This window comes from Latilactobacillus fuchuensis (genome assembly GCF_900258455.1).
Lineage (GTDB): Bacteria > Bacillota > Bacilli > Lactobacillales > Lactobacillaceae > Latilactobacillus > Latilactobacillus fuchuensis.
In genome coordinates this window covers 783393-831110 of the sequence record NZ_LT984417.1, presented here as the reverse complement: position 1 = coordinate 831110, position 47718 = coordinate 783393, and the positions used below count along the sequence as shown (strand labels likewise).

Sequence of the window (47718 nt, the reverse complement as noted above, 5' to 3'; positions counted from 1 at the left end):
GCCTATTAGCCTAAAAAAAGAAGCATCTGTCTAATCGGCAGATACTTCCAAAACGTTCACTTGAATCGTTCACCAACACCAGTTGACAAAGACCCAATAAAAAGTCGTCTATCCTTCTTCGGATAGGCGACTTCTCAACTTGATAGGCAATTGATAACCGAGTTCTATCACAGCTTGTTCGAAAGCTCTCTAAGCTGTTTTGCGCGCTTTACGCACCTTAAAGATTGTTAATAGCGCCACTGCAACGGCCACCCCTGATAGAATTGAGATAAAGAATAAGCCGATATTATTAGTAGCCCCTAACACCCCGACAATTGGGCCACCGTGTGGGACGGCATCGGTAATTTTGAAAATCATGCCGACCGCACTCGCAACGGCTGAACCGGCAATGATACTTGGGAAAACTTGTTTAGGATTGGCTGTGGCAAACGGAATTGCCCCTTCGGTAATCCCAATTAAGCCCATTAAAATCGCTGGAATTCCGGCTGATTTTTCTTCTTCAGTGTATAAATCACGACGAACAAATGTCGCCACGCCTAAAGCCAATGGTGGTACAGCAACCGCACAAGCCACCGCGCCCATAATTTGTGGATGACCCGCTGTAATCGAAGCAACCCCGAATAAAAATGCAACTTTATTCACTGGACCACCCATATCAACAGCCACCATCGCACCAATCACTAATCCTAAAACGATACTTGTTTCCGGATTCTTCGATAGCGCCGTTAACATATCCTGTAACGCCGTCATTAACCATGAAATTGGGGCCCCTAATACTAAAATCAAGACCGCCGAGATAATCCCAACCCCTAATAGCGGAATCACAAAAATAGGCATGACTGGCCGTAAATCTTTCGGAACGGGCCAAGAATTAAACCATTTAACCAAATAACCAGCTGCAAACCCGACAATAATTGCGCCAATAAAACCGGTCCCAGCTTTTGTGCCTAAAATATCAGTGTTATTAGCGACCATGGCACCAATCATAGCTGGTGCTAAAGCAGCACGACCTGAGATCGCATAAGCAATGTAACCCGCCAAGATTGGAATCATCAACGTGAATCCAATTCCGCCGATTTGATTCATGCTACTCCAAATCGTATTGGGGGGAATCACCATTCCGGCTTTAGTTGGGTGACCACCGATTGCAATCGACAAGGCGATGAATAACCCACCAACGACAACGAACGGAATCATGTGTGAAACCCCGTTTAATAATTGCTTGATAATCGGACTTTGTTCATGACTCTCTTGCTGATCAGATTGAGCGACAGTCGTTTGTTTTTGACCATAAATACCGGCCGTCAAAGCCCTTTCAATTAATGCGTTGGCATCTTTAATGGCATCCGCTGTTTTAGCATACAATACTTGTTTACCGTTAAAGCGTTCTTCACCATCAACCGCTACATCAGCTGCGATAATTACAAAATCAGCATCCGCAACATCTTGTGCGCTCAATTCATCTTCAACCCCTGAAGCGCCTTGGGTTTCAATTTTAACTTCATACCCTTGTGCTTCCCCTGCTTTTTGCAATTTTTCAGCCGCCATATAGGTATGGGCAATGCCGACTGGACATTTCGTAATCCCGACAAACTTTTTCATATCACTCACTCCTTCTAATTAAAATCAATTGTGTTATTAATCAAGGTGTATAACCCCTGTGCATCGTGTCGATTGGCTTGTAAGTCACCGATGAATTCATCATCCATTAATTTACGTGCAAATTTAGAGAGCACTTTTAGATGTGTTTTATTCGGATCATCTAACGGCATAATTAAAGCAATCGCAATATTAACCGGTTGATCATCTAATGACGCCCAATTGACGCCCGCTTCAAAGGTGACCAAACCAACAACCGGTTGCTTTAAACCTGCAAGCTTGGCGTGGGGAATTGCCACTCCATTCCCAAAACCAGTCGTACTTTCGGCTTCTCTTGCTTGGAAACCAGCCGCCAGTTCCGCCTGATTTAAGCCGTTTTGTGTGGCTAATAATTGTGCCATCTGATCTAGTGCGGCGGTTTTATCACCGGTCACCACTTGATCTGTAAAAATATTTTGAACATCAAATTCTTGCATTATTAAAACTCCATTCCTATTTTGAAATTTGATTCAACAACTTTAATACGGTGTGCACATCTGGTGCTTGATAAATCGATTTGGTTAGTCTCTGGTTATCGATTAATTGATTAAGCACACCATAGATATCCCGCATTTGGGGCTGTACACGTTCGTTTAACGCCATCAAGAAAACGAGGTGGACCTTTTCTTGGTTCTTCCAAATAATCCCATTCGGGGCAATTAATAAGCCAATGGCCGCCTGTTTCACAAACTGCGGGTTGGCATGTGGAATTGCAATTTTACCCAGCGCTGTACTATCTAGAATTTCGCGTTCAATGGCCGCCGGAATAATTTCAGCAATCACCTCACCAGTTTGAATCAGCGACTGACCTAATCGTTCAATCGCCATCTGATAATCAAGTGGCTCATCGGTAATGATAATATGGGCCGGCTGCAACAATTGCGTCAAGGGGTTCCCGGTAACGGGTTGTTGGTCAATCATCTGTTGAATCATCTGTACGTCATGTTTATTGAGTAATGGACTGACTTCGACAACCGGGACTGTTAAACCTTTGATTGCAATCGTGCTAATCACTAAATCCTCACTAATTGGACTGGCCATCAACTCGCCGAGTGCAATAATCCGGGTAATCCGTAAACGGTGTGCCAATTGCTTCTCTAAACGCTGACCTAACAATTGTGACGTCCCAATGCCACTACTGCACACAACGACCACGCTCACTCGTTGATCAGTCGTATGCCGTTCAAAAAAGGCTTCAAAATGTAAACTAATAAAAGCTAATTCATCATCGTTTAAGGCCACTTGGTAATCCGTTTGCAACGCTGGACGCAATAGAACCGCTTGATCAAAAGCCTGTGGGAAGTTACGCCGGATTTCTTCGGTATAGGCGTTACGAATCGTTAACCCGACACGCAGTCGTTTCAACGCCGAGTTTAAATGTAAGACCAACCCGTGAATCAACTCATCATCGACCTTTAGTTGAACAAGTTGTTGTCGCAACCATTGTGCTAGACTAGCCGGTTGACGTTCATTAGTCGTCACTAATTGCGGATCTAAATGTCGTGATTTAACCGCGACTAAATGCAAATTAATATTGGCCCGCTCGAATAATGGTAACGTTTGGTTAAAGCGACGTTCTAAAATAGCAACTAAAATCGCCGTTTCTGGTACAATCGGAGCTGTCACACTTTGACTTGGCGCGACTAACTGGTTTTTCAACAACCGTTCAAACGTAATCATTAGATGGATTGCTAACGATTGAAATTCATAATCGGTCAACAACAATTGCGTTTTTTCTAACAGTTCACCTAGCGCTGCTAAGGTTGTTTCGATCACCGCTGGCGTAAACAAATGGTGCAACTTTTCAGGTAACTGGCTATTCTGAATCAGTTGACCATCCTGTTCCAGTGCCTGCGTCCGTTTACCCCAATATTGACTAATTAATTCGGTCGTAGCTTGACGGCGATGTTGCTCGTCACCAGCCAACTGCAACCCAGCATGGGTCACCGTAACCGTTAATTCAAATTGCTGTAAATATTGCTTAACTTGTTTCAAATCGTTTTCGACCGTGCTACGACTCACATAAAGGGCCTCTGCAAGATTCTGCACGGTGATGGCTTCTGTTCCCAATAATAATTTTGCTAAAAGGTAGTAACACCGCTCTGTCTTAGTTTGCGGTAATTCCTGATTCGTCGTCTCTAATTGACTGCTTAAATGGCCAACATCACCGGTTAAGTAAATGCCATCATTCGGTTTACGAACTAACTGCACCCCACTACCCACTAAATCCATTTCAATTTGATCCAAATAAGTCGCAATCGTCCGTTCTGATAACTGCAAGTGCGCAGCGATGTCAACGTAGTGCGTTTTGTGCTCTGCCAAAATATACTGAATAATAGCTTGTTTTCGTTTGTTCATCTTTTTTTGCAACTCCTCGTTTCGGCCCTTGACGATAATTTTATTTTAACTATTTTGTATCCGCTTGCAAACTCATCTTTTTGCAATATTAATCTTGCAATTTATCGGATGCGTCAAAAAAAACGACCATTCATTCTGAATGAGTCGTTCATCTAGACCGTTAATTCAATTAAATTATGTTCTGGATCTTCAACAACTGCTTCATAATAGCCATCACCAGTCACACGTGGCCCGTTCAACAAGGGCAACCCTTGTGCTTTAAACTGTACGACCAGTTGATCAACCATTTCACGACTGTCCACTGATATTGCTAAATGCGCATATTGTCCTTGCACTGCTCGATCCACCAATTGATCGACTTGATGCATGATTTCCAAGCGAGCCCCCGATTCAAACGTTAAAAAGTACGATTGAAATCCTTTAGCGCGATTTTCATACCGCTCACCGCCTTTAGCCTTAAACATCATCTGATAAAATGCTTTCATCGCTTCTAAATCATGAACCCATAAACCGACATGTTCAATTTGCATAATGATTCGCTCCTCTAATTAATCTAAACTCATTATGCCAATTTTCGGTAGCGATTACAACTGAAATCAACGGCAATAAAAAAAGACTGGTCAAATGACCAGCCTTTCAAAAAATCAATTATTTTTTGATGTTGTAGAATGATTTGATACCTTTGTATTCAGCAGTATCGCCTAATTGTTCTTCAATACGCATTAATTGGTTGTATTTAGCTAAACGATCAGTACGGCTCATTGAACCAGTCTTGATTTGGCCAGCGTTTGTAGCAACAACTAAGTCAGCGATTGTTGTATCTTCAGTTTCACCTGAACGATGAGAAACGACAGCTGTGTAGCCAGCTTCTTTAGCCATTTCGATTGCTTCTAATGATTCTGTTAAAGTACCGATTTGGTTAACTTTAACAAGGATTGAGTTAGCAGCGCCCATCTTGATACCCTTACGTAGGTAATCAGTGTTTGTAACGAAGAAGTCATCACCAACAAGTTGTACTTTTTCGCCAAGTACTTTAGTGATTGATGCCCAGTCTTCCCAGTTGTTTTCATCGATAGGATCTTCGATTGAAATGATTGGGTATTTAGCAACTAAGCCTTCAAGGTATTTAACGAATTCAGCAGTTGTGAATTCTTCACCAGTTGACCAACGTAATTTGTAAGTCTTATCTTCGTTGTTCCATAATTCTGAAGAAGCAACATCGATAGCGATTGAGATATCTTCGCCAGGTTTGTAACCAGCTTTTTCGATAGCTTTGATCAAGTATTGTAAAGGTTCTTCGTTGTTAGCGAAATCAGGTGCAAAACCACCTTCATCACCAACTGAAGTAACTTTACCGTCAGCAGATAATAGGCTCTTCAATGCTTGGAAAGTTTCTGAACCCATACGGATAGCTTCGCGTACAGATTTAGCACCAACAGGCATGATCATGAATTCTTGGAAATCCACTTTGTTGTCTGAATGAGCACCACCATTGATAACGTTCATCATAGGCGTTGGTAAAACGTGGGCATTTGGTCCACCTAAATATTCGTACAATGGTAAACCTAATTCATCAGCAGCAGCACGAGCAACAGCAAGTGAAATACCTAAGATTGCGTTAGCGCCTAATTTGCCTTTGTTTTCAGTACCATCTAATTCGATCATTGTTTGATCGATACCGCGTTGATCTGTAACATCAAAGCCCATGATTTCTTTAGCAAGAATGTCGTTAACGTTAGCAACGGCTTTTAAAACACCTTTGCCACCAAAACGAGATTTGTCGCCATCACGTAATTCAACGGCTTCATGTTCACCAGTTGAAGCACCTGAAGGAACGATTGCGCGACCAAAGCCGCCTTCTTCAGTGTAAACTTCAACTTCGACAGTAGGATTGCCACGTGAATCTAAAACTTCGCGGCCTAAAATATCAGTAATAATTGACATGTAATTTTCTCCTTTTTGGCTAATCGTCTGATTAGCGCTTGTTTGATGTCGGACAAAGCCCACATCTCTATTTTAGCCAATTTTTAGCAATTCGTAAATAAGAATTCGCTAAAAATTAGTCGTTAAAATGAACTAATTCTAAGAATGAAGCTGGGTCCATACTTGCGCCGCCAACTAAGCCACCATCGATATCATCTTTACCCATGATTTCTTTAACGTTAGCAGGTTTAACTGAACCGCCGTATTGGATACGAACTTTGTCAGCAACTGTTTGGTCGTATAACTTAGCAACTGTTTGACGAACAACAGCACAGATTTCTTGTGCTTGGTCAGCAGAAGCAGTTTTACCAGTACCGATTGCCCAGATTGGTTCGTAAGCAATAACCATTGAGCTAACTTGGTCAGCTGAAAGGCCTTTAAGACCTTCAGTAACTTGGTTAGAAACCCATGCTTCAGCTTTGCCAGCTTCGCGAGTTTCTAAAGTTTCGCCACAACAGAAAATTGGTGTTAAACCATTATTGAAGATAGCGTGTGCTTTTTTGTTAATATCTTCATCAGTTTCGTGGAAATATTCGCGACGTTCTGAATGGCCGATAATAACGTAATCAACACCCATTTCAGCAAGTGTCTTTGGTGACGTTTCACCAGTGAAGGCACCGTTGTCTTCAAAGTAACAGTTTTCTGCAGCAACTTTCAAGTCAGTACCCTTTGCAGCTGCTAATAAAGCAGGTAGGTCAACGGCAGGTGCACCGATTACTGATTCAGTTTGAGCAATTTTAGGTAAGTTGGCTTTGATAGCATTAACGAACTCAGTTGTTTGAGTAGGGTTCATGTTCATTTTCCAGTTACCAGCAATGATTGGTTTACGCATGAGAAAATCTCCTCTAATTTTGAATTATTTGTCTGAAATAGCAGCGATACCAGGTAATGTCTTACCTTCTAGGTATTCAAGTGATGCGCCACCACCGGTAGAAATATGTGTTAACTTGTCGCCAACGCCTAATTTCTTAACGGCTGCAGTTGAATCACCACCACCGACGATTGTTGTCGCGCCTGATAAGTTACCTAAGAATTCGCCAATTGCCAATGTCCCATTAGCAAATTTTTCCATTTCGAACACACCCATTGGGCCGTTCCAAACGACTGTCTTAGCATCTTTAAGAACATCTTTAAAGTCAGCAATTGCTTTAGGTCCGATATCTAATGCCATGTAGCCATCAGGAATGTTACCTTCAACAGTTTCTGTCTTAGCGTCGTTAGCAAACTTGTCAGCAACAATGTTGTCAACAGGCAATACTAATTTGTCGCCAGCTTTTTCGATTAATTCTTTAGCTAATTCAACTTTATCAGCTTCAACTAATGAGTTACCGATTGATAAACCTTTAGCAGCGTAGAATGTATAAGTCATCCCACCACCAACGATTACTTTATCAGCTTTTGCTAATAAATGTTCGATAACGCCGATCTTATCAGAAACCTTTGCGCCACCTAAGATAGCAACAAAAGGACGTTTTGGTGTATCAACAGCTTCGCCCAAGAATTTGATTTCTTTTTCTAATAAGTAACCAGCAACAGCGGGTTTGTTGTTTGCTTTCATTGCTTCAGCAATCCCAACGTTTGAAGCATGGGCACGATGAGCAGTCCCAAAAGCATCGTTGACGAACATGTCGCCTAATGAAGCCCAGTATTCGCCCAACTTAGGATCGTTTTTACTTTCGCGTTTGCCAAAGTCGTTATCGATGTCTTGGAAACGAGTGTTTTCCATTACTAAGATATCACCGTCAACCATAGCGTTGATAGCAGTTTCTAGTTCTGAACCTTCGTTTGAAGCAACGAATTTAACGTCTTTGTTTAATAATTCACCTAAACGTTTAGCAACTGGTGCAAGTGTTAATTCTTTCTTATCAGCATCGCTCTTAATACGACCTAAATGTGATAGTAAGATTAACTTGCCACCTTTTTCGTTTAAATATTGAATTGTTGGTAAAGCAGCAGCAATCCGGTTATCGTCGCCAATAACGCCACCTTTAATAGGGACATTAAAGTCAACACGCATTAATACTTTTTTACCTTGAACATCTTTTAAGTCTTCGATTGTTTGTTTAGCCATTGAACAAGACCTCCTAAATTTTCATAAAAAAAGGCAGGAGGAGTTTACCCCCTCCCGCCTTATTAATTGCGATAGTAATCAGTGTTCACTAAAAGTGAATTAGATTAATTTAGCAAATTTTTCTAATGTACGGATCATTTGAGCAGTAAAACCTGATTCGTTGTCATACCAAGCAACAGCTTTAACAACTTGTCCTGAACCTTCACCAACAACTTGTGTTTGTGTAGGATCAAATACTGAACCAAATTCAGTACCGATGATATCTGAAGAAACGATTTCGTCAGCGTTGTAACCAAATGATGCGTTACCTTCTGTAACTTTCTTAACGGCAGCGTTAAGTTCGTCAGCAGTAACATTCTTTTCTAATGTTACAACTAATTCTGTTAATGAACCAGTGATAACTGGTACACGTTGTGCATGGCCATCTAATTTACCCTTCAAAGCAGGAACAACTAAGCCAAGAGCTTTAGCAGCACCAGTTGAATGAGGGATGATGTTAGCAGCAGCAGCGCGTGCAGCACGTACGTTTCCACCACGATCAGGACCATCTTGTAATTTTTGAGTAGCAGTATAAGCATGAACTGTTGTCATAGTACCAGCTTTGATGCCGAAAGCATCATTAACAGCTTTAGCTAAAGGTGCTAAACAGTTAGTAGTACATGATGCTGCAGAAATGATGTTATCTTCAGCTGTGATAGTGTCATCATTAACACCGTAAACAACTGTCTTCATTTGGCCAGCAGGAGCTGAGATAAGAACTTTTTTAGCACCAGCATTAAGATGAGCTTGTGCTTTTTCTGCTGATGTGTAGAAACCAGTACTTTCAAGTACTAAGTCTACGCCGTCATTTTTAACCCAAGAGATATTGTTAGCATCTGCTTCAGCATAAACTGGAATGTTTTTGCCGTCGATAACCAAGCTGTTTTCTGTTGCTGATACTTCATGGTTAAATTGACCATGAGCTGTATCATATTTTAATAAATGAGCTAACATGTCTGGTGATGTTAAATCATTGATTGCAACAACTTCCAAGTCAGTGTTGCTTAATTCATAAATACGACGTAATGCTAAACGACCAATACGTCCGAAACCATTAATACCTACTTTTGTAGTCATAATAAAGATTTCCTCCTCTAGGAAATAAAAATTTATTTTAAAGGGTCGCCCCTTGTAAAATCATGTTGGCAGCACCCTCATCCGTGATTAACCACGTCTGTTTAGGTGCGAGATGCATGTATGCCTTAATCGCCATTGCTTTGGATTGACCACCAGCAACCGCTAAGACACACGGAATTTTTAATAAGTCTCGAATCTGTAATCCGATTCGCGGAATCTTATACACCACTTCACCGTGCTCGTTAAAGAAATAACCAAATGCTTCACCAACCGCCCGACGTTCTTTCAACATCGCAATGGTGTCAGCTGACATGTCTCGTCGTTCCGCCATCGTAACGGCTTCACCGATACTATGCAAAACGCCACGACTACGTTCAATTAATTGTAACACTTCTTGAACGCTTGGTTCCTCTAACAGTGGGGCATAAGTTTTCTCACTTACCTGTTCAGGGACGTACAATGCTCGGTGTTTGCCACCAGTTCGTTTGGCCATTTCAGCACAAACCGCATTTGCCTGAATATCAACACTTTCACCAATACCACCCCGAGCCGGAACAAAAATTAAATTACGCTCTTTCGATAAATCAGTTGGAAGTTCTTGAGCCGCCTTCGCCATCGTCGTCCCACCCATTACCGCCACAACACTTTGACCTTGTGGTAATAACAACTGCAACGTACTATTAACGAATTTGCCCATTTCGGTAAGGACTTTGGGTTGTTCATCACTGTTACCAGAAACAATCAAGCAATGTTCGATTCCCAACACCCGACTCAACTCACGTTCAGTTTGGCGTAAACCTAAGAATTGATCCATAACCTGTCTTAATTGTTCCAGAGTCTCACTACCCTTTACGGTTAAAACCATACCTGATTTCGACGAATTTAGCAAACCTTGTGCTTTCAAAAAATCCGTCTCGGTCCGGATGACGCGTTCACTCATTTGTAATTGCAAAGCAAGTGTTCGTCGTCCAACTGGTGCTGCCCAATCGATATGTTGTAAAACCTGGTAGCGTTTCTTAATGATTTCAACGAAATCGGGCGCAACAGCCTCTATTGCAGATAACTCATCGCGCATTGCTAACGCCTACTTTCTAGTGGGACGTAATATGTCCGTCTATGTCATTAAGCGACCCATGGTTGGCAAAAATAAAAAGGAAACCTACTAAAACTAGCAACTCACCTTTCGAACAAGACTATTATAACAACTGTATAAAATAAGTGCAACGCTTTGAAACCAATGAATACGTTTTCTTTCCGAATGTTTTTTTAAAGACTGATTTATCACGCTTTTTATCAAATTAGACTTGATATTGTGGCTAACTTCCGCTAAAATAACATATTGTACTGTTAAGTACGTTTGATTAGACATTTGCGCCGCTAGTGTAATGGATAGCACCCAAGATTCCGGTTCTTGAGATCCGGGTTCGACTCCCGGGTGGCGCATCAATAATCGTTTAAAAAGCCGTTGTAGCATTTGCTACGACGGCTTTTTTTGTTTCATTAATTTTCACTTTATTTCTATTATAGATAATAAAACCTACTTTAATAACAATTAACACATCCTCATTTTAATTAACGCTGTCAGTATTATCACTAATGAACAACGCCAACATCCTTGGTATTTCGCTTTTTTTAAAATCATTAAGGCAATATTTACCCCTTACTGTATAATACTACCCGTACCACGGATGGAGGAAATTGATATGCTAAGGAAATACCCCCTAGCTTTATATAGCACTTGGTTTATGATTTTACTAGTTCTGCCGCTACCACTCGTTTTGTTGCTCAATCTAACCTTACTTGAACCCACACGCACCTTGTTAGGTTACGATTTTGGCATCATCGCTTACGTTTGGTGGTTGAGTATTGTTTTGCTATCAACAAAACCGCAATGGCTGGATCGACGGATTGGGTTGCCCGCCATGCATTTTGTCCACGGCATGCTCGGTGTTTTAGCGTCGGTCTTAATCTGCTTTCACGCCATCATCTCACTTTCGATGGCGACAGTTGATCTATGGGTCAAAAATATCGGCAATATCGCTTGGCATTTGTCGGTATTTGAACTCTTATTTGCAGTTTTCTTCCTATCAGGTGTTTTTAATCGCTGGCCACTTGTCGCCCGTTTAAAACAAAAACTGCAAGTTGTCTTTAAACATCAAGTATCGGTTTGGATTCACCGTTTCAATTTTGTTGCGATTGGTTTGATTTGGTGGCACGTCCATTTATTTGGTCGCATCACGAACCTCACAAGTTTCTTAATACTGTTTGATGCTTATACCGTTGTCACGATTGGCTTTTATATTTGGAAACATTTCATCGCTGATCAATCGGAACGGTTGACGACGGACTAACTGCATCGCTAAGTAAGTTTATCTTTATTACCCCCATAGCTTCAACTAAAAATACGATGCGTGCATCGTATTTTTTTATTTGATTTGAAATTGATTGACCATGCTCAAGCGATTATTGTCAATAAAACTGAGTGTCAACTAGTGTCCAATCCCTTTAAACTTTTCTGGGTAAGTTTTAAATAGATAATACTTAATTTCTTGACCTGAAATTTTTTCGGTGTAGCCACTTTTTTTCAATTTTTTGATATCTTTTATTTGGAGTATATAATCATTATGGTTTATAGCATCATTCCCAGCTTCTGCTACTTTAAAGTCAGGTCTTGGAGTAGACCTTTCACTGAATGTGCCAAAAGATAAGTCAGTTCCCGTCAGCGCTATCATTGCTGATGCTTTTTTCTTATGGTCTAACGTTAATTCGACTTCGCCATAGGGACTACCATCAACCGGATTACGCTCTAAGACTGTCACCTTTGTCGTCTTAACACCGAGATAGTTCCACTTATAAAATTCATCAATCCGTGGTGCTGCTATTTCAATAAGCCATTTTTTGACCATTAGTTCTTTTTTGAATTGATTCATATGGTAGCATCCGCCACCACTGATTAATAATAGTGCAAATATAATTCCGATTAGCGCGAACTTTGTACTGGTTTTCATGAATAAGCTCCTAATCAATTTGATTAACTACATTCCTCCAGAATCCGTCATGCGCATTGTAGCACGCTAATTTATCGATTTAACGCTTTGTCCCTAAACGTCTCTCTATCTGACACAAACGTCAAATTTTATTCCAAAAATACATAAAAATACCCCAAACTAATTAGTTTGGGGCTTACTTATTTAATATCTTATTTTGATTAAGCTAATTCCCGTTGTGCCTTTTGAGCGGCGACGTTCATGATGTTCCAAGGCCGGTCAAAACCAGGTTGGAAGAAGAAATCAGCATACGCTAAATCGTCAATTGTCATTTGACCTTGAATCGCTAATGAAATCGCATTGATATTGGCTGTCACGTTGGCTTTCGACATGATTTGCGCCCCTAATACCCGCCGGTTAGTAGGATCAAAAGTTAATTTGAAATAAACCGGTGCATTGTCTGCTTCAGGCACAAAATGAGGCCGGTATAAATCTTCGACAAAAACGGATTGGGTCTTAACCCCTAGCTTGTCCGCAGTGCCTTCTTTAATCCCGGTTGAAGCAAAGTGATAATCAAACACACTTAACGCTGATGAACCTGAAACAGCTGGTACGGGTTGGTTCGCATTGATTAAGTTCTTAGCAGCAAAGCGCCCTTGCCGTCGTGCATTTGTCGCTAGCGCAATTGGCATCGTTGTTTCAGTTGGTGCATATTTCACAATCGTTGCATCCCCAACCGCAAAGATATCAGGTTGACTGGTTTGCAAGTATTCGTTGATTTGAATCCGACCACTCTGGTCTAAATCAAGCACATCTTTTAACCAGCCAGTATTCGGACGTATACCAGCAGCTTCAATTACTAAATCAGCTGGGTATTCGGCTTGATCGGTGACCACTTTTGTCACCCGACCATTGACACCCTGATAAGCTTTTACGCCTTGACCAGTCGCCGCATAGATATTGTGCTGTTGCATCTCGGTCGTTAATTGATCGGTAAATTCTTGATCGAGATATAAACTCAATAATCTTGGTAAGACGTCGATAATCGTGACTTTCTTACCGGCCTTAGCAAAAACTTCAGCCGCTTCAATCCCAATGTAACCAGAACCGATCACGACAACGTTTTGAATCATTGGATCAACCGTCTTAGCTTTCAATTCAATCGCCCAATCACGACCGCGCATTGAATCAACATTCGCTAAATCGTGGCCCGGTACTGGTAATTCAAACGGTACCGCCCCAACACTTAGAATTAATTTATCGTAACTTTCTTGACGTTTTGTATCCTGTTTTAAATCGTGCACGTCAACGGTATGTTGACCCGGATTAATTTGAGTAATGGCTTGTTGGGTGAAGACGTGAACGCCTTTAGCCCGCATGCCTTCAGGTGTTGCATAACGAACACTATTAACATCTTTGACCTGACCCTCTAAATAGAGCTGCATCCCACAAGATAGAAAAGATAAAAAATCGCCCTTTTCATACCATTGAATTGTAGCATCTGGATAATCTAGTAAACTTTCTTGAACAGCTTCGAACCCACCGTGCGATGAACCGACAACAATAATTTTCACGTTGATCACTCCTTATCTATTTTGTACAACCTAATTATAACGCAGATAATAATTATTACAATATAGATTTTTTGCAACAATTAACCCGGTTCATGAGGATTGAACCGGGTCAGTTTAAACTATTTTCGTTGTTTCGTATGATAATAAACCGGAATACCAAGTAACGTCACGACAATCCCGATGGCTGCCAAGAAGGTTTGCGTAAATAACGTATTGATTAAGATAAAGCTCCCGCCGATTAACGCAATCAATGGAATCACCGGATATAGTGGCACTTTATAAGGTCGGTACAAATCAGGTTCACGTTTTCTGAGGATAATGACACCCGCAAACGCCATGCAGTAGAAGGTCCAAATCACGAAAATCAACATGTTGGTAATCGTATCGAAGGCGCCTAACATCATCATAATTGAAGCCACTACGACTTCAATCACACCGCTTGCCCAAGGTGCCCCTTCCTTGGTTAACTTCATGAAGAAATTATTGAAAGGTAATTCTTTTTTGACGGCCATGGCGTATGGAATCCGCATGCCGGTCATGATGTAACCATTAACGGCACCGTAACACGAAATTAGAATCCCGATTGTGACCAACTTGCCACCAATCGCACCGAATAAAATCGTTGAAACGTCTGAAGCGGCATTTAAATTGCCGCTGATTTGATTAATGGGTAACGTCATTAAAAAGATGGCATTAATCAATAAATAAACAATCATGACTAACCCAATTCCCAGTGAAATCGCACCGGGCAAATCACGTTTCGGATTCTTAAGTTCGCCGGCAATATTACCGACGTGAATCCAACCATCATAGGCGAATAATGTCGCCAATAAACCGTTGCCTAAGGCGGTTAAAAAGTTATGATGTGGTCCTGCAACGACTGGGAATAATGAGAAATCGACTGATCCTTGTTGCATTAATCCGAAAAGAACAATCACCGCAATCGGAATTAATTTGACCACTAACGTGACTGATTGTAATAAGCCACCAGCCTTAGCGCCTAAACAATTAATTAATAAAATTGAAACTGCAGCCAGAATCGCAATCGCCACAATATAACTCTGTTGGAGATGGAATAAATTAACCAGTTGGGTTGCAAAAATCACCGAGATTGCTGCAATATTGGCTGGAAAATAGATGAAAGCTTGTGCCCAACCGGCAAGAAAACCCCAGAAATCCCCATAGATATGTTCAATGTACTTCGTTAAACCACCCGTTTCGGGAATCGCTGCAGCTAGTTCAGCACCGGTCAAACCGGCGCAAATTGTAATGACCCCACCTAAGAACCACGCGAGCATGGCCAAGCTAGTCGAACCTGTTTCAGCTGAAACACTAGACGCTTTGAAGAAAACACCCGCGCCAATCACGGTTCCCATAACTACGGATAACGCCGGGAAAAAGCCGACATTTCTTTTTAGTTCAGTTTCGTTTTGCATACCGGTACACCTCAATTCATTAATTTTACCAATAAAAAACGCGTTACATTCAACAATTGAATATAACACGCCTTTCAACCGATTCCTAATTTGAAACTAACCAACGACCCCTTTGCTCGTATCAGCAGGTTTGAAGAGGTGATCAATAATTCCAGAAACACGCGTTAAATCAACATTACCACCGGAGACAAGTGCGACGATATTCTTACCTTCAAGCCATTTAGGATCGACCTTACCACTGATTAAAGCGGCAGTTGGCAAAGCGCCGGCTCCTTCTGTGACAATCTTAGCCCGTTGCATCAAGTCCGTCATCGCCATTGCAATTTCATCTTCGGTCACAAGAACAAATTCGTCGACTAAATTTTGAACAACTGGGAATGTTAAATTCCCAGGAATCGCAACATCGGTCCCATCAGCTAACGTAAAGTCATCATGATGACTCGTAATTTCGCCCAATTCATAAGAAGCATCCATGCCGTGCACATTTTCAGATTGAACCCCAATGATGTGAATTGATGGGTTGAATGATTTCAAAGCAGTTGCCACGCCAGAGATTAAACCACCACCACCAACGGGTACGATGACTGTGTCAACATTCCAAATCTTATCTAAAATTTCCAAACCAATCGTCCCTTGACCCGCCATCACTTCGCGGTCATCGTAAGGATGTACAATCGTTAAGCCCTTTTCTTCGGCTAATTGTTCCATGTAGAGCCGTGCATCATTGAAAGTTTCACCGTGTAAAACAACATTAGCGCCGTAACCAGCCGTTGCTTGTTGTTTCGCCAATGGTGCTTCTTCAGGCATGACAACGGTCGCATCAATCCCTAGAATCTTAGCCGTTAACGCGACGCCTTGTGCGTGATTGCCAGCTGAAGCCGTCACAATCCCGCGTTCGCGCTGTTCAGCCGTTAAATGATTAATTTTATTATTGGCCCCTCTGAATTTAAAAGAACCCGTTAGTTGCATATTTTCCATTTTTAAGAAAACATTGCCTTTAGTCACATTCCGACTTAAAAACATTGATTGAATTAATGGTGTTTCGCGAGCATAAGGTTTAATAATTGCACGAGCCTCTTCAATATCTTGAATATTACAAATATCTGCTGTCTTTGAAACTAAGTCATTAGTTGCCATTCCAATCCGCCTCTTCCTAATTAAAATCGTTTGGGTGTTACTTTGTTATTTTTAGAGTATGAGTGACGATCGCCATTCTCTTCGTTTTAACCAATCACTAATCGCAACTTTCATCACTTAATGCCTCCTTGTATTTAACTTCACAATAACTGTAATCCTATTTGGACGGCTTGTCAAAATTAATAAGTTTTTTATTATAGCGCTTTCATTTAACCGTTAATAATCTCTCATATGAATTTCACTTGCCGCCCTATTTCAAAAAAACGCCAATCATTTTTCGGCTGATTGGCGTTTTAAATTTGTTATTTTATTGTTATTGTTTAAAGTACATCGACGCGCTAAGCAATCAGTACAGAATTGGCCTCATTAATACGTCTCTATTAACTGTTGTCTACCTTGATAAATCCCTAAAATTTATTCAAAATACCAGCCAATCCGATTAAAATAATCATAATCCCAAATGCAACACTGGACCATAATCCGTACAACATAAATGGTGGCGTTTCTCGGTTCCCCCGTTCCTTAAGATGCTGAAAAGCCTGTTTAGAAAAATATAGTTCGATAATGCCAATCAAGATACCGATACTCCCAAATATTCTAAACCACATGCCAAGCATCCCCTTTGTTACAGTATAAACTTACCAACTGATTAGTTACAACTAATCGCAGTTGATTTTAAAAGAATAGCCTTCCTTAGTCCAATTAACCTCGCCAAAGTTGCCAAGCGATTGGCAACAGTCTTAAAACTAAGACCATTCCGGCCACGAGTTGGCCGAGTTGGGCTCTTTTTAGTAGTTGCTTGAAAAATTCTGCGATTAACCACGCGGAAAAACAAGCGCCTAACAAGCCAGTCGCAACCAACATGATTTTATTATCGACCGCTACCCCGAACACCGTCAATAATAGTTGAAGCAGGCCGATTACAACACCATTGATACTCGTCGTCAGATAAAAGCTGCGTTTGACCAATACTTTATCGACCGGTTCTTGTTTCAAAATCTTGCGGGCAATCCAGTACAATAAATACCCAAAATACGTTGCAACGAATAATCCAATTACGATTCCGACTGAACCACTCCAAAAAGTCACCCAGCGAACCATTGCCGGTGCCGTTTTAATGACTGCCGGTACCATGATAAACGCGCCAAAGACTAGGCCAACTAGTGATACCACTAAATATAAACTAACCCAAATTTTAGTATCTTGAGCTGTGACTTGACTAAACCATTTTTTCATTTTCATAACCCCTCTACTTAACGAATAATTTCAATTAAATCCTTGCGACTTGCTGCGTTGGCTGGCATAACCCCAAAGACTAAGCCAACAACTGTCGACACGCCAAAGGCTAAGGCGAATCCGCCAAAACTAAAGCTGGCGTGAAACGGCATAATCGGTAATGCGCTGATGGCCAATGCCAATAAAACCCCTAGCCCATAACCGACGAAGCCCCCTAAAATCGTGAGCGTCGCGCTTTCCAATAAAAATTGACGACGAATATCCTGCTGTCGAGCGCCCATTGCGCGCCGAATCCCAATTTCGGTGGTTCGTTCGGCGACAGAAATGTACATCATATTCATGACCCCAATTCCGGCGATAAAGAGTGAGATACCCGCAACCGCTGATACAAAATACGTAATCGCATTTAAAACTTTACCAAATGTATCGGCTTGCGCCGTTGGATCATTACTTTGATAGTCGCCTTGCTGGTGCATACTCCCTTGGGTTTTTAGAATGTGTAGCACTTGTTCGTTAACCTTGCTCGCTTTACTCCCTTTAGCAAGCGACAACGTCAACAAATCCCCCGTCCGCTGACTTTGGGTGTACGATTGATGCACCTTACGCGGAATCGTGATATTCGCAGGAATCTCACCACTCATCGCAGCTGAAAAATTAACACTATCATTGACCGCCTTAGAAATCCCCACGATTTCATACAGTTGGCCATCGACTTCAACCCCGTGGTGTAACGCGTTAGCCTGGCTACCATACAGACTGCTCGCCAAATCGGCGTCAATCACCGCCACTTGGTTACCAATCTGATTATCAACCGCGCGTAAACGCCGACCGACTAATACCGAACTACTTTTACCGGCTGTATAGTGGACCAAAACACTTTTTGTTTTATTTTTAACCGCTAAGCTAATTTGGGCGTAATCGTCATCTGAACTGGTTTGTTTGACTTTCGCCACCCCAGTCACTTGGCCAACGAGCATTAAATCCCGTTCATTAAACGGCTGACTACTCGTGTTGGCCGTATCATTAGCACTATACATAATCTGGGTCTCCACTTTACCGGCTTTATTATTCGTAATACTCTTGGTGACCCAATTCGAAAAACCATCCCCGATTGCGAGAATTGCGACGACCGATGCAATCCCAATCACAATGCCCAACATCGTTAAAATACTTCGCCGTTTATTCTTCAGAATCGAACGCAGGGCCGTCCGCCAAACTTCACTGAATCGCATGTGATCCCTCCTTGACCGGTTCATCCGCAATAATTGCGCCATCCAGAATTTTAATTAAGCGATCCCCATATAATGAGACTTGTGGATCATGGGTGACTAAGACAATCGTTGTCCCTTCGCGTTGATTCAAATCGCGGAAAATCTGCATAATCTCCGCCGATGTTTTGGTATCTAACGCACCAGTTGGTTCGTCGGCGATGATGAATTTTGGTTGATGCACCAAAGCCCTAGCAATCGCCACCCGTTGTTGTTGACCACCCGAAAGTTCACTGGGTAATTTATGACTACTGTCAGCTAAGCCCACTCGAACCAGCGCTTGCTCAACGATTGGCCGGGCCGCGCGTTTACTCAAGCCACCATATAGCAGCGGTAATTCGACATTTTCTAATATCGTATTGTTGGCAATTAATTTAAAGTTCTGAAAAACAAAACCGACACTCCGATTCCGAATTCGGGCTAATACATTATCATTAGCCTGTTGATAAGATTCCCCATTGAAGTAATAGTCGCCGGTATATTGCCGGTCAATCAAACCAATCAGATTAATCAACGACGTCTTACCCGCGCCAGACGGGCCCATAATGGAGAGAAACTCACCCTGATCGATTTTTAAATTGATATCTTGTAAAACATGAAACTGTTGATCGCCATTTTGGTAATACTTATTGACCGCTTTTAACTCAATCAACATCGGTTTGCACCTCTTGACCCTCTTTCAAATGCTGACTTGGATTAGCAATAATCCGCGATTTGAGCGTCACGCCAGATAGTAGGCGCCAATAGCCATCTTCCTTTTGAACTTCAACTTTTTGACGATGAACCTTATGCTGATTGACAACATAGACATAACGGTCTTGTCCATCCTTAACAAGACTCTTAGCCGGTAGACGCACCGTTTCTTGTGGAATTCGGATTTGAACGTTAAAGCCGTTCGTTAATTCAGTCGTCATCTGTACAGTGAACCGATAAGTAGCGACTTCACTGCCGCCACCTTGCCCACCGGTAGTCGGTGCCGCTGTTTGCGGCGTTTTATCAATCGTCATAATCTTACCCGCAAAGCGGTCGGCATTACTAACCGGCATGACCGTGACGGCCATATCCGGTTTTAATTTAAGATAATCGTATTCCGTGACTTGACCGTCAATCACTTGGCCATCACTAATAATTTGCATGCTTGGCACACCACTATTATTATTGCTGGCAGTATCAATATTGATGGTCCCCGCAATTTTAGCCGTCACCTCTGGATTTAACTTACCATTCAGCTGATTAAGGCTATCGGTACTTTGTTGGAGCGTCAATTGATCGGCAGCCAACGTATTTTGCACTTGTTGTAGTTGATCAGCGGCCGCGCCATCTGAACTAGCGGCACTACCCGTTTCACCATCAGCCGGTGTGGCAACGGGTTGCGCCGCCGCTTTTTTAAGCGTTGCAATCGCCTTTTGATCATTTTGAATCGCTAATTTAGTTTTTGCAATCGTTTGATTGGCTTCGGTCAATTGACTTTGCACTTGATCATCGTGAAAAGTCATCAAAACCGTTCCCGCCTCAACGTGTTCCCCATTTTTGACATTTATAGCGCTTAACGTACCGGTACTACTGACCCCCGTTTCGACCGTAATGGTTTCTTTGGCAGCGACCTTGCCTTTCAATAATAAAGCACTGTCGCGCTTCACTTGATAGGTTGTATATTGTTTCTTAGCCGTCGCCGTTTGTTTCTTGGCTCGATTGAGTCCGACACCAACAATGACCACCAAAACAACGAGTATTCCCAGAATTAACCAACTACGTTTACGACTCAATAACTTTTTCATTCGTGACTTAATTCCTCCTTTAGCAAATAGCCTTTGCCCTTAGCTCGAATAAAGACCCCTCTATTATTTCACGAATAACGCCTTTAACGTTGATTGCATTATTATCGTCACGTTTGGCCCGATTAACGTTCAATTTAAAAAGGAATCGGCCATTAATTCCGGCTGATTCCTTAATTCACATCTTAATGTTGTTTTAAAAAAGCCATTAGTTTGCGCGTCTCTTTGGTCGCTAATTCAAGCGCATCAAGTTGATAAATCCGTTGTTTGTCAAAATCGCCGGCGTAAAACTGGCGTTGTAACCCATTTTTTAGAATTAAAACTTGCGGATTTAACGTTTCAATTACTTGGATATCCCCTTCTGCCTCGTCTAAACGAATCTCCCAATCTAAATCAAGTGCTTTGATTTCACGATTTAGCTGTTGTACGAAAGCCCGCTCTTTGTGGTTAAACACCCCCGCGTTACCAATTAATAAGGGTAGACTCTGATAAACCAATATCCCTAATTTAGTCATTTTGCGATTCTCCCATCCATTACTTTTTAAGCCGTTTATCCGGCTTCAACAAACCAGCGAAAAAAGCCAGTACAATCGCGAGTTCGGTCACAATTAATTCAATCGGTGACCAATGATAGACAACCGTCAAGACGAGTCCGATGAAAATCGCAATCATTAAAACTGCATCTTTCGTCCCTATTTTTAAATAAAACATTCGAACACTTCCTTTTAAGTTAATTATGCACCGCCAACTAAAAAAGCGCTGAAAAAAAGATTAACGTTCAATTTTACCCGTTAAACGTTAACCTTTTGATTGATATTGTTTTAATCTAAGCACCAATTCCCGCGACTTTCGAAACGATACTTTCGTCTGACTACCGTCAACAAATTCTAATTGACGAGACTTACTATCGTAATCCGCAACGTTCGTTAAATTGACCAAGTAGCTCTTATCACAGCGAAAGAACATAGGGTAGCGTTCTGCTAACGCGTTTAAATTTCCCAGGAAATCGACCTGCCGATTAGTAGCCAATAAATTAACGTGGCCCGGATTATCCTTCGTCGTATACAAACAGATAATTTCGGCTAACGGTAACGAGAAAAAGCGCGGCCCAATTTTATAACTAAATAAATCTTTTTCATGATACGCCGCCGCTTCATTTTGCTTTTCGGCCAATAAAATATCATCAATCATCTGTTGCTTAATCTGCGATAACGCTTGATCCTTCAAAATATAATCGAGTGGCGCAATCTTCCGCTCCAACGTTAAGAACGCTAATTCTTCGTGGGTTGTGACAAAAACAATCTGCGCAAATGGTATTCTTTGACGAATCGTCAGCGCTAATTCTAACCCCGCTTGACAATTGGCCCCAATTTCCATGTCTAAAAAGAACAACCCTTTTTGCTGATTTTCAACCGTCCGCAATAATGCCGCAGGGTTCGCCGTCGCACAGACCAAGGTCATTGCGTATTCATTAATCATAATCGTATTCTCAATAATCTGTTGATAAGTCGCTTGTTGTTGTTCGTTATCTTCTAATAAGTAAACTGGAAACACGTTAATTTTCCTCCGTAACCATTAAAGTTTGCCGCAATCGTTGGGCTTTAATTTGCGTTTCAAAAAAAAGATTGGCCTGTTTGGCGACTAACTCTTTAACGTTGGCCAAGCCAGTCCCGTGATTGGTCCCTTTTGTCGTATAGCCGAGTTGAAAAAGTTGTTGCACATCAGCAACCTGAGTCGCCTGATTTTCGATTGTGATTTCAACCAAACCGGTCGATTGAATCAACGCACAATTAACATTTTGATCCGGTTCCTGAGTTGCTTGTTCAATCGCGTTATCCAATAAAATGCCAATAATCCGGATGACCGTTAATAAATTGGTCGCTGGTAACGTGACTGGTGCCGTCATTTCAAAGTTGAGTGTCACTCCCACTTGTTTGGCCGCTAAAAACTTCTGGATAATCAAACCACGAATCGGTTCATTTTTTAAATAATCAAGTTGCGCGATAATGGCCCCTTGCAACTCAGTTCTCATCGGCTGTTGCGCTAATAATTCTTGGTAATAGGCCTTAAATTGTTGTTGATTTCCCTGTTGGGCAAAGCTCTCTAACGATAACAACATATTCCGATAATCATGCTTGAAACGTCGCAACTCAGTATATTGTTGTTCAATATTAACGAGATAATCCTGTAATTGTTGATTACGTTCAAATTGATCGGCGGCCTCTTGCTGAAGCGCGTAAGCTTTCAAAAAGATCACCACTTGCCAACAAGTCACCCCAATCAGAATTCCAAAAATGACGATAATCGCTAATTGAATAGTCGCCGTGACTTCCTGTAAATTGCCGATTGTTAAAATACTTTCAAGTGCTAAAAATAAACCAAACGAGAACCAAAAAAATTGGCGTTCTAATGCAAAATTCGTAATTTTTTGATTAATTTGATCTACTTCAGTGCGTTTAATCTTGAGTAACCACCAAAATATTAAATCAAATAAAACCGCAATCGCAGTCCCAATCAACGCAATTTCATTGGCTTGGTACGCCAAAATAGTCGCACTATAATTAGATTCAACAACTGACATGCAGAATTGACCGAAAGCTATCGCCACCGAAAATAGCATTAATTGTACCGAAGTAACCACCATAAACGTCGCTGTATCCGTATTTTTAATTTGATAGCTTTTTTGACGCCAGAAGTGCCAGACTAGTCGGCCCAATACTAAGATTAACAGCGCCGCGTCAGCGAATAGTAAATACAATCCCGCAAATAGTAATGCAATCAATAAATCCTTGATGCTTCTTTTAAAATTAATTTGTTTTTGAATATAGCGGTGTAATAAAAAGATGCCTTCAATAACTGCAAAATCTTGTAGATAAGCGACCCAAGTATCCGTCAAAATCATGGTTTTCACCGACTCACTCTAACAATTGTTAGTTATTTTAATAATCAGCGTTGTGCTTACTCACTAGTCTAATCAAAATATAACTAATTCACAATCTTAATTTGTAAATTAAAACAGATTATTGTATAAACCATTGCCCCCTCCAAATCAAAAATGGCCTTTATCCAAAAATTCTGGGCAATGGCCATTTCAATTTAGTCTTTAAAGTGTGATTATCATTCTTGATTATTATTTAATATAAGCCGTCTTATAACTCCACTGCGCACCGGCTGTGTTGTGCACGATGCCTTTAACATTCGTTTTCTTTAGGTAAGCTGTATCGTTTTGATACAACGGCGTGATGCCTTGGGTTTTACTCAGGACTTGGCTGGCCGTGACTAAATCGGACCAGCGTTGACTCGGATTGTTGGCATCCGTGGTCATCGCTTTAGCCATCGCTGCTGAGTACTCGGCATTTTCGAAACCACCCGTATTGCTGGCACTGCCGGGTAACATCACTTCTAAAAACGATGTTGGATCTTTAAAATCGGCGCCCCAACCCGCTAATAACAGATCATAATCGCCCTTCTTGTCACGACTGCTAGCGACTTGGCTTGGAACAGTCTTTAAAGTTAATTTGAAACCAGGTAACGCTTTTTCAAGTTGGCCTTTCAAATATTGACCCACGTAAGAACCGTTGGCATCATCAGAATTGAGGGTCAACGTCAACGAAACCTGGTCAGTATTCAACGTTTTTAACGCTTTTTGCCAGTATTCAGTCGCCTTTTTAGGTTCGTAATCGACGGTATCCGCGACTGCTTGTGATTTGGCAAAATCAACTTGCTTAACTGGTGAGTTGGCTAAACCAGTCGGGACAAAGCCGGTAATCGGATTCGTTTTGGAACCGAACAATCGGTTGTTTAACGTCTTACGATTAATCGCTAAGGAAATGGCTAACCGGACATCTTGATTGTTCAAAATTTGCTTGGTTTTTGCGTCCGTACTCTTAAAATTATATTTCAAATAATTCGTTAACGCATACGGATACCGATGGAAGCCGGCATCATCTCGATAATTATCAATTTGTTGATTGTCGAGTTGCGTTAAATCTAATTTACCTTCTTGGTAGAGATACAATGCCGTGCTCGTATTTTCTAAGACGGTATAGTTAATTTTTTGTAATTTAACCTTTTTGTGATCCCAATATTCTGGATTCTTTTTAAATTGCCATTTATCGTTGGTCCCCGTCCAATTGACTAATTTAAACGGACCGGAATAAACCATATATTGCGCTTTGGTGGCATACTTTTTACCGTATTTTTCGACGATTTTTTGGTCCTGCGGTGCAAATAACGGATAAGCCATCAACGTTTTCATGTAGGCAACTGGGGTCGTCAAGTTGACTTGTAACGTTTGGTCATCTAACGCCTTAACCCCTAATTCAGTTGGTGCCATTTTACCATCAGCAATCGCGGGTGCATTAACGATACTGCTAAAGAGGTTGGTATACGGTGATTTAGTGGCCGGCGTCACCGTACGTTGCCATGAATAGACGAAATCCTGTGCGTGAATCGGATCGCCATTACTAAACTTGGCCGTTCTTAATTTAAAGGTCCACGTCAGACCATCAGCCGAAACCTGGCTACTTTTCGCCAAACCCGGTTCAATTTTACCGTTAGTCCCCAACCGATACAGACTTTCGTAGATATTCCCAGTTTGTCCGTAACCTGTCGAGGTTGAAATATCGATTGTATCGAGTGGTGCGGTCGCCCCCAAATTCAAGACCTGTTTGGCTTGAACGGTCGAGATATGTAAAAATACCATTGCGGCTAAAATCACTAATCCACTTAACCCCAATTTTAACCGCGCATTATGCTTAATCATCTAATCACTCCTTATAATTTGTAAGTGAATTATATAAAAAATATTATAAAAAGTAAACTAAAACGCTCAACATAATAAATTGGGGCGTGGCTGTGAGCTAGCTTCTTCCGTCTAGCTACAAAATTGCCCATATAATTAAAGTTCAAATCATATGGGCAATTATTAGGTTATGCTCAGTTGCTGACCGCAACTCAACGCACTCATTTTTTTAACGTGCTTCTCAAGTAGCCTTTTCCGGTTAACTACAAAATCAGCGTCATGATTCAAAATACAAATCATAACGCTGATTTTTAGGTTAATCCTCAAAGCCTGACCAACTTGAGTGAGCACTTCGACTTAATTTAACCAGCCATGATGGCGGGCGATTTGGATTGCTTCAATCCGGTTCGTCGCGTCTAATTTGCTGAGAATCGTCGAGACATAATTACGGACGGTGCCGTCACTCAGAAATAGTTTTTGGGCAACCGCTTTGGAGCTGAGCCCGGCTGCAATTGCCGTTAAGACTGCCAATTCGCGTTCGGATAACGGATTTTGAACTTGTTGCGTTAACCCCACCACCAATTCGGGCGCGTAAATGGTTTGGCCAATCATCACGTTATGAATCGCTTGAATGAGCGCATCACTCGGCCCGTCTTTTAACAGATAAGCCGCGACTTCCGCGCCAATCGCCCGTTTAAAATACGCCGGTTGGGCAAACGTCGTTAAGATGATGACTTTCAGGGGTAATTGAGCTGCCTGAATTTTTTCCGCCACGTCTAACCCCGTTAACTGTGGCATCTCAATGTCGAGTAAGACAACATCGGGTTGGCAAACTTGAATTTCCGCCCAAGCCGTTTGACCGTCCGTCGCTGTCCCACAAACTGTCAGATCATCTTCCAAATCCAGAATCCCCGCTAAAGCGGTATTCAACAATTGTTGGTCTTCTGCTAAATAAACCTTAATCATGCTTGTACTCCTTCTGCCGGAATTTCAATGGTCAAACAAGTCCCACTCCGATTGCTCGTTATCATCAGTTCCCCGTTTAAAGTCGCTAACCGTTCCCGCATCCCCGGAATCCCGTTACTTTTAACCTGATCGCTATCCCGCAATCCACGGCCATTATCACTGATTTTCATCTGAAAGCGGGTCGCCAGCTGTTCAAACTGAATGTCACATTCACTAGCCCGACTATAGCGAATCATATTCGTAACCGCTTCGTGAATACATTGCGCCAATACCTGTTGATTAGTTTGGGATAACGACTTCGATAAGACTTCGTTCTTCGTAAATAATAACATCCCCGCCACACGCAAGTTTTGTTCCTGTTGGATCAGTTCTTCAGCAATTGTGACTTGGCGTAAATCTGTCACAATATCGCGGACCATCTGTAAATTATGCCGGGAAGCCTGTTCAATTTCCAATAACTGTTCAGGTACTTTCTCCGGTGCCTTGGTCAACAACCGGCGGGCATATTCAGCCTTTAAAGTAATCATCGAAAAGGATTGACCCAAATTATCGTGTAAATCACGAGCAATTCGTTGCCGTTCATTTTGTTTAATCATCGTTGTCAATCGTTCATTCGTTTGCATTAATTGGCGATTTTTACGGTTAAAATCTTGAATTGAATGGGCCGCAAAAGGCGATAGTGCGCAGAATAGTCCGTAAACAATAATCCCGACCCATTCAAAGCCACCCATCTGTTGACCGTAATAGAAATAAAAATAAACAGTTGGGATTATGATTGAGCCCATGTAAGCCCCGTAAAACCAGCGGAATTGCCGGCGGTGCATCGGAATCGATCCGAAGACCCACGCCACATAGATGTTCAAATACAACGCTTGAATCATCATCGCTAAAATCATACTCGTGATGATTTGGACCCAAATCCAACCAAATCGCCATTTAGTGGAAGCGTAACTATTGCGATAGGCCACCACAAAAATCAGGATGATTAGCATCATCATTTGTTGTTTTAGTGTTCGATACGGATAGGCGTAGCTGATTGGAAAGAATAAAAACAGTAACCAGACATACGGAAAATAACCGAATCGCTCTGGTAGTGCGATATATTTTTTAAAAAAATTCATCAAGCCCGGACTCCTCGTTTATGGTAGCTTAAGTATACTACAAGGCCGCCTAAAACGAGCGTCCAAATCATGGTGACGCCATAACTGCCCCACGCAACGCTCTGACCGGTACCCAAGGCTTGGCCAATTTGATTGATTGGATAGACCGGCAAGTGTTTGCCAACCCATTGCACATTCTTCGGTAACATCGAAATCGGCCACCACAGCCCACTAAGAATCGCTAACGGAAAGCTGATTAGATTAGCCGCTAATTGAATTAAATTGCTATCGTTCAAAAACGAAATACTGAGGCCGATTAAACACAACGGCGCACTCGCCAACCACAGCCAACCCGCAGTCTGTAACCAAACCGTCCAATCAAGGACGATCTGATTGCTAAAGGCGGCCGTTATAAAAATCACCAGCACCGATAAGCCATTAATCAGCATGATATTGATTAATTTAGCGCCATAATAGTAACCGCGACTGGCGGGCGACAGGTCAATCAAATCGAGCACGCCCTCTTTTTGATCGTCCGCTAATAGCGTGGATAACGTAAAGACGTTACTAAGAATTAAACTATAAGTGGTCATGCTCAACATATATTGCACCGCAAAACTAGCCGGCATTTCGCCAGTCATCATCACTTTGGTGAAGAGTAGATAGAAAACAATCGGCATCAATAATGAAAAGATAAAAAAGCGTGGATTTCTTAAATAAGCGCGTTTAAAATCGAGTTTACTTTGAACCATTAATAATTGCATCAGTATCTGCCCCCATGATTTCATTATAGATATCGGTCAACGAACCAGCTTGAACCTGCACTTGATGAATCGTTTGGCCAATCTGTGGACTCAACCGTGCCAAAACGACATCACTATTTGTCACTTGTAAACTAATTCGGTGTGCGTGTTCTTGATAGGCCAGCACTTCTGGCCAGTCTTGCAAGTTGGCCATCGATTGATCGGCTTTGAATTGTATCTGACTACTGCGGTATTGTTGTTGCAACGTTTGAAAATCACCGTCGTATTGGAATTGACCGTCTTTCAAAATTAAAATTCGGGTGGCCACTTTTTCAATTTCCTCTAAATAATGGGAAGTTAAAATAATCGTCTTGCCGGCTTGTTTCAATTGATCGATTTGTTGCCAGAAATGTTGGCGACTCGTCACGTCCATCCCGACCGTGGGTTCATCGAGAAAAATTAAATCTGGATCACCAGCCATCGCTAAAGCAAACGTCATCCGCCGCAACTGACCGCCCGATAGTTGGTTAACCATTTGATTGGCCTGCTCGGTTAAATCCGCCATCTTCAATAAAGTTGCTACTGGTAATGGTTGTTGATAATACTGACCGACCATCGTTAATTCTTCACTGACTTTTAACCGTGCAATCCGACTATCGTCTTGCAACATCGCCCCAATCCGATTAAAATGGCGTTTTTCACTGGGGGCTGCTTGTAAAACGGAAATCTGACCACTTGTCGGTTGCAGCCGTCCTAATATTAAATTAATCAGTGTCGTTTTACCCGCACCATTTGCGCCAACCAATCCGATAATCTCACCGGGTTGCACTTTTAGTGACACCTTTTTTAAAACCACTTTAGATCCGAACTGCATCGTTACCTGTTGCATCTCAATCATCATGATCACCTCGTTTGAATAAGTTTAGTATACGAGGAATCTCGGTTCGTTGGCAGTCGTTTTTGTCATGATTTGCGGGTGACAAATGTCATCTTTGTGGCCAATCACACGGTTGGTAAGCCCCAATTTAACCACAAAAAAATGATTATCCGAATATTTCGCGGATAATCATTTTTTAATCGAACATTAATTAATCGAATTTGATGCCTTCAAGTGCTTTAACCAGTAACGTTAAATCTGATTTCTTCAATAAACTAAACTGACCGGATTCTAATTGATTAAATTCTTCAATTAGTAAATAAGCCGATAAATACCGTTTTAAGCCATCTTTACTAGCTCGCACATCATCTGCTGCGTTTAAATTTGAACCGCTGACAACTGCCAGTGCAAATTCAGTTGGATCAATCTTAATTTTTTTGTCTGCCATCATAATCCCTCATTTCTAAAAATTAATTGCCGCTGGACCACTCCCTTAAATATAGTCCATCTCCCCTCGTTAACAATCATTAATATTAGGTAAATAAATAACAAATATACAGGTGATTTGTCCCATTTTTTAACCTATCCGATTGCCGATAGTGGTTTCTATTGAAACCGATTACAATAAGTGCCATAATAACCTTGTGAAATAAATCTTTAAAATTAGGAAGGTTACGAATATGAAAATTAAAGCAGCAGTTGTTGAAACCCAAGGTGCCCCATTTGTGATTAAAGATAACATTGAATTAGCGCCTCTTCATCCCGATGATGTCCAAGTCCACATGGTCGCTAGTGGGATTTGTCATTCTGATGAAGCCCTTCGCAAAGGCGATGCGGTGATTGCTTATCCAATCGTCTTAGGTCACGAAGGTTCTGGGATTATTGAAAAAGTCGGTTCAAACGTTCAAAATTTAAAAGTCGGCGATCACGTCGTCCTCTCATTCTACGCTTGCGGCATTTGCGACAATTGTTTGAAAGGGATCCCTACCCAATGTTTGAACTACGCTGATAATAATTTATCCGGCGTTCGTCCCGATGGCAGTGCCCACTTTACTGAAGAAGGTCATCAAGTCGCTGATATGTTCGACCAATCTTCCTTCACAACCACGACAGTTGTTCGTGAACGCAATGCCGTTAAAGTCGACGATGATTTAGACTTACGCCAACTCGGGCCTTTAGGCTGCGGTTACGTGACTGGTAGTGGGACCGTCCTCAATACCTTGAAACCAAAACCTGGTGACACGATTGCCGTCTTCGGAACTGGTGCAGTTGGTTTAGCAGCAATGATGGCTGGTAAAATCTCTGGTTGTACCAAAGTCATCGCCGTTGATATCATTGACGATCGCTTAACCTTAGCCAAAGAATTAGGCGCAACTGACGTCATTAACAGTCGCAATACCGATGCCGTTGAAGCGATTCGCGCCTTAACGAACGGCCGGGGCGTTAACTTCTGTGTCGATACGACTGGGATTACGAGTGTCATGGAAGCCTCAATTCAAGCACTTTGCCAAGGTGGGACTTCTGCAACCATCGCAGTCACGCCTAATCACATTGATTTAGACACTTGGAACGACTTATGTGTCAACGATAAAAAAGTCGTCGGCGTGAACATGGGCGATTCAATTCCTCAAATCGACGTGCCTCGTCTAATCGAATTCTACCGTCAAGGTCAATTCGCCTTTGATAAGACTGAAAAATTCTACGCCTTTGAAGACATTAACCAAGCCAATCAAGATTCAAGAGATGGTAAAACGATTAAACCCGTTTTAATCATCGATCCAGACTACACTGTTTAAGCTTTACCTTAAAAAACCATCAACCCTTTGAAAGGATTGATGGTTTTTTTGATGGAGACGTGCTCCTCAGCTAACTTCTTCCGTCTAGCTACAAATACCGAATCACGACTAAAGAACAGTCATAATTCGGTATTTTAGGCTATACTCAGAAGCTAACCGGCTGAGTCACGCTCTTTTTTGAAACGTGCTCGTTCTCACAGCTTCCTGTGCTTAGCTACGTTTCGCAAACAAAGTCCATAAATCGGACTTTATTCACGGAACTAGGCTAATGCTCAGAACTTACCCGGATGAAAAACCACTCTGTCTATGGTGCTACTTCTAGTGACCATGTTAGTTGGGTACGATACTGGCCGACGTAGCGTTTAGTCGTTGCTGGGACTTTTAGGCCGATGCTGTAATCAGCACTGGCTTTTGTACCGAAGCGGTATTGCCAGCTACCTTGACCGACTTGCGTGTACGGATCACCACTCGTGCTGGTATCCGGATTGTCGGTTTGGAATTTACCGCTCTTGGCCATCGTCATTAAGGTCGTGCTTTGACCAGGAGCCATCGTAAAGTCCGCGGTATTAGTCGTGACTGCCCCAGCATCGGTATTAGCCAAGGTTTGCACGTTACCGTTTCTAAACTGCCACTCAGCACCCGTCAATTCGTGTTGCCGATCATCTTTAAACTGATGTTCTTGACTCAATTGCAGTTTCCAATTCTGAACACCGAAGTCATCAGTAACCGTCACTGCTTGTGGTGTCCCTTGATTATTTTCCAAATAGTAAGTTTGTTCTTTTTGTTTCGTATCGTAGTTACCGAAACGCCAACTATTCGGCGCATTAATCGTCAACATCGCTTTCTTGTAGCCATAGGTAATCACGCGATCCTGTTCACCAAAAATCGGATCATCTTGATAGGCCCCGTTCCAATTCGCAGTCGTTAAATCCGCATCTTCGGTCACCGAATAAATCGTATAACCGTCGATGACTTTGGGCGCGACTTTTTGACCCGGTAAGATACTGGACAACGGCTTGCCAGTCAGTCCTTTATCTGAAACGGGCGTGGCAATCTGCGTCGGTGCACTTGTTGGTTGACTGAGGTCCTCGTCCAAATCGACATACCGAATCGTCAATTGATGTTCAGTTTTAACAACCGTCATATCAACCGTATTAGACGTCACTGCTTTAGTGACATTATCCGCACTGATTGTCGCACTATTGTGTAAAATAGTGCCCGCAGTCACCAGTGGATTAACGAGCGCGGAAAAAGTGACCGTGACCGTTTCATAATTTTCCAATGATTTCGATAACGTTAAAACGCCAGTCTTCACAAATTGTGCTTCGGCGGCTGCGCTAATCGTTTCACTTGAACCATCTTGATAAGTCACCACTAATGAATTCGGTTTGTACGTCAATTCATCATTTTTCAACGGATCACTGACTGTTATCTGATTACTAGTCGCCCCGGTTGTATTTTGATAATCCAACTGAAAGCCAACTTGATCATTCGGGCTAACGTCTTGTTTAGCGGCCCAATCAGTTTTGGTCGTTTCATTTTTGACCGATTTCGTCAAAACTAACGGTTTTTTAACGTGAATAATCGCTGGTTTAGAAGTGGTCCCCGCACCGTAATTTCCTGAGACTAGTTTAAAGAGGTTATCAATCTGCGGGATACTATCGTCCTTAATCGTTGTCTGGATTAATACCCGCGCCTTTTGATCAACCGCCATCGTCTGGCCAATCTTAAATTGACCGTTTGCATCCAGTGTAACGGCTTGATAATCCTTAAAGTCACTGCCTGCATTAGCATAACCAATTTGAACCGGGGACTTCTGACCCGTCACAGTATTCGTATCTAATTGTAAATGCGAATCCAAGACGTCTTGAAGCACCGCGCCGACTTGCAACATTTGTCCCGCGGGTTGGCTGATATCGACTTGATATTGCAACACGTCACCTTTGGCAGCGGTCGTCTCCGTTTTAAAGGGCGCATTGACACCATCAACCGTCACATTGCGGACTAACTTAGTCATCGTCGGTGGCAATGCCTTGGCCCAATAATAATCGCCAATCGGTAACTTAACCCCATCATACTGCGTCATCATAACGGCGGAAGAATAGGTATTCCCGATTTGATTACCCGCAGCATCGTGTTGTTGCCAAACCCCATAATAGGGGGCAGTCGTACTGGGTTCAGGGAGATTAGGCGAACCACTCGTTTGAACGAATCTGAACTTCGACCCTAATTTAAGGTGTTGAAGCACATAACAGTAATGAAACATATCTTTCATAGTGGTGACTTTACTCGTATCCCAATTGGCTAGATTAGCACTAATCATTTTCCCAGTATGCCCCTCATTGTTACCATTGTTACCATTGTTACCATCAAACATGTAGCTCATGTCGGTGACTTTACTCGTATCCCAATCAGGTGCTTCAAGTTCTGGTAAGCCCGATTCTGAAAACATATACATCATATTGGTCACATTACCTGTATTCCACTTAGTAACGTCCATTTTTTTGAGATCCGTGGTCCACATGAACATCCCATTCATATCAGCTACTTTTGAAACATCCCAGTCAGCAACCGCCAACTCGGTGACCGCCCAAACTGACATGAACATTCCTGGCATCTTGGTCACATTATGGGTATCCCAATGTGACACATCTAACACTTTTGTGGAAGTAACACGACTAAAAGTCCCCGTCATATCAGTAACCTGACTGGTATCCCACCGTGAAACATCCAATACGATTGATCGGCCATCTAGCCACAGGTCACCTCCGACGCTGTCAAAGGTCTGGCTTAAATTCTTGACTCGTCCAACGTTCCAGTTAGAAACATCCAGTTTAGTCAGAACCGTACAACCTGAGAAGGTTGACTCCATTGTCGTGACTTGGCTAACATTCCAATTAGTAGTGTTCAAGGTGTTTAGAACATAACAATCACCAAAAAAATTAGACATATCTTTTAATTGACTTAAATTCCAATTAGCCGTATCTCCGACAGTTTCAAGTACGTAACAACCCAAAAACATATCTTTAACACTTGTAACCTTTGAAAAATCAAGGTTGGTCGCATCAACAGATTTTAGCTTCTGATCTTCGAAAAATAACGAGGTTAAGTTAGTAGCGCCTTTCAAGTTGCTTAACCCTTGGATGCTCTCTAGACTCGTGAGATACGAAAATAGGTTCGACATGTCTTTCCCGTTAACGACCCCATCAATACTAACTTTCTTAATCTGACCAATTAGTGCTGGTTTATTCCAGGGGGCAGATTGGCCAATCGTATTGGGCAACGTTCCTTTTGATAAATGGAGCGTCCCTGTAGTATCGATATACCAGACGACCGTCCCAATCGTTGTCGTGGCCTTAGCTTGTCTGGCTACTGGGACCGGTGCCACTTTTTTAGGCGCTATCGAACTCGTAGTCAACGGTTGTCTGGCCATTTCCGTAGTCGCTTCAACCGGTTGCTGACTGGTTAGGTGACTCGATGTCCCCTGTTGTAGAACACTACTGGATTCTTCGGTAGGCGTCGAATTTGAAATGGCTTCCTTAGCAAGATTAATGGCAGATTGGCTCACCGTATTATCGACTGCTGTCACACTTGCCGGTCGATTAATCGTCATCATAACGGTCAAGACCATTGGCAAGACAATCATTATCACCATTCCAATTTTTAATAACTTTTTCAAAGAAGCCACCCCATTCATATTCACTAATCATTACTCATTACGATCACTTTTCAATCAAACTCAAATACGCGATTTCATCATTTAACTCCTATATCTAATGCCCCACAGCGAGTGGCTTGGTTTGTTGAATAAATTGATCGAATAGTTGCTGATAATCCTCACCGTCTGGCAATTCAGTGGACAGCCACTGACGGTAAGCCGCATTCAACGTTATCAATGCCTGCTGGCCCGCAACCGTTGCCTGAATAATCACTTTGCGTTGATCCGCATCGGTTTGATTGCGTTTCTTAATGACTTTGCCAGTCCCAAAAAGACTGTTTAATTTACGCGACATTGCCGGTCGTGAGACCCCAAACGTATCCGCCAACAAGGTTGGTTCATCGCAATGTTCTTCAATAATTTGTTTTAAAATCAAATATTGGCCAAAACTCATGGCTTGTTCTCTCGCAATAGCATCCAAATTCATTTCTAATTTGTTAATCATTGCGTAGCCGTCTAAATAACGCTGATACTGATTGTTTTTTTTCCCCATTTTTTATCATCTCTCTGACTAGTTGCTTCAACATTGCTTTCTCCCGAATCATTGCTAAAACGACTGTTAATCACTGTTAAATTTGATGGTGCTTGTGTTTCCGATAAATCAGCCATCCGCCGATTAAACCAACCAGCAAAACAGCGCTAACGATAAGCACGTTCCGATTCTTCAGGTAAGCATAGTTGTACCGATTAATATAGTGCGCTTGGCCCTTGGTAATCTGGACGTATTTATGCAGCGTTTTGGTATTACCCGAACTCTTAACGGTCAACGTCAGTCGATAAGCCCCTGATACTAACCGTTTGCCGCCTAATGGCACATCGGCATAAAAACTAGAGCTAGGTGCGATCTTACGATTCGTCCATTGTTGTTGGTATTGAATCAACGACCATTTTTGATTTTGTAAGTTGACCTTAATGGCCGCTTTTTTGAGATAGACCGGATCAGGATTCGCAATTTTGACACTAATTGCGGCCCGATGTTGTTTTACAAAGCGCGTTTTAATGCCTGGTGATTGAATCTGTTGATAAGCCTTTTTAGCCAATTTTTGACCGTTTAGAATCAAGCCAATCGCGTAAACATAGTGGTTTTGAACCGCCGTTTGTTTCGCGATTTGATTCGCACTGAGATTAATCGCAGTCGCTTTTTGACCTTTGAACCCGTTCTTCGGCGCTTGAACGGTGACCGTCACCCACTGAGTGGCATTCGCCGGTAGCGTGGTTTTAGCCGGCACTTGCACCAATTGACTGCCCGGTTGCGGTAACAACTGGCGATCAATTGATTTTGTTCCTAGATAATCAACGACCCCGTTATCCAAAGTCGTCGCATCCTCGACTTGACCGTAAATCGTCAACGCTTGACTGGTTGGATTAAACACTTTCAAACGCACGGTCCGTTTTTGACCTTTTTTAAGCTTTAAATTAAAGTACCCGAGATGTTCTCCCCCAAGATTATCTTTCGGTAACTCTGGCATTAACATGAAAGTCGCCTTCGATTCAGCTGGCACCTCCACCGATTGTTTTTTGGCTTTGGCGGAGACCGAACCCGTCATCACTAACAAGATGCCCAAGCCAATGATTAGTTGACCGCTTAATTTTAAGAGTCGCTGTTGTTTCAGCACGTTTTCAATCCCCCCGCCACCTATGTATAACGCCAACCAGTCCCTAAACTGATTGGCGTCAGAAAGTCATTAATACTACATGTTTTTAAATTAGATAGTTGAATTCAAAGTCCAAGTTAAACCAGCGTGGTATTCACCAGTAGTAACATCTTGTGAACCGTTTAATGCTAAACTAATATCACTTGGTTTCCAGCCGAAGACGTTAGCGCCATCGCCCGCATTTTCAACGGCACTACCAACGGGTTTTTCTTCCTTGGCAGTACTTAGGTCTAAGCTAACTGATTTAACAAATGTTGCATCAGTTGTGCCAGCAGCTACATATTTATCGTTATCTTGATCTTGGTTGGTTAAACCGTAGATATCAGCTGTCCGACCATATTGCGTATTAGCGAATACCAAATTTGCGCCAGCAACAGTATGACTACCCGCCACTAAACCAGTCCCATCAGATGAAACAGTTAATGCCCATTTACCAGATTTACCAGGAACTGGCGTAGTTGGATCAGTATTATCTACTAATTCAGGATTAGCGACTTGTTTATCAACAACGGTTGCCCAAGCAGTGCCATTAACAGTCGCTAATTTTTTATCACTTGTTGTTAATGTTTCAGTTTTGTTGCTGTCTTGTTGGTCGTATGAAGCATGTGTATCGTTGCCAATCACACCTAAGTTAGCGCCTGCAGCGTTAAAGTTTGAATGTTTAGCATCATACTTAGCATGGTTACCAAAATCTAAGGTATGCGGAACCATTTGTAATCTTAAATAGCCAGTATTACCATTGTCGTCGTTATCCCCGAATGAGATTGCGGCATCCGTTGTATCAGTCATTGGTAATGGTGTACCACCATTGTCCGTTGTTGCTGCGAATGATGCGGTTGGTGCCAAGATTGATAATAGTGTTGCCCCTGCCAATACGGTGCTTGTTACTTTTGTGAATTTCATTTGAAATTCCTCCCTTTGAACTATTTTTTTGCTTCGCTGCCCACCCAACCCCCTGAACTGTGTTACATGGTGATAATCGTAATTCTTTGTAAGTCAAGATACGTTTTAATCGCTAAGAATAAGGCAATCGCAAACCAAATAGTTAACGTCCCTGATAAAACAAACGTGACCAACCGTAATCTTTTAGCGCCCCACCGGTCTAATAATCGTTGCATGCTTATTGCCCCCTCGTTAATCTAAGTGCTCTAAAGATCAATCCGAATGAAACTAACATCAATACCCCACTGGCCGTCGCGACATACGCCCATTTGTTGGCTGGTTTCTGAATCGATTCTTTATTAATTTTATTCGCTTGTTGGCTGTTCACCGTAATCGTCTTCTTAAAATGCCAAGTCATTGGTAATAGGTTCCAGTAGCTCTTACCATTAACTGCCACATCGACGGTATATTTGCCCGGTTTCATCTGATCATAACCCCAAGAAATCGGCACGGTAAACTCTGAATTAGGCGCGACATCAACATTCGTCGTTTGATAAACCCGTTTGCTTTTAAACAACCCTTGGCGATAAATCACGGCTTTGACTTGGGCATTCTTAATCGCCATCGCCTTCACGTTGTTGAGTTGAATCCCCAATGCTGGATGACCATTTTTAACGATTGGTTCAACTGTTTGGTATTTCAATTCTGGATAAACCTTATAATTCTGACCGCGTAACATGACACCAATGTTATAAGCGTAATTCCCCGAAATACTCGAATTTTTACCGCTATCCTTTTTGCCGTATTCGATGAAATGCCACGCCCCATAAATCATCCCGTTGGTTTGACCTTCTGGCATTTTAACGGTCGCACTAACGATTTTTTCAGCGTTTGGTTCGATTGTGATTGTTTGATCCGCTTTTTTAATTGCGGCGACGTCCATCAAAGTCTGTTGGGTCTCCCGGATAATACCGACTTCAGTTGGCCGGTAGATAATCCCGCCGCCGATTTGAGTGATTGCGTTATTGAGTGACGACTGGACCTTAATCGTTTTATTACCAAAGTTCCGTAATTTAACTTGAATCGTTTCTTTCTGGCCTTCATCCAAACCTAAATCAAAGAAGTGATTCTCTCGATTGACTTGACTGTTGGCTGGCACCATCTGAACTTCAAAATCCATCTGGGCCTCTTTCGCAAAAGCTGTTTGCACGTTTGCGAATAACATTAAGCCAAACAACCCAATCATCAAACCCCAGGTACTCTTTTTAATCTGCATATTAATCCCTCAATCTTATTTCTGATTTAAATCAACAATTCCGTTAAATCCATATTTAACTATGTACATCATTTCACATTAAATCACTGTCTATTAAACGGCGCACAACTAATAAGGCCTGTAGATACCCCTTAATTTTATTAAAGAAGTACCCCTATTAACTGGTTAATAGTTGCATTGCTCAATAGTTTCATAACTCAAGAGTTATGAACGTATAATTAAAATATTAATTAAGTTAATTTAACATTATCATAAATGTTATTGTACAGGGATTATTAATAGGTTGAATTAATTAGGTTAATGGTGTAATCTATAATTAATTGATAGCGTCACAACTCTTAAGTTACAAGCCGAACAATCAAATGATGTATATCACATTAACTATTTTTTCTGTTTTCAAAGATTTATCTATTTTTTGTTTCTGTTGCACCGATACATTCAAAAAGGGACGTCATTTCAAATAAAATGACGTCCCTTTTGAATATATATACTATAAAAATACGATTGAATCATTAACGCTAAATATTTTTAGATTGTGCTCGAGTCAACAATCTGTCTTGAAACGTGTTCCTCAAGTAGCCTCTTCCGGTTAACTACGATATTACAATCATGGTTAAAAACCAACCATAATCATTATGCCTAGGTTAATCCTCAAAGCCTAATCAGTTCGATTCGCACTATAAACGCGTTTCTCGAGCAATCTTCTCCGCCTAACTACAAAATAATCATCATGGTAAAACCACCATAATGATTATTTTTAGGTTATGCTCGAAGATTAACCGCTCAAGTCAACGCTCTGTTTAATACCATTTCGGTTTGTCGCCTTCTGTATTGGGTTTGTTGACGCCTAGTGAATCGCGGTTGGCTTCCGTTGGGTTTTGAATCAGGTGAGTCACTAAGGCGGCAATACTCTTGCGTGACACTTCGGTTCCTTTAAATTGATCGTGACGATGCGTGATTTCGTAATCAATTTCATCATGGTTGTCTAACCAAGCTGGGCGAATAATCGTGTAGTCTAAATCAGATTCTTCGATGACTTTAGCCGCGGCAGCATAGGTTGGCAAATAGCCGTTATCCAACATTTGATGATTCCATTGACCATAACGGCCTGGTACTTCGTCATAAATACCGAGTGTCGAGATCCAAATCAACCGTTTAACCCCAGCTGATTGCATCGCGGTCACCACACTCTGGGCCTGTTGTTCAATGTTGCTCCCAGCCAAATTGGCGTAGACGACTTCGACACCGGTCATCGCGGCTACCAAAGCAGCTTGATTAGTCGTGTTGCCTTCAATGATTTGTTCACGCTGGACATCGCGGATTGAAAGACGATTGGCCTTGCGTAAAAATAGCTTCAATTGGCTATCGGTCTGTGTCAATAATTGTTCGCGTGCGAGTTGCGCAATCTGACCGTGTGCCCCTAAAATTAATACAGTTGTCATGATTAAGTCCCCTTTGATTAATGAATAACTAAAGTGTAAACGTCTTACTTTTAATAAGCAAACAAAGACACTCGTTGTCCATAAAACATTTTTTGACCCTTAATTCTTAGCAGATTTTCAATAGTTTGTTCATATTTAATTCATAACTTGTTGTTATTCTTTAGACATCAGATAAATTCCCCCAAGAAATCATCTGAGCGATTAAGTCGAGTCCTTCCCTAGAGAACTTGACTAGTACCACCAATGAGTTATCGTCCAACAGGTAGGACAGACCTCCCTCATTTGAAATTCCTCCCAAGAAAATTCAATGCTGGTCGATGCGGGTTCAACCCCCGCTAACTCGATTTGCTGCTACCCCCAGCAAGCACCTACTCTTTTTTCAAACACACACTCGACCCGCTGAAAAGCGGGCCTTTTTTGTGCAAATTAAAAAAGCACCTCAATAAAAGATGCTTTTCCGATTAGTTCAATTTAAAAACGTTTAACAATAAAACCTAACAATCCAAACATCGAGACCGTTAACCCAATACCAACCAACTTGTCATTAGAAGTCAGACCAGTTTGTGGCAACTTAGCTGTTTTAGTAGGTACTTGCTTATCAGATGTCAATTTAGCGTCCGACGTTGCCGTCTTCACAATCTGATTGTTGTTAGGGGTTACTGTCGTCACTTGTTTAGCAATTTTCTGATAAACAAACTGAATTGTTTGCTGACCATTCCGATATTGACCATTGATTACTTTTTGTCCAGTCACTTGATAACCATTAATTTGTTTTGCCGTTACTGCGTACGCCGATCCTACTTCACCAGAAGTGATTGTCGATTCAATAATTGCTTGTCCATTTTGATCAACATATTGCGTCGTCAATGACCCTTGATCCACTGTTTTCCGATAAACCAATGTTAAAATATTGTAATAATTCTGATAGATACCATTTAATTCGTTTTGTTCATCTAATAAGGTGTACCCTGCTATTTGATCTGGAACAACACTATATTTTTCATTCAGCTGACCCACTTGAACACGATTAGCCTTTAATTGGTGACCAGATTCATCTACAAATTGAATCACAACATTGCGTTGACTATCAGCCGTTTTCTTTTGATAGACAAATGTAAATTCTTGAAGTTGTTGTTTCATTGATCCTGCAGGGATATTACCACTATAATGACTGTACATATAGCCCTCGATATCGATTGGCTGCATTGTAAAAGGATAACCAATACGATCTGAATAGGTCTTAGCTGGCGCAATCACTTGTCCGCTCTCATCAACATAATGGACAATCACTTGCCCCGTCTTTTCATTTATCACACTAGATTCTTTCGATGTTTGTTGACTTTCTAAGTCCACCTTTTGGGAGATGCTTGCCGTTGATGTGCTAGCTTGTGCATCCGCTGCCAAAACCGTTTGCGTATTAATCCCGATTAATAGCGTACCAACCACCAACGCCAACAATCCTAACCCATTTTTACTCATCAAAAAAACCTCCCAAATATAATGTAATCGTTTCAACAAATACATTGTAATATGTTTGTAACATAAATGCAATGTAATTGTAAAATAAAAAAGACTAACTTTATTTTAGCTAGTCTTTTCTATTTTATATTTATAATAATTGGCCAATTCTCGTTTTAAATTCATTTAAGAAGCGTGGCGTATCGACTTGAACACACACTTGCGTCCGCGTCGTCGAATCTTCCAAGCGAAGATTATCCCCAATCGTTCGACCACGGGAAGGTCCGGTTGTCTCAGTCGTTAAGTTTAAGGGGAAAGTCGTGACTAGACTTGGGTCGATTGCCACGGCGACCGCTAACGGATCATGGAGTGCACAACCGTGGAGGTGTGGTGACGTGACTTCGTAAGCCTTGATGTAATAATCGACCATATCCGCATATTTAATCGCGGCTTCAGTCCCAATCGCCCGCCATTCAGCCGTATCGGCTTTCGTGAATAACGTCCGTAAAGTGACATCTAGGCCGACCATCGTGACGGGAAGCCCACTCTTGAATAATAAATCAGCGGCTTCTGGATCTTGATTAATATTGGCTTCGGCAAATGGTGACACGTTGCCGGCCACCGTTAATGCGCCACCCATAATCACGATTTGACCAACTTTTTGTAACGTTGGTAAATCTTTTTGAATCGCTAACGCCAAGTTGGTCATTGGACCAGTCGCGACAATCGTTAAATCAGAACCGTATTGTTGACAAGCTGTTAATAAAAAATCAACGGCTGATTCAGTTTCACCGGTGGGAACTGCTTGTTGGAGATGAATATCGCCAACCCCATCTTGGCCGTGAATCTCGGCGCTAATCGGTAAAACTGAAAAATCGCTTTGATTCAATGCGTGGCCGGCACCTTGGTAAACTGGGACTGCTGGATGCTGTAATAAATTCAATATTTGTTGACTATTGACCACACTTCTTTCAGTTAACACGTTACCGTATTCGGAAGTGATGCCGATTAATTCAATTTCGGGTGAACCAAGTGCGTACGCAATGGCGAGCGCATCGTCAATCCCCGTATCTAAATCTAAAATCATCTTATGTTGCATTCCAAAAGCCTCCCTTAGTTCAAACGATTCGTAATACCCTTTCAGTTTACCGCATAAAAGCCCTTTCGTAAATTTTAATCAAAGCACTAATCCTTAATTTTTACTGATATTGATTAAGAAGTCCTTTATTTAATTTACGAATAGCCGCTAAATGGTTATTTTCTGGTATATTGAAACTTGCTTATTAATTCAACTAAGGAGTTTCTCAATGACCATTAAACAACACCATTACGTCCTATTAGTCCCAATTATCGCTTGCCTATTACTGACCGGCTGCTTCAAAAAAACGGCCACACCAACTAAGCGCACCTGGGAAACCCCGACGGAAGAAACGCAACGTCAAGACCGCTTTATTCAAAAAATCGGGACGTCTGCCAAAACCGTTTATCAAACGCAACAACAAGTTTTGCCCAGTATCGTGATTGCGCAAGCGATCATTGAATCGGATTGGGGTCGTAGTGATTTAGCAGTGAAAGCCCACAACCTATTCGGGGTCAAAGGCGATTACCAAGGTCAAAAAATTCTAATGACGACTGATGAATATGAAAATGAAGAACGCGTGACGATTAAAGACTATTTTAAAAGCTACCCAAGTCTACAAATTGCCATCGAAGATCACAGCCAATTTCTCAGCGTCGGCAGTTATTCAACACTCAAACAACAAACCGATTATCAAACTCAGGCGCAAACCCTCCAACAAGCGGGTTACGCGACTGATCCTGATTATGCGGCTAAATTAGTTCGCACGATTCAGATTTATAAATTGGCGAAGTACGATAGCTAATAACAAAAAAAGCTGTGACAGAACTCGGTTATCAATTGAGTATCAATTTGAAAAGGCTGGTTATCCCGAACTAAGGATAACCAGCCTTTTTGAGTTGAACGGAAATTGATGAGTTCTGGCGCGCGTCAATGCAAAATATGCATTTAATATCAGAATACTATAACTTATGTCACACCCTCTTTTATTTAAATACCATGTATTTCATTTTCCATAACGATTGTTTGACCAGCAGGCAACGTTGAATCATTCAAGCGCGCTAACAAAATCTCCGCACACTTAACCCCAATTTCTTTAGTGGGCGGTTGAATGGCCAAAATTGAAGAGGTAACTTCATCAATTTGATCAGCGTAGTCATAATGACTATAAAAAAGATCCTGACCAATCCGCACCACCGCGACGTTTAAATATTCTAGTGCCCCCACCGACATATTATAATTACTGACAAACAAGGCAGTCACCCCTTGCGCCAACAACTGTTGAGCGCCTTGATAACCACTTAATCGTGAATAATCACCTTCATAAGTCACCAATGAAACATCGGAGGCTAGCGCCACGGCTTCCGTTGCCCCGGCGAGTCGTTCACGCGCCCCATAATCGGTCTGACGCGCCGTAATCATGCCAATCTTTTGATGGCCCAAACTAATGATATGTTGAATCGCCTGTTTAACACTAGTTCGGTCATTGACGAGAATTGAATCGACATTGACCAATTGGTTAGGACTATTAATCGAAACAACTGGAATCGTCATCTGTGCCAGCTTTTCCATCCCTTGCCATTCTTCGTCGGCTAAAAAAACAATCAAGCCATCAACCGCGTGCGCCATCAGATAATCAATTTTCTGATTCACCAATTGCGCATCCCCATTGAAGCCACTTAATAACAAACTGTAACCCTGCTTTTCGACAATCGCTTCAATGCCCGAAACAACTTCCGCACCAAAACGACTTGAGATGCTGTTCATCAGCAACCCAATCGAAAAACTCTGATTGTTTTTTAAGCCTTTGGCAATGATGTTTTGTTTATAATCCAGTTGTTGAATGGCGTCTGCAATTTTAGCCATATTAGCGGCTTTTAATTGTTGACCATTTAAATATCGTGAAACCGTACCGACCGAAACACCGGCCACTTCCGCAACTTCTTTGACAGATGACATGTTAATTCCCCACTTAAATGGATAATGGGACCTCGACCTTTAAGTCAGCAATCATAATCGTGACGCGTTGTGCCGTTTTAACTGCCTGATCCATATCCATATATTTAAACACTTCATTCGGCAATATAAACGTCACGGTTTTTTGTTCATCTGGTTCAAAGCCATTTTTTTGGAAATCTTTCAATAACTTCAATCGTTGAATGACAAACCCACCTGTTAATTTGACAAAAAGTAACGTACTTTCCTGTCCCGCATATTGTCCGTTATTTTTTACTTTAACAGTTACTATCAGTTTGTCAACGTCAGTCTTGACTTGTAAATCTGAATAATCAAATTGGGAATAGCTAATTCCAGCCCCAAACGGATATAGTGGCCCACCAGATTGATCATAATAATCATCTTGTTTCGCCGCATCCCGCTGATAATAATAGACTGGTAATTGCTGCGTATTCCGCGGATAAGAAAGGCTTAACTTACCACTTGGATTATTTAAACCGCTTAAGGTGTTAGCAATCGCTTGGCCACCTTGTTGTCCTGGGAACCAGCCCACTAAAACGGCATCCGATAAAGCCGTCACTTCGGTTAAATCGTAAGGCCGGCCTTGGATTAAAACTGACACAATTGGTTTTTTCAATTGGCTTAACCGTTTCAATAACGTTAATTGCTGGCCGCCTAACGTTAAATCGGCCACATCGACATTTTCGCCTGAATCCATATTAATCCCTTTAGAGCTCACCGCCCCATTTTTTAGAAACTGCATTTCAAAATTACGGGCACTCGAACCCCCTAACGCTAATACAATCACATCGGCCTCTTGCGCAACCGCAATTGCTTGATCAATCAATTCAGTCTGTTGCTCGGTCTGTCTAACTTCACAACCTTGAGCATAGACGACTTCTGCATTCTTGAAAGTGTGTTTAATCTGTTGATAAATCGTCGCCGTCAGTCGCGTTGGACTTTGTGCGGCCGTATAATCACCTAACAGATGATAGACATCATTGGCGTTGGGCCCAATGACGGCAATCTTCTGTTTGGCTTGCGTCAACGGTAATAACCCATTATTTTTTAACAACGTCATACTTTCCTGAGCAACTTGTAAGTTCAGTGTGTCGGCTTGTTGTAAGACCTCTGCTAGTTCTGATGCTGGATCAGTTAAATAAGGTCGTTCAAATAACCCTAGCAAAAATTTCAAGGCCAATACGCGCCCCGCCGCGCGATCTAATAGTGATTCAGACACCAAGTCCTGTGCTAAAGCTTGGTCAAGTTGCATATAGGTTTGATCCCATAAACTTAAATCAACACCAGCAGTCAAGGCCGCGGCGGCCGCTTGCGGTTGCGTCTCAAAAACATCTGACAAACGATCCAATGCCGTACCATCCGCCATCACAATCCCTTGAAAACCGACTTGCTCACGTAACTGCCTGGTTAATAAATCCTGATTAATATGACAAGGGACACCATCAACATCGTTGTAAGCTGCCATCACACCCGCTGCATTCTGAACACTTTGTAACAGCGGTTGATAAATATCTGAATATTCACGGTTACCTAACGTGACGGTGCCAGAATTATGGCCACCTAGCGCTTCACCTTGGGCAATACAATGTTTCAAGACAACCCCAATTGGTTTTTCTGTAGCCAAATTCACCGGTTGATCCCAGAAACTGTGATTGCTTTGAATTAAATCGCCTTGGAAGCCATCGACAACGGCTTGGCTCATTCGTGCCGCTAAGATTGGGTCTTCACCAAAACATTCTTCAGAACGTCCCCAACGCGGATCTTTAACTAAATCTAAGGTCGATACTAAGGCAAGGTTAACCCCTTTTAGTGCTAATTCTTGCGCCATCAATTGCGCTGATTGTTTCATTAGAGTGGTATTAAATGCATTCCCGCGCCCAATATTAGTCGGGTACGAAATCCCGTCTAATCCTTGATGCCCATGAGGACACTCTTCGACAATCAACGTTGGAATCCCCCAACGCGACTGTTCAATCACGTATTTTTGCACCCGATTGGCCACCCGCCAACTATCCTGAGCAGCAACGCCGTTTTCAAAATTGACCTTCGACCATGGATCGGCTCGAAATAAACCGTATAAAGCGCCTAAACCACCGCCCCAGGCCACATGTTGTTTAAAGTCATCCGTCAGTTGTTCACGCTTTTCATCTGCAAAAGTTTCCCACCCATATCGGTTTTGATTGACCTGACCAATTTTTTCTTGTGTACTCATTCGACTCAACAAATCGGTTACGCGTTGGCGAATGGTTAACTTAGTATCCTGATATGGATATTGCATACTTATCCCTCATTCTGATTAACTTTATTACTTGCGATAACAAATGGTAAGAACAGAAATACATCTAGAACAATTAAAGCGATTGTCAATAACGCTGCCATATAGTCACCACCAGTTGCGATAAAGGATTGAATAACCGGTGGGGTAATCCATGGTGCTGCTGCAACGGTTCTCCCAATCAACCCCATGCTAGTCGCAAAATAGGCAATTAGTAAATTGATTGACGGAATGATTGCACATGGAATCATGTAAATTGGGTTCATAACAACGGGGAGGCCAAACATCACTGGTTCTGTAATATTAAAGAAACAAGTTGTTAAGCCTAACTTAGCGACTTGACGTTGATCTTTTCGTTTAGAAACCCATAAAATTGCGATGACTAATGGTAAAATACAACCGCCACCACCAATCAACCCAAATGCATTCGTGAAAGGTTCTGTGATAATATTTGGAATGGCTTTACCAGCAGAAAAGGCCGTCATATTTTCTTGGATTGATTGTAGTAATGGCGCTTGGCGGACCGGTGCCAAAATACTAGAACCATGCATTCCAAAGACCCACAAGAAATCTGAGAAGAATTGTAAGAATAATGTGCCAGGTACCGACAACACAAACGATTTTAGTGGCGTTTGAATCGCTAATTCAATTAATCGTGGTACGTTTAAGCCCGTCGTTTTTTGAAGAACGAAGACAAAAATCCCAAAAACCAGAATGACTGCAATTTCCGGTACCAATGAATTAAATGATGTTGCAACTGCTGGTGGCACACCTTCAGGCATTTTAATTCTAATTTTTTTAAATTTAGTTAAATGAATAAATAATTCGGTACTAACTAAGGCTGCTAACATTGCTGTTGCTAAGCCTGAAGAGGATGTTAAACTTTGTAAAAAAACACCAGTTGCTTCTGCAGTTTTACCATTAACTAAGGTTACTGTACTATTAACCGGCATTAAGATAAACATGACTGCGATACTTAGAATACCCGCATGGACTGAACTAAACGACGGGTCATCAACTTGACCGCTACGAACATAGTGATTCGCGAGATTGGCCCCAATATTGTAACAAACAACAATCGATAGAATGCTCATCGTACCGTTACTAATAATGGTTGCTAAATCGGCTAATGAACTTAAATCGATTATTTTT

General features: G+C 41.8%; 43 protein-coding genes and 2 tRNA genes (1 of these 45 cut by a window edge). 5 read left to right on the top strand and 40 right to left on the bottom strand.

The genetic code is table 11. The features are described 5' to 3' along the window. Positions 1 to 189 precede the first annotated feature (189 nt). The 9 genes from LFUMFP_RS03865 to LFUMFP_RS03825 all read right to left on the bottom strand — a co-directional run bounded on the left by LFUMFP_RS03865 (position 190) and on the right by LFUMFP_RS03825 (position 10241). Entirely contained in the window at positions 190 to 1602 is a 1413-nt protein-coding gene (locus LFUMFP_RS03865) for a PTS fructose transporter subunit IIC (RefSeq protein ID WP_056950091.1), read from the bottom strand. A 14-nt stretch (positions 1603 to 1616) separates the two neighbouring features. Next, complete coding sequence (locus LFUMFP_RS03860; RefSeq protein ID WP_025083055.1) at positions 1617 to 2075, bottom strand: PTS sugar transporter subunit IIA; 459 nt, start codon at positions 2073 to 2075, stop codon at positions 1617 to 1619. 16 nt (positions 2076 to 2091) lie between these two features. Further along, positions 2092 to 3996, bottom strand: coding sequence for a BglG family transcription antiterminator (locus tag LFUMFP_RS03855; RefSeq protein ID WP_106483089.1), 1905 nt, complete (start codon positions 3994 to 3996; stop codon positions 2092 to 2094). Positions 3997 to 4148: 152 nt separating this feature from the next. Next, the gene (locus LFUMFP_RS03850; RefSeq protein WP_106483088.1) at positions 4149 to 4526 is read right to left on the bottom strand and encodes a VOC family protein; all 378 of its coding nucleotides are present in this window, start codon (positions 4524 to 4526) and stop codon (positions 4149 to 4151) included. 118 nt (positions 4527 to 4644) lie between these two features. Beyond that, a complete protein-coding gene (gene eno, locus LFUMFP_RS03845) occupies positions 4645 to 5940 on the bottom strand; it encodes a phosphopyruvate hydratase (RefSeq protein ID WP_025083052.1) in 1296 nt (431 codons plus the stop codon). 115 nt (positions 5941 to 6055) lie between these two features. Next, positions 6056 to 6811 carry a triose-phosphate isomerase gene (tpiA, locus tag LFUMFP_RS03840; protein ID WP_025083051.1) on the bottom strand — a complete coding sequence of 252 codons (756 nt, stop codon included), beginning with the start codon at positions 6809 to 6811 and terminating at the stop codon, positions 6056 to 6058. Between the two features lie 24 nt (positions 6812 to 6835). After that, positions 6836 to 8050, bottom strand: a complete 1215-nt coding sequence (locus LFUMFP_RS03835) for a phosphoglycerate kinase (protein ID WP_025083050.1) — start codon at positions 8048 to 8050, stop codon at positions 6836 to 6838. Positions 8051 to 8149: 99 nt separating this feature from the next. Beyond that, on the bottom strand, positions 8150 to 9166 hold the full coding sequence (gene gap / locus LFUMFP_RS03830) for a type I glyceraldehyde-3-phosphate dehydrogenase (protein WP_025083049.1): 1017 nt from the start codon (positions 9164 to 9166) through the stop codon (positions 8150 to 8152). A gap of 37 nt (positions 9167 to 9203) precedes the next feature. Further along, a complete protein-coding gene (locus LFUMFP_RS03825; RefSeq protein WP_106483087.1) occupies positions 9204 to 10241 on the bottom strand; it encodes a sugar-binding transcriptional regulator in 1038 nt (345 codons plus the stop codon). Positions 10242 to 10537: 296 nt separating this feature from the next. On the opposite strand from LFUMFP_RS03825, the gene LFUMFP_RS03820 reads away from it, so the two are divergent. Next, positions 10538 to 10609, top strand: a tRNA-Arg gene (locus LFUMFP_RS03820). 302 nt (positions 10610 to 10911) lie between these two features. Continuing rightward, positions 10912 to 11517: a hypothetical protein gene (locus tag LFUMFP_RS03815; RefSeq protein WP_233210620.1), complete on the top strand. Its 606-nt coding sequence runs from the start codon at positions 10912 to 10914 to the stop codon at positions 11515 to 11517. A 138-nt stretch (positions 11518 to 11655) separates the two neighbouring features. On the opposite strand, the gene LFUMFP_RS03810 is transcribed toward LFUMFP_RS03815, so the two are convergent. From LFUMFP_RS03810 to LFUMFP_RS03720, 19 genes are all read right to left on the bottom strand, one after another. After that, positions 11656 to 12174 carry a hypothetical protein gene (locus LFUMFP_RS03810; protein ID WP_025083045.1) on the bottom strand — a complete coding sequence of 173 codons (519 nt, stop codon included), beginning with the start codon at positions 12172 to 12174 and terminating at the stop codon, positions 11656 to 11658. A 200-nt stretch (positions 12175 to 12374) separates the two neighbouring features. After that, on the bottom strand, positions 12375 to 13727 hold the full coding sequence (locus tag LFUMFP_RS03805; RefSeq protein WP_025083044.1) for an FAD-dependent oxidoreductase: 1353 nt from the start codon (positions 13725 to 13727) through the stop codon (positions 12375 to 12377). 119 nt (positions 13728 to 13846) lie between these two features. Then, the gene (locus LFUMFP_RS03800) at positions 13847 to 15163 is read right to left on the bottom strand and encodes an APC family permease (RefSeq protein ID WP_025083043.1); all 1317 of its coding nucleotides are present in this window, start codon (positions 15161 to 15163) and stop codon (positions 13847 to 13849) included. 96 nt (positions 15164 to 15259) lie between these two features. After that, positions 15260 to 16300 carry a bifunctional threonine ammonia-lyase/L-serine ammonia-lyase TdcB gene (gene tdcB, locus LFUMFP_RS03795; protein WP_025083042.1) on the bottom strand — a complete coding sequence of 347 codons (1041 nt, stop codon included), beginning with the start codon at positions 16298 to 16300 and terminating at the stop codon, positions 15260 to 15262. Between the two features lie 407 nt (positions 16301 to 16707). Further along, complete coding sequence (locus LFUMFP_RS03790) at positions 16708 to 16908, bottom strand: hypothetical protein (protein WP_025083041.1); 201 nt, start codon at positions 16906 to 16908, stop codon at positions 16708 to 16710. A gap of 94 nt (positions 16909 to 17002) precedes the next feature. After that, a complete protein-coding gene (locus LFUMFP_RS03785) occupies positions 17003 to 17536 on the bottom strand; it encodes a hypothetical protein (RefSeq protein WP_025083040.1) in 534 nt (177 codons plus the stop codon). A 17-nt stretch (positions 17537 to 17553) separates the two neighbouring features. Beyond that, positions 17554 to 18768, bottom strand: a complete 1215-nt coding sequence (locus LFUMFP_RS03780; RefSeq protein ID WP_025083039.1) for an ABC transporter permease — start codon at positions 18766 to 18768, stop codon at positions 17554 to 17556. Further along, on the bottom strand, positions 18755 to 19456 hold the full coding sequence (locus LFUMFP_RS03775; protein ID WP_025083038.1) for an ABC transporter ATP-binding protein: 702 nt from the start codon (positions 19454 to 19456) through the stop codon (positions 18755 to 18757). The genes LFUMFP_RS03780 and LFUMFP_RS03775 overlap by 14 nt, the downstream gene beginning before the upstream one ends. Further along, positions 19449 to 20582, bottom strand: a complete 1134-nt coding sequence (locus LFUMFP_RS03770) for an efflux RND transporter periplasmic adaptor subunit (RefSeq protein ID WP_025083037.1) — start codon at positions 20580 to 20582, stop codon at positions 19449 to 19451. The genes LFUMFP_RS03775 and LFUMFP_RS03770 overlap by 8 nt, the downstream gene beginning before the upstream one ends. Before the next feature lie 182 nt (positions 20583 to 20764). Beyond that, entirely contained in the window at positions 20765 to 21094 is a 330-nt protein-coding gene (locus tag LFUMFP_RS03765; protein WP_025083036.1) for a hypothetical protein, read from the bottom strand. A gap of 19 nt (positions 21095 to 21113) precedes the next feature. Beyond that, positions 21114 to 21290 carry a DNA helicase UvrB gene (locus tag LFUMFP_RS03760; protein ID WP_106483085.1) on the bottom strand — a complete coding sequence of 59 codons (177 nt, stop codon included), beginning with the start codon at positions 21288 to 21290 and terminating at the stop codon, positions 21114 to 21116. Between the two features lie 87 nt (positions 21291 to 21377). Continuing rightward, positions 21378 to 22133 (bottom strand): response regulator transcription factor, encoded by a 756-nt coding sequence (locus LFUMFP_RS03755; RefSeq protein WP_025083035.1) that lies wholly within the window; start codon positions 22131 to 22133, stop codon positions 21378 to 21380. A gap of 1 nt (position 22134) precedes the next feature. Next, positions 22135 to 23481, bottom strand: a complete 1347-nt coding sequence (locus LFUMFP_RS03750; RefSeq protein ID WP_233210656.1) for a sensor histidine kinase — start codon at positions 23479 to 23481, stop codon at positions 22135 to 22137. A gap of 228 nt (positions 23482 to 23709) precedes the next feature. Then, a complete protein-coding gene (locus LFUMFP_RS03745) occupies positions 23710 to 25344 on the bottom strand; it encodes a peptide ABC transporter substrate-binding protein (RefSeq protein WP_056950093.1) in 1635 nt (544 codons plus the stop codon). Between the two features lie 336 nt (positions 25345 to 25680). Further along, positions 25681 to 26289 carry a response regulator transcription factor gene (locus LFUMFP_RS03740; RefSeq protein ID WP_025083033.1) on the bottom strand — a complete coding sequence of 203 codons (609 nt, stop codon included), beginning with the start codon at positions 26287 to 26289 and terminating at the stop codon, positions 25681 to 25683. Continuing rightward, positions 26286 to 27410: a sensor histidine kinase gene (locus LFUMFP_RS03735; protein ID WP_025083032.1), complete on the bottom strand. Its 1125-nt coding sequence runs from the start codon at positions 27408 to 27410 to the stop codon at positions 26286 to 26288. The genes LFUMFP_RS03740 and LFUMFP_RS03735 overlap by 4 nt, the downstream gene beginning before the upstream one ends. Then, entirely contained in the window at positions 27410 to 28153 is a 744-nt protein-coding gene (locus tag LFUMFP_RS03730; RefSeq protein WP_025083031.1) for an ABC transporter permease, read from the bottom strand. The genes LFUMFP_RS03735 and LFUMFP_RS03730 overlap by 1 nt, the downstream gene beginning before the upstream one ends. Next, positions 28128 to 29030: an ABC transporter ATP-binding protein gene (locus LFUMFP_RS03725; protein ID WP_025083030.1), complete on the bottom strand. Its 903-nt coding sequence runs from the start codon at positions 29028 to 29030 to the stop codon at positions 28128 to 28130. The genes LFUMFP_RS03730 and LFUMFP_RS03725 overlap by 26 nt, the downstream gene beginning before the upstream one ends. A 190-nt stretch (positions 29031 to 29220) precedes the next feature. Continuing rightward, complete coding sequence (locus LFUMFP_RS03720; protein ID WP_025083029.1) at positions 29221 to 29457, bottom strand: hypothetical protein; 237 nt, start codon at positions 29455 to 29457, stop codon at positions 29221 to 29223. A 232-nt stretch (positions 29458 to 29689) separates the two neighbouring features. On the opposite strand from LFUMFP_RS03720, the gene LFUMFP_RS03715 reads away from it, so the two are divergent. Next, positions 29690 to 30805: an NAD(P)-dependent alcohol dehydrogenase gene (locus LFUMFP_RS03715; protein ID WP_025083028.1), complete on the top strand. Its 1116-nt coding sequence runs from the start codon at positions 29690 to 29692 to the stop codon at positions 30803 to 30805. Positions 30806 to 31109: 304 nt separating this feature from the next. On the opposite strand, the gene LFUMFP_RS03710 is transcribed toward LFUMFP_RS03715, so the two are convergent. The 7 genes from LFUMFP_RS03710 to LFUMFP_RS03685 all read right to left on the bottom strand — a co-directional run bounded on the left by LFUMFP_RS03710 (position 31110) and on the right by LFUMFP_RS03685 (position 39778). After that, positions 31110 to 34484 carry a BspA family leucine-rich repeat surface protein gene (locus tag LFUMFP_RS03710; RefSeq protein WP_158697721.1) on the bottom strand — a complete coding sequence of 1125 codons (3375 nt, stop codon included), beginning with the start codon at positions 34482 to 34484 and terminating at the stop codon, positions 31110 to 31112. Between the two features lie 94 nt (positions 34485 to 34578). Continuing rightward, on the bottom strand, positions 34579 to 35016 hold the full coding sequence (locus LFUMFP_RS03705; protein WP_025083026.1) for a helix-turn-helix domain-containing protein: 438 nt from the start codon (positions 35014 to 35016) through the stop codon (positions 34579 to 34581). Positions 35017 to 35092: 76 nt separating this feature from the next. Further along, a complete protein-coding gene (locus tag LFUMFP_RS03700; protein WP_025083025.1) occupies positions 35093 to 36139 on the bottom strand; it encodes a DUF916 domain-containing protein in 1047 nt (348 codons plus the stop codon). A gap of 90 nt (positions 36140 to 36229) precedes the next feature. Beyond that, positions 36230 to 37081: a WxL domain-containing protein gene (locus LFUMFP_RS03695; protein WP_025083024.1), complete on the bottom strand. Its 852-nt coding sequence runs from the start codon at positions 37079 to 37081 to the stop codon at positions 36230 to 36232. Between the two features lie 62 nt (positions 37082 to 37143). Beyond that, a complete protein-coding gene (locus LFUMFP_RS09810) occupies positions 37144 to 37296 on the bottom strand; it encodes a hypothetical protein (protein WP_155833358.1) in 153 nt (50 codons plus the stop codon). Between the two features lie 2 nt (positions 37297 to 37298). Then, on the bottom strand, positions 37299 to 38336 hold the full coding sequence (locus LFUMFP_RS03690) for a WxLIP family cell surface protein (protein ID WP_056950096.1): 1038 nt from the start codon (positions 38334 to 38336) through the stop codon (positions 37299 to 37301). Between the two features lie 800 nt (positions 38337 to 39136). Then, complete coding sequence (locus tag LFUMFP_RS03685; RefSeq protein WP_025083023.1) at positions 39137 to 39778, bottom strand: NAD(P)H-binding protein; 642 nt, start codon at positions 39776 to 39778, stop codon at positions 39137 to 39139. A gap of 244 nt (positions 39779 to 40022) precedes the next feature. Here LFUMFP_RS03685 and LFUMFP_RS09805 point away from each other — a divergent pair. Then, positions 40023 to 40122 (top strand) — tRNA-OTHER (locus LFUMFP_RS09805). A 127-nt stretch (positions 40123 to 40249) separates the two neighbouring features. Here LFUMFP_RS09805 and LFUMFP_RS03680 read toward each other — a convergent pair. Further along, complete coding sequence (locus LFUMFP_RS03680; protein WP_158697720.1) at positions 40250 to 41257, bottom strand: MucBP domain-containing protein; 1008 nt, start codon at positions 41255 to 41257, stop codon at positions 40250 to 40252. A 130-nt stretch (positions 41258 to 41387) separates the two neighbouring features. Then, a complete protein-coding gene (locus LFUMFP_RS03675) occupies positions 41388 to 42335 on the bottom strand; it encodes a nucleoside hydrolase (protein ID WP_025083424.1) in 948 nt (315 codons plus the stop codon). A gap of 208 nt (positions 42336 to 42543) precedes the next feature. Between LFUMFP_RS03675 and LFUMFP_RS03670 the strand changes: the two genes are divergently transcribed. After that, positions 42544 to 43119, top strand: coding sequence for a glycoside hydrolase family 73 protein (locus tag LFUMFP_RS03670; protein ID WP_025083423.1), 576 nt, complete (start codon positions 42544 to 42546; stop codon positions 43117 to 43119). Between the two features lie 185 nt (positions 43120 to 43304). Here the strand turns inward: LFUMFP_RS03670 and LFUMFP_RS03665 are convergent, their stop codons facing one another. The 3 genes in view from LFUMFP_RS03665 to LFUMFP_RS03655 are tightly spaced (at most 13 nt apart) and all read right to left on the bottom strand, a layout consistent with a single transcriptional unit that may run on beyond the window. Then, positions 43305 to 44273, bottom strand: coding sequence for a LacI family DNA-binding transcriptional regulator (locus tag LFUMFP_RS03665; RefSeq protein WP_056950080.1), 969 nt, complete (start codon positions 44271 to 44273; stop codon positions 43305 to 43307). A 13-nt stretch (positions 44274 to 44286) separates the two neighbouring features. Further along, on the bottom strand, positions 44287 to 46569 hold the full coding sequence (locus LFUMFP_RS03660) for a glycoside hydrolase family 3 C-terminal domain-containing protein (protein ID WP_106483082.1): 2283 nt from the start codon (positions 46567 to 46569) through the stop codon (positions 44287 to 44289). 2 nt (positions 46570 to 46571) lie between these two features. Next, positions 46572 to 47718: the 3' portion of a PTS sugar transporter subunit IIC gene (locus LFUMFP_RS03655; protein WP_025083421.1), read on the bottom strand. It continues 173 nt past the right edge of the window; only the last 1147 of its 1320 coding nucleotides appear in the window; its start codon lies off the right edge, out of view; its stop codon occupies positions 46572 to 46574.

What these genes read in the sequence shown, in the direction of transcription:
- LFUMFP_RS03865 (WP_056950091.1), bottom strand. Translation starts at nt 1,602, where the DNA reads ATGAAAAAGTTTGTCGGGATTACGAAATGTCCAGTCGGCATTGCCCAT.
- LFUMFP_RS03860 (WP_025083055.1), bottom strand. Translation starts at nt 2,075, where the DNA reads ATGCAAGAATTTGATGTTCAAAATATTTTTACAGATCAAGTGGTGACC.
- LFUMFP_RS03855 (WP_106483089.1), bottom strand. Translation starts at nt 3,996, where the DNA reads ATGAACAAACGAAAACAAGCTATTATTCAGTATATTTTGGCAGAGCAC.
- LFUMFP_RS03850 (WP_106483088.1), bottom strand. Translation starts at nt 4,526, where the DNA reads ATGCAAATTGAACATGTCGGTTTATGGGTTCATGATTTAGAAGCGATG.
- eno (WP_025083052.1), bottom strand. Translation starts at nt 5,940, where the DNA reads ATGTCAATTATTACTGATATTTTAGGCCGCGAAGTTTTAGATTCACGT.
- tpiA (WP_025083051.1), bottom strand. Translation starts at nt 6,811, where the DNA reads ATGCGTAAACCAATCATTGCTGGTAACTGGAAAATGAACATGAACCCT.
- LFUMFP_RS03835 (WP_025083050.1), bottom strand. Translation starts at nt 8,050, where the DNA reads ATGGCTAAACAAACAATCGAAGACTTAAAAGATGTTCAAGGTAAAAAA.
- gap (WP_025083049.1), bottom strand. Translation starts at nt 9,166, where the DNA reads ATGACTACAAAAGTAGGTATTAATGGTTTCGGACGTATTGGTCGTTTA.
- LFUMFP_RS03825 (WP_106483087.1), bottom strand. Translation starts at nt 10,241, where the DNA reads ATGCGCGATGAGTTATCTGCAATAGAGGCTGTTGCGCCCGATTTCGTT.
- LFUMFP_RS03815 (WP_233210620.1), top strand. Translation starts at nt 10,912, where the DNA reads ATGATTTTACTAGTTCTGCCGCTACCACTCGTTTTGTTGCTCAATCTA.
- LFUMFP_RS03810 (WP_025083045.1), bottom strand. Translation starts at nt 12,174, where the DNA reads ATGAAAACCAGTACAAAGTTCGCGCTAATCGGAATTATATTTGCACTA.
- LFUMFP_RS03800 (WP_025083043.1), bottom strand. Translation starts at nt 15,163, where the DNA reads ATGCAAAACGAAACTGAACTAAAAAGAAATGTCGGCTTTTTCCCGGCG.
- tdcB (WP_025083042.1), bottom strand. Translation starts at nt 16,300, where the DNA reads ATGGCAACTAATGACTTAGTTTCAAAGACAGCAGATATTTGTAATATT.
- LFUMFP_RS03790 (WP_025083041.1), bottom strand. Translation starts at nt 16,908, where the DNA reads ATGTGGTTTAGAATATTTGGGAGTATCGGTATCTTGATTGGCATTATC.
- LFUMFP_RS03785 (WP_025083040.1), bottom strand. Translation starts at nt 17,536, where the DNA reads ATGAAAAAATGGTTTAGTCAAGTCACAGCTCAAGATACTAAAATTTGG.
- LFUMFP_RS03780 (WP_025083039.1), bottom strand. Translation starts at nt 18,768, where the DNA reads ATGCGATTCAGTGAAGTTTGGCGGACGGCCCTGCGTTCGATTCTGAAG.
- LFUMFP_RS03770 (WP_025083037.1), bottom strand. Translation starts at nt 20,582, where the DNA reads ATGAAAAAGTTATTGAGTCGTAAACGTAGTTGGTTAATTCTGGGAATA.
- LFUMFP_RS03765 (WP_025083036.1), bottom strand. Translation starts at nt 21,094, where the DNA reads ATGACTAAATTAGGGATATTGGTTTATCAGAGTCTACCCTTATTAATT.
- LFUMFP_RS03760 (WP_106483085.1), bottom strand. Translation starts at nt 21,290, where the DNA reads ATGTTTTATTTAAAAATAGGGACGAAAGATGCAGTTTTAATGATTGCG.
- LFUMFP_RS03750 (WP_233210656.1), bottom strand. Translation starts at nt 23,481, where the DNA reads ATGATTTTGACGGATACTTGGGTCGCTTATCTACAAGATTTTGCAGTT.
- LFUMFP_RS03745 (WP_056950093.1), bottom strand. Translation starts at nt 25,344, where the DNA reads ATGATTAAGCATAATGCGCGGTTAAAATTGGGGTTAAGTGGATTAGTG.
- LFUMFP_RS03740 (WP_025083033.1), bottom strand. Translation starts at nt 26,289, where the DNA reads ATGATTAAGGTTTATTTAGCAGAAGACCAACAATTGTTGAATACCGCT.
- LFUMFP_RS03735 (WP_025083032.1), bottom strand. Translation starts at nt 27,410, where the DNA reads ATGAATTTTTTTAAAAAATATATCGCACTACCAGAGCGATTCGGTTAT.
- LFUMFP_RS03730 (WP_025083031.1), bottom strand. Translation starts at nt 28,153, where the DNA reads ATGCAATTATTAATGGTTCAAAGTAAACTCGATTTTAAACGCGCTTAT.
- LFUMFP_RS03725 (WP_025083030.1), bottom strand. Translation starts at nt 29,030, where the DNA reads ATGATTGAGATGCAACAGGTAACGATGCAGTTCGGATCTAAAGTGGTT.
- LFUMFP_RS03720 (WP_025083029.1), bottom strand. Translation starts at nt 29,457, where the DNA reads ATGGCAGACAAAAAAATTAAGATTGATCCAACTGAATTTGCACTGGCA.
- LFUMFP_RS03715 (WP_025083028.1), top strand. Translation starts at nt 29,690, where the DNA reads ATGAAAATTAAAGCAGCAGTTGTTGAAACCCAAGGTGCCCCATTTGTG.
- LFUMFP_RS03705 (WP_025083026.1), bottom strand. Translation starts at nt 35,016, where the DNA reads ATGGGGAAAAAAAACAATCAGTATCAGCGTTATTTAGACGGCTACGCA.
- LFUMFP_RS03695 (WP_025083024.1), bottom strand. Translation starts at nt 37,081, where the DNA reads ATGAAATTCACAAAAGTAACAAGCACCGTATTGGCAGGGGCAACACTA.
- LFUMFP_RS09810 (WP_155833358.1), bottom strand. Translation starts at nt 37,296, where the DNA reads ATGCAACGATTATTAGACCGGTGGGGCGCTAAAAGATTACGGTTGGTC.
- LFUMFP_RS03690 (WP_056950096.1), bottom strand. Translation starts at nt 38,336, where the DNA reads ATGCAGATTAAAAAGAGTACCTGGGGTTTGATGATTGGGTTGTTTGGC.
- LFUMFP_RS03685 (WP_025083023.1), bottom strand. Translation starts at nt 39,778, where the DNA reads ATGACAACTGTATTAATTTTAGGGGCACACGGTCAGATTGCGCAACTC.
- LFUMFP_RS03680 (WP_158697720.1), bottom strand. Translation starts at nt 41,257, where the DNA reads ATGAGTAAAAATGGGTTAGGATTGTTGGCGTTGGTGGTTGGTACGCTA.
- LFUMFP_RS03675 (WP_025083424.1), bottom strand. Translation starts at nt 42,335, where the DNA reads ATGCAACATAAGATGATTTTAGATTTAGATACGGGGATTGACGATGCG.
- LFUMFP_RS03670 (WP_025083423.1), top strand. Translation starts at nt 42,544, where the DNA reads ATGACCATTAAACAACACCATTACGTCCTATTAGTCCCAATTATCGCT.
- LFUMFP_RS03665 (WP_056950080.1), bottom strand. Translation starts at nt 44,273, where the DNA reads ATGTCATCTGTCAAAGAAGTTGCGGAAGTGGCCGGTGTTTCGGTCGGT.
- LFUMFP_RS03660 (WP_106483082.1), bottom strand. Translation starts at nt 46,569, where the DNA reads ATGCAATATCCATATCAGGATACTAAGTTAACCATTCGCCAACGCGTA.